Below are 57,671 nucleotides of genomic sequence, written 5' to 3' on the forward strand. Positions count from 1 at the left end.
GATAGTACTTCTTCCTGTGCTGTAATTTTTCCGCAAAGCGAAAAAACAAAAACCAGTATTGCTGCATATTTTAAACTTAAAGTTATTTTCATAATCTATAGTTTTAATGATTGAAGAACTGGTGTTTGCATACCTGAAAGTGTCTCTACCGTAGTTTCATGAATTTGTTCAAATACAGTAATCGTATTTTTATTCTTTAACCAGCAGCCAGGCACATACAAGGTCTGTTGTGGACCCACTTCCCAAAAGCGTCCTAAATTATGGCCATTGATAAAAACAATACCTTTTCCTAATTTACTAACATCTAAAAAAGTGTCGCCTATTACATCAAGATTAAAATCTCCTGAGTAAATTACAGGAAGACCGGTTGCAACCTCTTGATTTTCCTTAACATCAGGTTCACTATCAAATGGTGCTTTGTACATCTCCCAGTTACCGGTAATTTCGTAATCATTAATTGTTATGGGCTCAATAATTCCTTTTAAATTATTTACAATAGCTGCTCCGTAATTAATTCTTCCTAAGTTTTCTACTAAAATTTCTAAGCTCCCATTAAAAGGGATTTTAATGGGCATCTCATACGAGTTGAAAACTCTATTAAGTGTCCCCACTTTTTTACCATTCACATAAACTACAGCGAAGTCTCTCAGTCCCGGAATTTTAAGTGTACCGTTTATAGGTTGAGTAAATCGCTTTTTATACAATACATAACCATAACCTTGTCCTAACTCTTCAAAAGTCATTGGATTGTCACTAGTAACAGGTGCTTGCTTTTTAATAAAGCTAAGTGCATCTGCAGTTCTAGATAATTTAATTTCTGAAATATCAATTACAGGAATTTGCGCAGGAATATTTGGAATATCGTAAGAAGCATAGTGTTGCATTAATTTACGTATTGCAAGATACTTAGGAGTTACATGACCAGCTTCAGAGATGGGTGCATCATAATCATAACTTGTAATATCGGGTTGAATATCATGCTCCTCATTATAGTTTGCTCCCGCAGTAAACCCAAAATTAGTTCCACCATGAGCCATATAGAAATTAAAATTTATTCCATTTTTTAAATAAATTTCAGTTTGCCTGGCGATACTTTCGGCATCAATAGTAACAAAGGGTTCTGCCCAGTGATCCAACCATCCCGGGTAAAACTCAGCAACCATATAGGGGCCTTCATTATTGTGATATTTATCTACAGCTTTTTTTAAGTTTTGAATATTTGCTTCTCCGTTAGCAGTAGGTAAAACCCCCTCAATTGCACCATCTTCAAAAAGCCAGGTCCCATCAGATGTAAAAAAAGGAGCGTCAAAGCCTGCATCTTTAAGCATCTCAAAAATCTTGGTTTTATATATTTTATGTGCTTCAGCAGAAATGTCATCTCGTTGTGCCACATAGGATCCAAATTCATTTTCAACCTGAGTCATAATAATATTTCCACCATGACTTATTTGTAAATCAACAACTTCCTCTGCTAACCTATTTATATACTCTCGACAGGCTTCTAAAAAAGCTTCGTTATCTTCTCGTACTTTTAATCCTTCAATATTTTGCAGAAACCAAGGATAACCACCAAATTCCCACTCACCACAGGCATATGGCCCCGGACGAAGAATTACAAACATTTCTTCTTCCTGAGCAATTTTAATAAACTCATTGATATTTTTATTTCCCGATTTAAAATCCCAAATACCGGGAGCGGTGTTATGGTAATTCCAAAATACATAGGTAGCAATGGTATTCATTCCCATTGCTTTAAGCATTTGTATACGATGTCTCCAGTATGCTTTAGGAATACGCTCATAATGCATTTCACCAGAATAAATAGGTATTGGTTTGCCTTTATAAACAAATTCCCCTTTTTCAATTTTAAAAACTGAATTATCTTGAGCGTGAGTAAAATTGAAGTTTAGAAAAAGAAGGAGAAATAAAATAATTTTTAATTGAGACATCAATATTTTTATTTTTATGTTACGTTTAATATACTTCCACATTAGAAATTAACGGGCACGCTAAAGCCTCGGTAATTTCTATTTTGAGTTTTGTAGTTTCTATGTCATTTAATTTTAAAATGCGTTTGTACCCTATAGTTGTTTGATTTGCTACAGGTTTCCAGCTATCATTTTCCCAAACAGTAACTGTAAAACCTGCTACACGTTGCCCTAAAGTAATATACTCTTGAAGCACCAAGTAATTTAAAGTTTGTAAAGAATCCCAGGTTAATTCTATGCTTCCAGTGGTAACACCATCGTTTGTCGCCCAGTAGGTATCTTTATCTGCATCAAGCACATTACTTGCTGCATAGGTATCACTCTTACCTCTTGATGTACTTGCTATAGCTGTTGCTTTTTTAGCAAGATTTTCTGCAAAAACAGAGTCTAAAATCCTACGGAAGCCTTTTAAGGCTGCTACATCATTCTCATGGAACAACCCACGACGATCTGGAGGAATATTTAATAACAAGGTAGAACCGCGACCCACAGAAGTCAAATACAATTCAAATAGATTTTCTGGAGAGCGCACTAAAGAATCTTCTGAAGCATGGTAAAACCAACCTGGACGAATTGAGGTATCTACTTCGGCAGGAATCCAGTTAACTCCTCCTTGAGTACCTGTTTGTAATAAATCATTGATCCCTGATTTACCGGCATAAATTGAATCTGTATTAATCGTATTCCAGTTCGTTTCTCCTGCTATTCCACGTTCGTTTCCTACCCAACGTAAATCTGGTCCTGCATCACTAAAATATAATACAGCAGGCTGCATAGAATCTACTACTTTTAAGGTTGTAGGCCAGTCATAATACGTTTTACGGTCTATCTTACGCTCTCCATTAGCACCGCCGTAATACCCATCACCTCCGTTTGCTCCATCAAACCACATTTCAAAAACTGGCCCGTTTTCTGTAAACAATTCTCTCAATTGATTGCGATAATACGTTATATATGAAGAATCACCATAATCTGCACGGTTACGATCCCAGGGTGATAAATACACACCAAATTGCAATCCGTATTTTTGAGCAGACTCAGACACATCTTTTACCAGATTACCCTTTCCATCTTTGTAAGGACTCGCAGCAATATCGTGCTCGGTATATTTAGAAGGCCATAAAGCAAACCCGTCATGGTGTTTTGCAGTTAAAATCGCACCCTTAAAACCCGCATCTTTTAAGGTAGAAAACCACTGGTCTGTATCTAATTCTGTAGGGTTAAAAAGTTCTGGAGACTCATCTCCGTAACCCCATTCTTTATCGGTAAACGTATTGATCGTAAAATGAATAAACGCATTCATTTCCATTTGATGCCATGCCAATTGTTCTTTTGACGGCAGTGGGCCAAAAGGCTCAGGGGCCATTACTGGTTCCTCCTGATTATTACATGAGGACAGAATTAAAAGGGTACTTAAAACTAAGAGGGTAATAATACGATTCATATTTTAAAATAATTTTAAATGAAAAACCAATATACTTTATTTTTTAAATGAAAATGCCAGTGCCGCTTTAGCATCCTTTCCTATTTCCGAAGGAATAGAAACCGTTACAACATCTCCCTTTATAGTGTATTTTAAATTTTTACCGCTGCTAACTAATTTCAGAACACTACCTTTCTTGGGTAAATTTCCTTTCCATGATACACTTTTAGGAGCATCACTGCCTTCTGCAATTAAGGTAATTGCAAATGTCTCTTTATCATTAGCCGTAAAATACGTATCCCCATCCTGATAAGTGTCAATTGCATGAGTATTATAGATTGCAGTACTGTTTGCATCAAGCCAGTCTCCTATTTCCGCAAGAATGGGCAATGCATCTGGAGGTAATAAGCCATCAGGTTGTGGACCAACACCCAGCAACATATTTCCGCCTTTAGCAACCACTTCTACCAGACTGTGAATCACTTTGGTTGAAGTTTTAAAATCATCATTGGGTACATAACCCCAGTTGTTTCCTAAGGTCATACAGGTTTCCCACGGGTTATCCAGTTTCGTATCCGGAATTTTACGCTCTGGTGTCTGGTAATTTTCATAAGGACCGTGAACGGTGCGGTCTGCAAAAATAATTCCCGGTTGGGCCTCACGGGCCATCTCCGCAATACGCGGCATATTTACTTCCTGATCCCACTCTGGGATTGGCGCTCCCCAGGCTCGCACTTCGTCATTTACGGTCTCTTTAGGACGCACCCAGCCGCCGTCTAACCACAAAATATCGATCTGCCCGTAATCGTGCATCAATTCGCTAATCTGATTAAAGGTAAAGTCTTGATAGGCTTTCCATTTTTCAGGATATTTACGAATGTCATAATTCACATTACGATCTGGAGTAGCATATTTATCCCACCAGAAATCCTGATTGTGCCAGTCGGGCTTTGAGAAATAAGCACCTATCATAAAATCTTTCTTTCTAAACGATTCAAAAACATACTTAGCCACATTGGCTTTAGGGTGGTTTTTAAAGGGTCCGTTTGTAATTTTATAATCGGTTTGCTGCGTATCAAACATATTAAAACCGTCATGATGCTTAGTTGTAAAAACCACATATTTCATCCCGGCTCCTGCTGCGGCATCTGCCCAGCTATCGGGATCAAAATTCACCGGATTAAACACCGAACTCAAATTCCAATACCACTTTTTGTAGTCGTTATACGCCATGCCTTCCGGTCGCTCAAGCCACGGCTCAGAGCAAATTTGCCAGGATTCTATAATTCCGGGAACCGCATAAACTCCCCAATGTATCAGCATTCCGAACTTTTGATTCCCCCAGTTTTCCAGCTTGGCTTTCACTTGTGGATCTACTGGCGCCTCATAAACTTCAGAGCGTTCATGTAAATTACCTCCCTGAGCGAATAAGCCTCCACTGCAGGCTAGGGAACCTGCTAGTGCGGCTAAACAATAAAAATATTTAGGATATGAAAGGATGCACATAAAATTTTATTTAGATTTTAATAGTATAGTTTCCGTAAGCTTAAAACTGTCTTTAAGTCTAATATCTTGAGAGGAAGCGCCTATTTGCACTTCAAAACTTCCGGCTTCTGCCACGTGTTTCATTTCAGCATTGTACAACGCCAACTCTTCGGGCGTAAGTACAAAATTTACTGTTTTGCTTTCGCCTGACGCTAAATGAATACGCTCAAAACCCCGCAGTTGTTTTACGGGTGTTACCACACTGCTCACCTCGTCTCTCAGGTACAATTGAACAACTTCATCGCCGGCAAATTCACCTGTATTTTTTACAGTTACCTGCACTTCTATTTGTGTAGATTCATCAGTTCCGCTTTGCGAAATTTTTAAAGTGGAATATTCATAAGTAGTATAGCTTAACCCGTGCCCAAAAGCATATAAAGGTTTTGAAGATTCTTCTACATAGTCACGGCGCCTGGGCCACCAATGGTTGTAATAAACCGGCGTTTGACCTACAGAACGAGGAATCGAAACTGGCAGGCGACCCGCCGGGTTATAATCACCAAATAAAACATCTGCCAGCGCGTGGCCTCCCTGAGAACCGGGATACCAGGTTTCTATAATCGCCGGAATATTTTTGGCAGGCCAATTTATTAAAAGAGGTCTGCCGGTAATCAACACTAATATTGTAGGAGTTCCTGTTGCTTCTACAGCTTTTAGTAACTCGAGTTGTTTTCCCATTAAATCTAAAGTAGAACGATCGAAACCTTCGCCACTTTCCATATCGCTAAGCAGTTCATCCTCTTTTGATGCTACAGTAGCTGCACCTGTTTCCAGATATTCGGTTTTAAAATCACGTGCACTAGAACCCCCTAAAACTACAATAGCAACCTCTGCATTTTGTGCTGCCGTAACAGCTGCAGGAATGTCGGTTTGAGTGGTGTCGCGTATCGCTGTCCCTTTTACGTAAGTGATTGTAGCATCAGGCATTTTTGCACGTATGCCTTCTAGCGGAGTAATAATATACTCGGGATCTTGAGGAGCTGTGTAATCACCCAACTGGTTATACATCGCATCTGCGTTGGGACCAATCACAGCAATGCGTTTAATTTCTTTGGAAAGCGGAAGTAAATCGCCTTCATTCTTCAAAAGCGTAACGCCTTCTAGTGCCATCTGTTTTGCGATAGCTATATGAGCTGCATTGCGAACAACCTTCTTAGGCTTCTTTAAATCCACATAAGGATTCTCAAAAAGTCCCATTTTAAACTTCAACCGAAGCACATTTTTTACGGCCTCATCCAGTCGGGTTTCAGTTACTTTTCCGTCCTTATAAGCTGTAAGCAAAGCATCATCAAATCCGTTCCCGCCCAGATCTACATCTACTCCGGCATTCATTGCTAAGGCTGCTGCATCTTCTAAAGTCGCTGCTGCGTGATGGTCATTTTTTATACCTTCAATACTTCCCAGGTCAGAAACTACAAAACCTGTGAAACCCCATTGATTCCTGAGCAAATCAGTCAATAAGCCTTTATGTGAAGTACTGGGAATCCCGTCTATCGAGCTGTATGCTGTCATCACCGAAATCACTCCGGCTTCAATTGCTTTTTTAAACGGATACATATAATCTTGCATCAACTCCCGCTGCCCAATATGTACCGCGCCACCATTATGCCCACCTTCGGAAACTCCATAAGCAGCAAAATGCTTTAAGGTCGATATTACTTTTTCTGAATCATTTATACCATCACCCTGAAAACCTCTTATCACCCCCAATCCCATTTGAGCAATCAAATAAGGGTCTTCTCCAAAAGTCTCTTCTACCCGCGACCATCTGGGTTCACGTGCTAAATCTAGTATAGGACCATAACCAATGTGTGCACCTTGAGCGCGTAGCTCTTGAGCAACAGCAACTCCCATTTTTTCATTCAATCCCGGGTTAAAAGTACTCGCCTGAGCAATCGCACTCGGAAACTCGGTTGTGCCTATCGCCATATGACCGTGCATGGCTTCCTCAGCTAAAAATAAGGGGATACCTAAACGGCTTTCTTCTACAGCTACTTTTTGAATTGCATTGGTTGCCCTTGCAGCAAGTTCTGGATTTAGTCCGGTTACCAGTGTTTTTTGCGTCCAGGGATCTGCACGCAAAACACCCCATAAAGCTCCTATTTTTTGATTTTGAATGGCGTCTTTAAGTTCCTGACTAGCTTTTACCTTATCACCCGTTTTTGTGTACATTTTCCAGCCTAAAAGCGTGGTTAATTGTCCCACTTTTTCTTCAATCGTCATACGATTAACTAAATCAGAGACCCGTTGTTCTACAGCTAGTTTAGAGTTTTTATAGTCGGCGTTTGCCGGGATTTTATCCTGAGCAGAAAGTTGTGCCACTGCAACAAGCACAGTAACAGCGGCAATCAACCTCTTCAAATAAATAGAATGCATAGAATTTTGTAATGTTTTCTGAAAAAAACTGCTAATAACTCACACTTTATATCTGAGTTATTACAATACATCCTTTAAAGCTAACAGATTACTTCAGTTTATTGAAAAATAATCGCTGAATAACTACAGAGCGTAGCTTAGTGACTTGAAGAATTAAAATGATTTTTGAAAAGAATTGTCTAATAGACAGCTAACTTAAGATGTGTTTACGAATGACTAATTAAATTTTTAATTTTTCCGCATTAAACGTATAAAAACCACCAGAAAGAAACCAAAAAACAGCCAGTCATTTACACCATACATCGAGAAAAACAGCCCCGCTAACGTGTCTCTCTTATAAACTTCGGAAAGATTATGATTGAGCAACCAGTTAATCCAGATGACACCATAAATCAGTTTTTCAATAACAAAAACACCCACAAGCCATTTTACATGTTGATAGCTTCTGTTCACCGAAATATATGCCAGTCCCCAAATTACAATCATCAACAACCCAAAATTTGACATGACTACAGGATCGTATTCAGTAATGACGGGGTTTGAAAAGAATTTTGAAAATACCAATACAGACATATTCATTAGTCCGCCTGCGATAAAACCCTTAGAAATAACAGCTTGTTTAATAGTCATCGTTGCGTTGTAAAAAATTTAGAAACCTTAAAATACAGGTTTAGTAAATTACGCTATTTAAAGCCAGAATGGGTAGAACTTAAATACAAGGGAATGTATAACTCAGAAATAATTACGACATCTAAAATTTAAACCTTCTGCTGAAACTTCAAATTTAATCCGGAGCAGTAATACTTATAATTCGAACTTCTATAAAACAATCATCTGCACAGTTATCTTCAACATAACCCGCTAAAGAAATTAAGCCATTATTCTTGGCTTCAAAATACGAGGTAAAGCCTTTTTGCTTCACGAGCCATTTTTGAACCGCTTTAGTATAAATTTCATCTAAAGTTAACGTAGCAGCTGCCGGTGTATCTTCGTGTGTATTTAACGTACTTTCAGTTTCAGACCACTGTTTCTGATCTTCGGGAATCGTATTGGGACTACCACCCACATAGGCAAAATCACGCTGAGTGACCATCCCATTTGTAACTGTAATTGTAGTTTCCCAGGAGTAATCTGTAAAAACCGAGCCTCCACCTACTACATATTTATAGGTGTTAGCAGACTCATTTTTAAAAGTCAACCAACTCTTAAAGCTGGTCTCATATTCACTATTAAAATTTAAATCATCGTCAGAAGCACACGAAATTAACGTCGTGTTGAATGCCAGAAAAACGATTAAATAATAATAGGGTTTCATAACTGTTTGATTTTTGATTGCATCTTGTAGATGTAGCAAACTGCTTTTAGTTGCGTTAAATTAATTGATGTTTCAAAAGATAACCACCACAGTCAAGATCTAGAAAATAAAAAAAGCGCTCTTTCGAACGCTTTATAACCAGAAACAAATTTAAAAAAAACTCAAAAAACTCGCGTTTTTATGCGCTTCCATAGTTTTACCAGAACTAAGGTTGAAATAAGCGTGAGTGCTGTTAAGATCGTAGCTTGAGTAAAGTACTCGTAAATCCAGTATCCGGTGCTAAACAAGGCACCATATATAGTAATACAACCTACTAAAGTGGCTAGTATTCCTGCTGGTACAGACCACTTTTGGGTATTGGTAATTAAACTATTTCCTTCTTTACCAGCACGTTGTATGATGCGCTGCCAGCCCGGTCCGCCGGGTTGCGTTTGTTTGTAGAAATCAAATAAGGTTTTATCTTTTTCGGGTTTAGTTAAAAAAGTAACTGCAACCCACACTACGGTCGTTAACAATACAATTAATGGATAGGTTGACCAGTTAGGAAGCATCCCATCTTCCTGGGTAGTACCAAATAACAACAAGCCTAACGGACTAAAATTAAATAAGATTGAAATTACTCCGGAAGAAAACATTGCCGAGATTTCGCTCCACGCATTGATTCTCCACCAGAACCAACGCAGGATAAATATAAGTCCGGTACCTGCACCAAACATCAAAATTAAATTGAATAACTGATACGCGTTAGTAAGCACCAGTGCCAGTGCCGAACTCACTACCATCAACATTACGGTAGAAATTCGTCCTACATTTACCAGTTCTTTTTGAGAGGCTTCTTTCTTAACATAGCGGGCATAAAAATCGTTTACCACGTAGGATGATCCCCAGTTTAAATGCGTTGATATGGTAGACATATAAGCTGCAATTAACGAAGCCATTACCAAACCTAAAAGACCGGTTGGTAACTTAGTTAGCATCGCCGAATAGGCTAAATCATCTCCCAGTTTACTTTCCACAATGTTGGGAAATGCCTCGTGAATACTAGCAATATCAGGATATACAACTAGAGAAGCTAAGGCTACTAAAATCCACGGCCACGGGCGTAATGCATAATGCAACGCATTGAAGAAAAAGGTAGCGCCTATTGCGTGATTTTCATCTTTTGCAGCCAGCATACGCTGAGCGATATACCCACCGCCGCCGGGTTCTGCCCCGGGATACCACGCGCTCCACCACTGTACCGCAAGCGGAATAATAAGTAAGGTAACCACTAAACTCGTATCACTAAAGTCTGGCAGAATAGCTAGTTTATCTATTACTTCAGGATGTGTCATCAGTCCGCTCATACCGCCAACTTCTGGTAGATTTACACAGTAATACGCTGCTCCTATACCTCCTGCCATAGCGGCGAAAAAGAGAATAAAATCGGTGTAGACCACTCCTTTAAATCCGCCAATGGTACTAAAAATAACCGTTACCAATCCTGCATAGCCTATGGTTTCTAACGGGCTCAACCCCAACATAATTTGACCGATTTTTATCGCCGCCAAAGTCACAGCACTCATCGCCAAAACATTAAAAATAACACCTAAGTATATCGCCCTAAAGCCGCGTAAAAACTTGGCCGGTTTGCCACCATAACGCAATTCGTAAAATTCAATATCTGTATTTACCCCAGATTTACGCCACAGTTTAGCATACACAAACACGGTAAGCAAACCAGTGATTAGGAAAGCCCACCACACCCAGTTACCACTTACTCCCTGATTACGTACAATATCGGTAACCAGGTTAGGCGTATCTGTAGAAAAGGTTGTGGCTACCATCGAGATTCCCAGTAACCACCACGGCATATTTCTACCCGATAAAAAATATTCTGAAGAGCTCTTACCTGATTTTTTTGCGACCAGTAATCCTATGATTAAAGTGATTGCAAAAAAGCTGATGATAATGGCATAATCAAGCGTTTCTAGAGCTACCATACTATCTATTATTATTGGTATTGTTATTACTATTTTAGATTCTTTAACTGATGCTATTTTCAGTATTCTTTTTAGAAATGATAGCGCATAAAAGCTTCCATCGCGGCATATTGTGCCAGTCCTAAATCTCTGTATTTCTGAGCCGTTTCTTTGTTTCGGTCTTCTGCACGTACCCAAAATTCGCGTAAATCTTCTCCCTGAAACATTACTCCGTCTTTTTGAGACTGGTGGTAAAATATCGCCTGTCGTTTTTTAAGCACCTGGTCTGGGCTCATAGGTACGGCCATTTCAATCTCGTGCATTTCAAACTCGTGCCACGCACCGCGGTACAACCACACCCAGCAATCGCTCATATACGCTTCTTTTTTGAGCTGCTCGAGGGATTCAAAAATAATATCAAGACATACTTTATGCGTTCCGTGAGGATCGGCAAGATCGCCCGCAGCATAAATCTGATGCGGTTTTACTGTAGAAATAAGCTCGTTTACCACAGCAACATCCTGCTGGGACATCGGGTTTTTCTTAATGCTTCCTGTCTCGTAAAATGGAAGGTTTAAAAAATGCACCTGCTCGTCAGGAACGCCTTCAAATCGTGTAGCTCCCAGAGATTCACAACGCCTGATTAAGCCTTTTAACTGGCGTACTTCTAGAGGATCTACTTCATTACGCTGCTTGTTTTTAATTTGCTCTGCAATTTTACTGAAACGCTCACAATCGTTATTACCCAATTGTGCGGCTACTTCAGCAAACTTCAAAGCTTCGGTATCGCTAACGGCAATATTTCCACTGGTTTGATAAGCGATATGCACTTCGTGTCCCTGTTCTACCAGACGGTCAAATGTGCCTCCCATAGAAATCACATCATCATCAGGATGCGGACTAAAAATTATTATTCGTTTTTTGGCTGGGGTAGCACGCTCAGGACGGTTAGTATCGTCTGCTCCCGGTTTACCTCCCGGCCAGCCGGTAATCGTATGTTGCAACTTATTGAACATTTCTATGTTCAGGTTGTATGCAGAGCCCTGTAATGCCAGTAAGTCTGACATACCATGGTCGTTGTAATCTTTATCGGTAAGGCTTAATATTGTTTTGTTTGTCTTTTGGCAAAGCCAAAAAACAGCCTTTGCTGTGAGTTCTTTAGTCCAATCACAGGTACCTACCAGCCACGGTGTTTTTACTCGGGTAAGTTCTGAAGCTGCGGCGTCGTCCAGTACAAACGTGGTGTTATCGTGTTCCTGCAAGTACGTTGCAGGAACCGTAGAAGAGATTTCTCCTTCTATAGTTTCTTTTAAAATCTCTGCTTTATTTTGTCCCCAACCTAAGAGCACAATACGGTTCGCATTCAGCACCGTATTGATTCCCATCGTGATGGCTTTTTTAGGAACATTAGAAATGCCTCTAAATGAACCTGCAGCATCTGCACGGGTTAAATAATCTAAAGTAATCATTCGGGTACCCGAATTAAAATGCGAACCCGGCTCATTAAAACCTACGTGACCCGTTCTACCTATTCCCAAAAGTTGAAAATCTAATCCACCAGCGGCTTTTATTTTAGCTTCATAACCAATGCAATAGGGTTTAATCGCTTCCTGAGCAATTGTGCCATCAGGGATATTTACATTTTCTGCAGGAATGTCTATATGATTGAATAAATGCTCGTGCATAAAATAATGGTAACTCTGTACATCAGACTTATCCATAGGCCAGTATTCATCAAGATTGAAAGTTACTACGTTTTTAAAGCTCAAACCCTCTTCCTTATGCATACGCACCAACTCAGCATATACATTAATAGGCGATGAACCGGTTGCTAAACCTAACACACACTGTGCTCCCGCAGCTGCTTTACTACGAATTAAATCTGCAATCTCGTGTGCTACGATAACCGAAGCTTCACCAGATCGCGAAAAACTGATGTTGTGGATTTTTTCAAAACGGGTCTCTTCAAATTTACCCGCCGGTTCATAATTTATAAGTGTCGAATTCTTAACGCTTGTTTCCATAATGATTCTGCTAAATAGTTCTGCTAAAAACTAATATTCAATAACTGTTTTAAAAACCTCTTTCATTCTAAAAGAAGACTTTTAATTTTCTGATATGAAATTCTAATTTATCTTAATATTTTCAAAAAAGATTCGATAGACAACGATTCTAAAGGTCTAAATAACATTTGGGTTATTTAAAATTTATTTCGTGTATTTACGACAGTATTTATTCAAAAATTACGTGGCCTGCCTTCACCCAATTTTTATGAGAGATCAAATTGTCTTTTAAAGGCTTACCATCAATTTTAAAATTTGCATCCTTATCTGTTGTTGCATCACTTTTCCTTTCAATCAACAATAATTTTTCAGAATAAAAATCTGAGTTTAGGTGAATTGTAATAGTCTCAAATTGGGGTTCAGACAGGGTGTACATAGGATCTGCAGGCGTCATAGGATAAAATCCCATCATTGCATAAATTAACCAGGCACTCATTGTACCGGTATCTTCATTACCCGGTAATCCTGCCGGCTTATTGGTGAAATAGGTATCTATTAACGAAGCAACTTTCTCTCGTGTCTTGTGCGACTTACCAGGCAGGTAATTGTATAAAAACGGATAAGCAATATCGGGTTCATTTGCCATATCAAATTGTTGTTCACTAAAAACGGCATCCAGTTTTTCTTCAAAAGCTTTTGCACCACCCATTAACTTAATCATTCCGTTAATATCGTGCGGTTGCATAAATAAATACTGCCACGCATTGCCTTCTATAAAACCCGGATTTTCTGTAAAATTTGCTCCGGCTAATGGATCAAAAGGTGTATACCAGCTACCATCAAGCATTTTAGGTTGTAAAAAACGGCTCTCTTTATTGTATAATTTTTTATAAGAAAGTGATCGTTTTTTAAAGCGCTTAGCATCCTCTTTTTCACTCAAAGCTTCTGCTAATTGCGCAATCGCAAAATCGGCTATATTGTATTCTTGAGTGGTAGAAACAGGGCCTTTTATATGCGAATCTACACTTACATACCCATTATCTATATACTCGCCCAGACCGGGACGCAACGGATTATTCTCACGAGTATCTGCACTTTTTAGCATAGCCTCGTAAGCCTTATTGATATCAAAATCTTTAATGCCTCGTAAATAGGTATCTGCAAGAACTACAGCAGCAGGATCGCCCACCATCGTAAAAGTTTCGGTAGCATTGAGCTCCCACTTAGGCAACCATTCATTCTGATCATAAATATCGAGCATTGAATTCACCATATCTAATTGCTCTTGTGGATATAACAAACTCATTAATTGATGATAGTTGCGATACGTATCCCAAAGCGAAAACACGGTATACCGCGTGCCATCTGTATGCTTTACAGCACGGGTTTTCATCGCGGGGTACTCCCCATTACTATCATTTAAGATACTGGGAGCAACCTGCGTATGATACAAAGCCGTATAGAAAATAGTTTTATCATCGGTGTTGTCGCCGGTAACTTCAACCACATTTAATTTATCATTCCAGTCTTTTTGCGTTTTTTTATACACCTCATCAAAAGTAGCATCACCTACTTCGGCATCCAGATTATCACGCGCATTATCAATACTCACATACGAGACACCTACCTTCATAACCACTTGTGTAGGCGCTTCAAAATCATAACTAAAATAAGCTCCTATGCTATCTCCCACGACCTCTCGCATAAACTTTTCTTTAATGCGGGTCTTGCCATTGTACGTCATCCACTCGGCCTCTACGCCTTTGTATTTTTCGGGTTTATCCCAAATACCATAATCTTTTGCTTCGGTAGAAAGGCGCGCGACAAAATAAACAGGATAGGCACCCTCTGCATTGTTATAGCAAAATGAACCTACCATACGATAGCCTTCTACTTCATTAGCCGAATTAATTTTAAGCATTGCCCCGTGTTCGTTAGTAAGACCTAACCCTAAATTGAGCAGAATATTAGATTTCCCTGCGGGGAAACTATAGCGACTCACACCTACACGCGTACTAGCAGTCAACTCTGTTTTAATAGCATATTTATCAAGTTCTACCCCATAATAACCGGGTTTTGCAACTTCATTTTTATAGGTTGTTCCGTATTTTAAATAATTGGTTTCGAGCGCGCCTGTGGTAGGCATACTTAAAATCACACCTAAATCTGGGCAGCCTACACCGCTCATATTTACGTGGCTAAACCCCGTTAAAAACGTGTTCTCACTCACATACGGATTAGACAACCAGCGGCTGTCTTTTTCTAATGTATTTTGTTTTCCTGCTACGTTAAAAGGGGAAACACTTGCCATACCGCGTGGTGCAATTGCTCCGGGATTTGTAGCTCCAAAATTAGAAGTCCCTATAAATGGATTTACATATTGGGTATAATCTGCTTTTTGCGCATTCGCAAAAAAAACACTGAATAAACCAATAAGAAGAACTGTTTTTTTACTTACTATCATAACTATATTCTGGTAATTATTCGATCACTAGTTCGTCAAGGAATGTAAAAACTCCTCTTTTATTTTCTGGAAAATATGTAGTGATTTCTACTTTTATAAATTGTGCCTTTTGCATTTTAGTGTCTACTGTAAATGTTTTTAATGTTGATGCCCCATTGGCTTTAAATGGGTGTTCTAACTGACCAACTGTTGCATAATTAATTGAATCTTTTGACACTGAAACTTTAAAATCTGATGGGAAATAAATGCCCGCACCTTGATTTTCTAAAGCTCCTATACGCACTTTAGAAAATTCTTTAACCTCATTGAGATCTATAAGTAACGTAACAGGTGTGGCTAACCAGCCCAGCCATTGCCCATCGTGAAAATTCTTAGAACCGCGTAGCACATTAACTAATGTTGCGCCACCTGCTCCTTGGTAGTTTCTGTGCGGTTGTTCTACCAGTGTAACTGTAGCACCTGCTGCTTTATGAAAATTAAATGTTTTAGATAAAACGCGACCTGTGGGAGCTCCATTTTCAAAAACTGCTGCAGTAAGTGTGGTTGTAGAATCTATCGTAAATGGCTCATTATAAACTTTAGCATTAGCATTTAGCTCTTCATTATCTAGCGCATACAATACTGATGCCTGAGGCATTTCTGAAGCAAGCGCTAAACGAATTCCGCCAAAGACCGTATCGCGTTCTGCAGTTGCTTCCACATTATAAATGCTTCGCGAATAATTAATTCCTAAAGCATCTAGACGTGGCAAAAAGCGCTGCAGCCGCGAAGTATAGTCTTCCCATCCCGGTTTAGAATTAGCAGACCAAAGCACTTCTGCAAGCGCTGTTATCCTCGGAAAAATCATGTACTCAGAGTCATCTTGGGTAGTGATATACTCTGACCATAAATTAGCCTGTGCTCCCAGCACGTGATTTTTTTGACTTACGCTCATTGAGTCTATTACAGGTGAAAAATCATACACCTGCTCAAGGGTATTCATCGCGTCGAAGGCTAAAGGTTCTACATCAGGATTGCCCTGATAAAAATTAAAATACATCGGATTTTCGGGAGTCATAATCACATCGTGACCTGCCTTTGAAGCTTCCCAGCCTCCTTTTGTACCACGCCAACTCATAACCGTTGCAGATGGTGGCAAACCACCTTCAAGAATCTCATCCCAACCTATTAATACCTTATTATTAGCTTCCAGAAATTGCTCCATACGTTTCATAAAATAACTTTGGAGTTCGTCGGTATCTACTAGATGTTCTTCTTTCATACGACGCTGGCAATCGGGACAGGTTTCCCAGTTTGTCTTTGTGGCTTCATCACCACCCACGTGTATGTATTTTGATGGAAAAAGCGGTATTACTTCGCTAAGAACCTCTTCTAAAAATTTGAAAGTCGTTTCTTTTCCCGGACAGTAAATCTCGGTAATAGGCCATACCCCACCACTGGGCACCCCTATAGGTTGCCGTATACAGGATAAAAATGGATATGATGCGATAGCGCTCATCACGTGAGCCGGCATCTCAATTTCGGGAACTACGGTAATTCCGCGTTGTGTAGCATATGCTACGATCTCTTTTATATCTTCCTGCGTATAAAACCCGCCATACGTACCGTTCTCATCAGGATTATTTTCTGATCGGGCGTTCCAATGCTTGTCTTCCTGATTTACTCTAAAAGCTCCTACCTCTGTAAGTTTGGGATATTTCTTAATCTCAATGCGCCATCCCTGATCGTCTACCAGATGCAGATGCAGCGTATTCATTTTTAGCAAAGCAAGGCGATCTATAGTTTTTAAAATATAATCCTTCTCAAAAAAATGTCTGGAAACATCAAGCATCAATCCGCGCCACTTAAAGCCTGGCGCATCTTCTATTGCAAGATTGGGAATATAAAAACAATCCTTTTTTACTACTTGTTTTTCTTCAATATGAACCGGTAGCAGTTGGCGTAAGGTTTCTAAAGCATATCTAAAACCTGTGGCAGAAGCGGCTTTGATATCTATAAATTCAGAAGTTACAGTTAAGGAATAGGCTTCAGGTTTTAGATTTTTATCAATGGTAAGCTGGACATAATTATCAGCAGGAGCTTGCTGTTGCACTTGTAAATCCCAACCGGCGCTTGATTTAAATTGATCACGAAATACAGTTGTAACCGACTGTAAACTGTCTGAAATCACAAAAACGGTTGCTTCGGTAAATTGAAAATTTCCCGGGTTTAATGTTAGCTTTTGCGGTTGCGGGATTAATGCCAGATCTTCAGATTTAAAAACCGGTTCTATCTGCTGGTCACAACTCAAAAAAAACAAAACAAGCAAACCGATTAAAAAATAATTTTCTTTCATAGCATACGTTTAAGCGTTTTAAAACCTCTTAAAAAGCTAAATCTGAAATTACAAGACTGCCAGAGAACCTTTGTAAATTCAGATTTAGTTTTAAAACCAATTTTTTGCCTTAAAGATGAGTTTTAGTTTGCCGCTTTAATTACAGCTAATTGCTCATCTGTTAACGCGTTTCCGTCAAAAAAAGCGGCTCCTTTTGCGCCGTTATCTTTAGCTTGTTGTATTGCTTCTGCTAATTGCTCCGGGCTCATTTCCGGAACATAAATACCGGTATGCAATTCCGTTTTGGATCCTTCAAGATCTTTAACTCCCTGGCGGGTTGCAAAACCTATCCAATCTATCTCTTCATTATAAAAATTATTATAAATCATGGGCAATACCACATCTATATTCCATTTATCCCAACGCTGGCGTACCATATGGTCTGCCATTTCGGGGTATGGAAAAACCGCCCCGGTAAGTAACTTTCCATTTTCATGAACAACTTTATAGGCATCATCAACCACTGCTTTTATTTGATTTAAACGGAATTGTTTCCACTCCATATCAATTGCAGTATTGTGAGATTCTAGCGGGTTTTTATGATGCTCTTCTTCAAACTTTGCTATACATGCATCACAATAGCAGAAATCATATTCTGCAAGCTCCTCATCCTGTACAAGGTCATATTTAGGCAACAAACCTATAGGCAGAAACACATCTGGGAAACGTATGTAGTCCAGATGAAAACTCGTCACACCTTCTACTTTACTCATCTTGTCAATTAAACCTAAAACATGTTCTCTAGATTCTTTTCGGGTAGGACATAAAAACTGATAGTAATCTACATAAGGGCGGGTTTCAAAACTAGACTCACCATTACGATTTACGACATACCACTCTGGATGCTGCATCGCAATAGAATCTCCGGGGCGGTTCATTGTAAACATCCACGCGTGAACTTCAAGACCTTCGTTAACTGCTAAAGGTGTTAATCGTCCCAGCAAATCTGCATCTGCATTGGTATTAATTAAAACAGCATCAATACCATTATCACTGTATTTTTTAAATTCTGTCGTGTACGACTCATCAGTACGACTGGCATCTGCAGTCATCCACGTCCAGAATTTAAAATCTGTAGACGTCTCTGTAACTTCTTCTGCTTTTTTCTTGTTCTCTTTAGGATGCATATTGTCAATGCAAGAAGTTGTAGCAACGATAGCTACAAGCATCATAAATAGATGTTTTACTCTCATAGTTGTATTAATTAATTTTTGAATACTTACCGTCTTCTCTTATGCTGTACACCGCATTTGAAAACGGACTTTCTACTGTTATTGACCAGCCGTACGTATGGTTTTCTAATACGGGTGTAATTGTTTTAGTTTCTAGCTTAAATATCTGCGCCTGTAGCTCTTTTAAGTGGGTAGCCCAAACTTTATTTTTTGAAAAATACGTTTTTTGAGCACGGTACAATTCATATAATTTCCAACGTATTTTCTCGTCCTGAGGAATTGTAAACGCAACTTTTTCAGAAGGTGGTTTAGCGGAAAAATATACATAGCCCCAATGCTCGGGTTCATGCATATTGATCACTCCTTGCGGTGACCAAACCCAATTATATTCAGGCAAAAATTTACCCGAAGCATCTTTTTTACGGCTGTATTTTCCATTTTCTAAAGTGTGATCCCAGTTTACGCGAGAAAAATTGATTCGCCAAAATTTATCTATTGGTAAATCATTTGATCCGCTTGCTTCGGTCAAAACTGTCCATGGGATAGCTATTTCTACACTCCAGCTTGTATCTATATCACGAGGGTCATTTAAAGTACCATTAATAGATACCGCAGTTTGTAATCCCTGTATATCCCAGCTATCAAGTACCGGTGCAGACTCTCGATAAGGCTTAACCAGCAATAAATCCCATACTGTATTGAGTGCGTTCATTTCAAACTCGTAGTAGTTATGCGTATCCCCATCGGGGTCTATAAATATTTCAAAGTCATTATTATAAAAAATGACGGTATCGCGTTGCTTGAGGGTTGCCCAGATATGGGGTTCTTTTAATTCTGCATAGAAATACAGATTCTCATCATCCCACAACATTTTGACCTGAGTTTGATATTTTGGTTTTTTCACACCTTCAATATCAATAAACGCTTCAGAAAATTCTGCTTGCTGCCACACGGTTTCATCTCCTTTGCCATCTATAATTACCTGCGCTTCAATTTGATGCGCAACATAAGAACGTGGTATATTTTTTTGGGCAACGCCCGAAAAACCAACAAGAAGAATTAAAAGTGTAAAGCTGTATTTCAGCATAATTTAAAGACTATTAGTTTTTACAAAGTCGATGATTTCGCTCAATTTACCAAAAGCCACCGAAGTTACCGTATCTGCTGCTCCATAATATAATGCCACTTTATCTTCTTCTATAGAATGCAAGGTGGCACACGGAAACAACACATTTGCCACATCGCCTACCAATTCATAAGGTGCTGCCGGAGCCAATAAATAGGGCTGACTGCGGTATAATACTTTATCTGGACTATCAATATCTAGTAATGCCGCTCCTACCGAATATCTAAACCCATTACAGGTATTAATTACTCCATGGTAAAACAACAACCAGCCTTCATCGGTTAATATAGGTACAGGACCAGCCCCTATTTTTGTACACTGCCAGGCGCTATCTACAAACGGAGTCACTTTCATTACACAACGGTGTTCACCCCAGTATTTCATATCGGGGCTGTAGCTAATGTAAATATCACCAAAAGGTGTATGCCCATTATCACTAGGACGGCTCAACATTGCATATTTACCATTTATTTTCTGCGGAAATAAAACACCATTACGGTTAAAAGGGAGAAAGGCATTTTCGCACTGAAAAAATTCTTTAAAATCAAAAGTATAACCTATACCTATAGTTGGGCCGTGATAGCCATTACACCAGGTAATCCAGTAGCGGTCTTCAATAAAACACACTCGCGGATCGTATTTGTAATCAGACTCAATCATTTCGGTATTACCAGCGCCAAATTGAATAGGATCGTGATTAATATCCCAGTTGATTCCGTCTTTACTAAAGCCTGCAAAAATATTCATTTGCACCGCTTTATTATCACATCTAAACACTCCTGCAAAACCATCTTTAAAAGATACTACAGCAGAGTTAAAAATACTGTTAGAACCTGGGATGTCATACCGATCTATAATTGGGTTTGCATCATAACGCCACATTACATCTGAACTGTTTGCTGGTCTGTCTTGCCAGGGGATTTGGGTTGTACTCATAATCTTATTTATCTTATCATTAAACCTTATAATCAGGCATTTTAATTGTTATCTATTAATCTAATTTTTTGACCTTATCGAGCCATGTGAATTTTAATATTAGTGTCGTGATTCCAAATATTAAAAGGCTTATCGCTGTTTTATTATAATCTCTTACTACAAGAAAAATAGGCAGTAAAATCATACTCGACTGCCATATTATACCTACTGCACAGTTGAGCATATCTATACCAAAATCCTTATTCTTACCTACCTGTTCGGTTTCGGTGAGTTGTTCCCGCACCGGTTTCCACCAGCCCCAGGGATGTACTGAAGTATAGAAACTTTTAAGCGTTGCAATAGCCGTAGGTGGTGTAAAATAAGTTCCTAAAAATGAACCTAAAAGTGAAAATCCAAATATTACCGGGAATAAGTATATAGCAGGAATTTGTGCATATTGATACAACAGTGAACCTTCTTCATACCCCGACGCTCCCTGATCTATTATATACTGCAATGTTGCTACAATTAGTCCTGTAAGCATTCCCCAGAAATAACCCCAACCATTAAAACGCCACCAGATCCATTTTAAAAAGTTTGCTGCTACATAACCTCCATATAGTGCACTCGTAATCCATAACGTAATCGAGTTTATAGAATCTGCAAAAAAGCCCATAATAACACCAAGAATCACCACTGCAAAAGAGGCGATATGACTTGCTTTTACATAATGATTATCTGAAGCTACTGGTTTAAAATATTTTTTATAAATATCATTTACGATGTAGGCGGGTCCTGCATTTACAAATGCTGAAAACGTTGACATAAATGCAGCAAGTAGCCCTGCGAGCATTAATCCTTTAATGCCCACGGGTACGTGATTATTAATAACCTGTGGTAAGATTACCTCAAGATCATTCCCACTAATACCACCTCGCGCAGCAAGTTCTGGAGCAATAAATACAAGACCTAGTAATACAATTGCTGCAATCATTAAATACCTGGGAATAAACAGTACTAGATTTGTGAATCCACTCATGTAGGCTGCATCTTTTACCGTACGGGTTGATAAAATACGCTGCATATCGTAACTGGGTGTGGGGCCTGCAATACTTGCAAAAATTCCTTTAAACAAACTCATTCCCACAAAGGCTCCAAACATCTTATAGCCTTGTGAATCTATTAGTGCATTAAAACTTTCAAAGTCACCCGCCCAAAAACCGGTGAGCTCACTACCAAATGCCACATTAGACCATTCTGCAGGGATAAGCGCAGTTACCTGCGCATCTGTAAATGCATAAAAAGTATATCCCGCAACTAGTAATCCTGCAAGAACCATAATACCAAATTGCAATACTTCAGTAGAAACTACAGAGAACATTCCGCCTTTAATAGTATAAATGGTAGTCAAGAAAATAAGCACGAGCGCATATACCTGTTCGGAATTTAAAAGTTGCATATCTGCGATCATCAGGCTCACATCCCAGGGGAGAATCACGGTCATAAATTTACCTACACCTTCAAAGAAATAAGCGATAAAACCTACCGAAGCCACTACTGCAAATATGGCTACAATAAGATGCGAGGCACGGCCTGCTTTATCATCTCCAAAACGAGAAAGAATCCATTCAGAACCGGTCATCACGCCCGATCTTCTAATCCATACGGCCAGAAACATCATCACAAAAATCTGATTAAATATGGGCCACATCCACATAAACATGAAGCTTTTTACGCCATATAAAAACAAGATTCCCACCATCCAGGCAGTTCCCGAAACATCAAACATCCCAGAACCATTACTAAGTCCGAGATAGTACCATTTTATACTTTTACCCCCTAAGAAATAGGAGTCTAACCCTTTTGAAGCTTTCTTAGCCACCCACACACCTATACCGATGGTAGCCAGCAAATAAACTACAATAATTAGTACATCTATACTGTTCATCTTTAGTTTACCGGCTTAGTTACTCCCCACTTTTTATTAGGTGCAGACCCCATAACAAACTTGAGTTCGCCGCCTTTTAAAAGTTGGTCGTGTGTAATTTGAGTTTGATTGAAAACTTCCCCATTAAGCGTTGCAGATTGAATGTAAAAATTAGCTTCAGAAACCCCTTGTGCGATTATACTGAAAGTCTTTCCGTTAGGTAAATTAATAGTTGATTTTTCAAAAACCGGACTTCCTATTTCGTAAGCCGCACTTGCCGGATTAAACGGATAAAGCCCCATAGAACTCCATACGTACCAGGCAGACATCTGGCCGGCATCTTCATTACCACTCAACCCATTAGGCGTTGTATTGTATTGTGTTTTTAGAATTTGATTAATCCAGTATTGCGTCTTCCAGGGTTTGCCGGCTTTATTAAATAAATACGCGATGTGATGACTGGGCTCATTACCGTGTGCATATTGCCCTATTAAGCCCGAGATATCATTAGATATATGATCCCCCGTAATTTCTGAACTCTCTGTAAACAGCTGCTCCAGCATTTTAGTAAATGGTTCGGCACCACCATGCAGCTTTATAAAATTATCTGTATCGTGAAGTACAAACCAACTGTGCTGCCATGCATTCCCTTCGGTATAATCTGTGTTTTTCATATGTTGAGAAAACTTAGGATCAAAGGGTATGTGCCACGCACCGGCTGCAGATTTACCACGCATAAAACCCGTTTCTGAATCATACAACTGCTCATACGATTTAGAACGTTTTGAGAAATACTCGTAATCTTTAGTATGTCCTAATGCTTTAGCCATCTCAGCAACACACCAGTCATTATAAGCATATTCTAATGTATATGTTACAGACTCGTCTATTTTATCATAAGGTATGTACCCAAATTCTTTGAGATACTCCAGACCGCGCTCATCACGCATTTGGGTGTTTTTCATCGCTTCAAAAGCCTTCTCTGCGTCAAAACCTTTAATACCTTTAAAATAGGCTTCAGCAATTACAGGTATCGCGTGATTTCCTGTCATGGTATTGGTTTCATTGCCATAAAGTGTCCATACGGGCAAGCTCTTATGTACTTGATAATACGCCAACATAGAGTTGACTATAGCTGTGGTTTTATCGGGTTGAATTAATGCAAGTAAGGGGTTTTCAGCCCTAAAAGTGTCCCAAAGCGAGAGCGTAGAATATGCTGTAAAATCTACTTTTACAATGCTGTCATTTTCCTGACGGAATTCTCCATTTACATCACTAAAAGTTACCGGCGCAATTTGTGTATGATACAATGCCGAATAAAAAATTGTCTTCAAAGAATCTGTAGGGGTTTCTACAACAATATGCTGTAACTGCTTATTCCAGGCTTGCTGCGCTGTAGTTTTAGCCTGTTCAAAATTCATGTTATCCGAAGCTTTCATATTTTCTTTGGCATTAGCAACACTCACCGAAGAAACCGAAATTTTGACCTCAACATCACGACTTCCGTCTATATCAAAAAAGAATTGAGCCGCCGTGTTTTTACCCACAACACTATCTGCTTTCTGAATGTTTTTATCCTGTATTAATTGATATCTTGAAATAGGTTTTGAGAAAGTCGCCACATAAAAAACCTTTTGATTTTTTGCCCAACCTGTAGTATGTCTGTAACCGCTAATTGTATTTTTATCTTCTACGTGTATCGCTGTCTCTACTGTCGCATCCCAGTTAATCGCAAAACCAAGATCGAGTACTACTGAAGGTTCTCCTGCACCCTCATAATTGTATTTTTGAAACGCCGTGCGCTGTGTCGCTGTAAGTCCTACTTTAATTTGCGGATCTTCAAGATAAACCGAATAGTAGCCCGGTGAAGCGCTTTCACGTTTGTGTGAGTATTTTGAGATATAAGGACGGTCTAATCTACTGGTATAGGTTTTGGTTAGGTCAAGTTCTTTAGCCGTAGGCATAAATAATAGATCTGCTAAATCACCTATACCGGTACCGCTTAAGTGCAACTGACTAAAACCAGACACGATAGAATCTGAATAATGATACCCCGAGCACCAGTCCCAACCATTTGTACCATTGTCTGGACTTACCTGTACCATACCAAACGGCATTGTAGCTCCCGGATAGGTATGGCCGTGACCACCTGTACCTATAAATGGATCTACGTAAGCTGTAAGATCAAGTACCGGTATTGTAACATCTTCTTTTTTTCCTTGGGTATTGCAAGAAATAAAAGCAGTAATAAGTAAAATATAAATAGAATTTTTTAACATTTGTAAGCTTTATTTTACGTCTTGACAGCGCCAACTGTTAAGATTTTTAATAAATATGTAATATATTATAACCGTTTAAGTTTTTTATTAGACAAACAACAGTTCTCAAAAGCTAAACAGCTTAAAATTCATTTTTGAACAATGGCCCTAAGCGCTACACTAAAGAATAATTTGTTGCTAAATGCAACTACCGGCTATAAAATAAACAGCTCGCACCATGTTATTTTCTGGTTGGTTTATTTCTTATTCAACTTTTTGCGGTGGGGCAGTTATTATGAGGATTATTTCTACTCGTTTAAGTCTAATTTACTAGGCTTTCCCATACATATGACCTTGTCATATTTTACAATTTATGTACTCATTCCTATCTTCATTTATAAGCGAAAATATACTTTTTTCATACTGAGTTTAATAGCTGCTATTTTTGTAATGGTTATAGTAAAATATGAGCTCACTTATTTCTTAATAAGCAATAATGTCTGGCCCGAAGGTCCTGAAGAAACCACAAGTCTCAATGTAAATTACATTGTAGTTATGATGCTGGGCGAACTGTATGTAATCTCTTTTGTTACGGCTATTAAAATAACCATAGACTGGATGCGGGAACGCCAACTGGCAGCCAGTCTTGCTGCCTCTCAATTAGAAACAGAATTGCGGTTTTTAAGATCACAAATCTCACCACATTTCTTCTTTAATACACTCAATAACATCTATTCACTGAGTTTAGAAAAGTCTGAAAATACTCCCGATACCATCCTAAAATTATCAGATTTAATGCGGTATCTACTTTATGAAACTAAAGAAAAACGGCAGTCTCTTGCAAAAGAGATTAAGTTTATAAATAACTATTTAGATCTGGAGCGCATACGGTACAACCATAAACTCAATTTAAGTTTTAAGATAACCGGTAATCCCAAAGGGAAGAAAATTGCCCCTATGTTACTCATTCATTTCATTGAAAACGGTTTTAAACACGGTGCAAATAAAAATATTGGGATGGTATCTATTAAAATAGACCTTAAAATAGATGAAGACTTTCTTTATTTTAATATGAGTAACACCCTGCCTCAAAAGGATTTAAAAAACAATATCCCAAATGCAGGCGGAATAGGTATCGAAAATGTTGAAAAACGCCTTAAATTGGGCTACGGAGCACAGGATTATGATCTCAAAATCTTTGAAGAAGACGGGGAATATAAAGTATTTTTAAAATTGAAGTTATTATGAGTTTACAATGTGTAATAATAGATGATGAACCTCTGGCTATTAATGTCATTAAGAACCACATCACAAAACTTAGTACACTCGCTGTTATTCAGACTTTTGACAACGCAATCTCGTGTATTGATTTTTTAAGAACAAATACCTGTGATTTAATTTTTCTAGATATTAATATGCCGGTTTTAGATGGCTTGAGTTTTCTAAAAAGCCTTGATAAAAAACCAATGATTATTTTAACCACGGCACATGAAGAGTACGCCGTAGAAGGTTTTGAACTCGAAGTTTTAGATTATTTAGTAAAACCTATTTCGTTTCCGCGGTTTCTAAAAGCTACTAACAAGGCGCTTTCAAAACATCAGGAACAACAGAAGCCTAAAGCAGATACAGACGCTATCTTTGTTAAGGTTGATAAGAAAAAAATGAAGAAAGTATATCTAGATGATATTCTTCTTATTGAAAGCCTCAAAGACTATATAAAGATTATTACCACCAGCGGAAACTACGTTGTACACCAGACATTAGGAAGTTTTACAGATGAGTTACCTGCTCCAAAATTTATACGCATACACAGATCTTATACGGCTAATATCAGTAAGGTAGATGCTGTAGAAGGCAATAGTGTTGAGATTGCAAACAAGCGCTACACTATAGGTCGTAATTATTTAGAAGATGCAAAAAATGCTATTTTACACAATCAAACAGGAAATTAGCAGATTGACAATTAATAGTTTAATAAATTAAGAGACTGCGATTCTACATAGCAAACAGTTAACATAATAGCATAAGTTATTTTGCTATTTTTGATTTAAAATTTTAACTGTATGCAATACACAAAACAACTGCTTTTATTTGCTATTTGTTCTTTCTTCACCTATTCTGTTACTGCACAAGACCAGGTATCTGCACAAATTATAAAAGAACGAGATTCTCTTTTACTCAACCTTAACAGACAATTAGAAGATAATGCGATTAAACTTAAATCGCTTCAGGGCGAGTTTTCAGACCTCAACCCGAATCGCACGAGTCAACGCCTGGGGAGCCTTGACAGTATTATCTCAAAGCAAGAAAATCGTATAACGCTACTTGAAAATTCCAGAAAAATTCAGTTAAAATTAAACGGCCAGCTTGCTTTTACAGAATTAATGAGCATTCACCGAGATATTAAACCCAGCAACCTGCTACTTTCTTCACAAGAGTTTTTCAGTAAAATAGCGGCAATAAATAATCCAACAAATTATGCGGCTTATGAGAGCTGGTTTAAAGAATATCAAGACTGGTATGAGCGAAAAAAAGGAAAAGACAATTGGTTAGATTTAATTAATAACAGCTTAACCGTACTAAATAAACCCGCCAGCAATGTGCCACTTTACGGCTCTTTATATCAAACCTTTTCTACAGGCATCACTTCTGCGTTAGAAATTGTAGGCGGCGCCAGTAAAGATTTACGCGATAAAACCCCGGCAATGCTTAACGTTTTAAATACAGCGAGCCAGTTTAGCCAGCAGCAGAGTATTATAGACAATGAGTGGAAGAGTATTAATGACGAACTTAATAAGCTTGAAAATGAATACAACCGCCTTTTAGAAGAACAAGCTACGTATTATGGCCTTAATATGAATATGGTAAAGCAATATCAAAATGCGACCTTAGACAGTGAGCGTGAGACTTTAAAGAATAATTTCAGAAAAGCCATAAATACAAAAATTGGCGCTATGGAAAAAGACCACAATAAAGAATGGCTTACTGAAGTTGAGCGATTTATGGTCAAAACCCAGTCACTACGTCAACGTTTTGGGATGCTTACGTTACGTATGAAAAGTAATATTGCGAAGTATAAAGAATTGATAATTCAGTTTTCTAAAAATGAATTACTTGCGGAAGAGTTTAGATCTAAAATACGCGAATTACAAGGCAGTATAGATCAGGTAAACGCAAATTTTAATGCGGTATTTAATCCTTCAAAATACATTGAAGACTCTGCAGTAATGTATATCACGCAGTAATAACAAGGTTTTGAAACCCGGTAAAATTTAAAAATAAGGTTATGAAAAAGCTTAAAAAAGAAGACATCAAACAAGAAGTTTTTGATCTGTATGACGCCTACGCTCATAACCGATTAGAACGCAGACAATTTGTAGAACGGTTATCTGTATTTGCTGTGGGAAGCATTACAGTGCCCGCTTTAATGAGCTTTTTAATGCCCGATTATAAAACTACCATGCTGGTAGATCCTCAAGACCCTAATCTCGATTCTCAATTTATTACGTACAATTCGCCTAAAGGTGGAGGTGAAATAAAGGCTTTACTTTCAAAACCCAAAGATGCAACAGTAAAACTAGGCGGTATTGTAGTTGTGCATGAGAACCGTGGTCTTAATCCGTATATCGAAGATACCGCTCGCAGAGCAGCTCTTGCCGGTTTTATAACAATTGCGCCAGATGCCTTGAGTCCATTAGGAGGTTATCCCGGCAACGATGATGAGGGTCGCGAGATGCAACGCAAACGCGATAGCGGTGAGATGCTTCAAGATTTTATCGCAGCCTACGAGTTGCTCAAAAATCATCCCGATTGTAACGGGAAAGTGGGCGTTGTAGGTTTTTGTTTTGGCGGTTCTATCTCTAATATGATGGCGGTACACGTACCTACACTCGCTGCAGCTGTACCCTTTTATGGCGGGCAACCTACCGAAGATATTGATAAAATTAATGCGCCTTTACTACTTCAGTATGCCGGTTTGGATGAACGCATAAACGCAGGTTGGCCAGAATACGAAGCTAAACTGAAAGAATACAATAAAGAATATGGTGTGTTTGTTTATCCTGATGTAAATCACGGTTTTCACAACACCACTACCCCGCGCTATGACAAAGAGGCTGCAGAACTAGCCTGGGAACGTACTCTAGCATTTTTTAAAGAGCATTTGAGTTAAACGTAAAGCGACTTGATCATCTTAGTAGAGGTGTAGAATTAATATTTTACACCTCTTTTTTTTACCCTCTGTACGATAATTAAACTTTAACCTCAATTTAAAACTGAATTCTGCTGTCCTGCCTAACTTTAAAGAAAAACAAACCTTATGAAATTTAATTATGTGGGAGATACCGGGCTAATGGTATCAGAACTGTGTTTTGGCACAATGACCTTTGGTGGCGATAGTGCAGGAATGTGGAGTAAAATCGCAGCAGTAGATCAAAAAGAAGTAAATGAGATGCTCAAAGCTGTTTTTGATGCTGGTATTAACTTTATTGACACTGCTAATGTATATTCTTTCGGGCAGTCTGAACAACTTTTAGGACAGGGCTTAAAAGATTTAGGCACTAAACGGGATGATGTGGTAATCGCAACAAAAGTTTTAGGCCCTATGAGTCAAAAACCCAATGACGTTGGGCTTTCTAGATATCATATTTTCAACTCGGTTGATGCCAGTTTAAAACGATTACAGCTTGATCACATAGATATTTTATATGTGCACGGTGTAGACCCCAGAGTTTCAGTAGAAGAAATTCTAAAAACGCTTAATGATATTGTAGCTACCGGTAAAGTACGCTATATCGCTATTTGTAACTGGCCGGCTTGGATGGTTGCTAAAGCACAGGCGATTGCTAAATACAACGGCTGGCAAAAATTTATAGGGCTGCAGTATTATTATTCTGCTGTAACGCGTGATATCGAGACCGAACTCGTACCTATGGCAGCAGATCACAATCTGGCAATCTTTCCCTGGAGTCCACTTGCAGGTGGTTTCCTAACCGGTAAATATGCTCGTGAAGGTAGTAGTGAAAAAGGCTCGCGACGTGCAGACTTTGACTTCCCACCTATTAATAAAGACAAAGCTTTCAATCTTGTAGATGTTATGCAGGAAATCGCTATTGCTCATAACGTAACTGTTGCTGAAATTGCCTTAGCCTGGGTACGCCATCAAAAAGGAGTGACCAGTACAATTATAGGCGCAAAAACAATCAAGCAACTACACTCCAATATAAAATCGACTGAAATTAATCTTTCTAAAAACGATTTAGATAAAATAGATGCAGTAAGTGCTAAACCTGATTTATATCCCGGGTGGATGGTAGAACGACAGTCTGAGTATAGAAAGTAAAAAGCAATCTAAGCTAAAAAGCTCTTCAATTGAGGAGCTTTTTTTATTATTTTCAGTAAAAACACCTAACTCTCAAAGGGGTTAAAAACCTGATTTATAGGTTATTTACCCGTACGACAAAACACCTCATATCTGTAGTTTTAATGCATAAATCCAACAAAAACTACATATTATGCCAGGACCAGCAGTACACTACATCGTAGGGAAAGATCTAACGCGTAGATTTCCTTTTAAAATTGATTACAAACCGAATGCTCCCAGTAAAGAATACTTATTTGACCCACACACTATTGGGATTTTAAATGAGTATCCTATTTACCGAAATTTTGGGACGTTGGGTCCAGACTTTTTATTCTTTAATGTAAAAGATTGGCCTGCGGGCGAATTTATTCCCGTCAAACAAATGATCAAGTTTGCCGAAATTCTAAAATCTCTGGAAGTTAAAATTGAAGAAAGTTTTCCTGCTCTTATAAAAATTAAGGAGCTGAAAGAAGATCTTGAGGAAGTTGTTGAAGATGTGATCGCAAGCTCTGCAATTTTATCTACCATTAAATTATTTATAGACGATATAAAAGCAATCATAGGCCTTATAGGATCTATTGTAAAAGAGGGGCTTAAAGATCTTGTGACCTCAAATATTGATATTTATAGTTTCCTTTCAAGCCCTATTCAGGTGTGTGAACCAAAAAATAACTGGTGGTGGTTTGATGTTTTGCATTATAGTAAAACCGGGGAATTTGCAGAATATCTTTTAAAAAATTCAAAACATAATGATGCACTGCACGCTTATGCAATAGGCTATTTATCTCACGTAGCTGCAGACAGTGTAGGTCACCCCTATGTAAACAATATTGTAAGAGGTCCTTATCGTACGCATAGCCAAAGACACAATGTTGTTGAAAAATTTCAGGACGTCTCTGCTTTTAACTATTTTGAGTCTAAAGAATTTAGCACAAGCGAACTGCATGAAGAATTTAAGTTTGATGATCGCGTACACGACATATTTACAGGAGCACCTGTACCCGATTACGATTCTATCATAGACGGGTTAACACCGGGGTTAACTGACGTAGGGCTTCCTAAAGAGCTTGCAAAACTTTTTGCCGAGGCTACCCAAAATGTCTATGATACTCGAGGTGGGCATCCTTTTGGGGGAGGTATGACCGAAGAAGAGGTTGATGCTTCCTACAGGCTTTGGTACAGCTGGTTTAAAGCAACTACCAGTGAAGCAATCTTACCAGATTCACTGCCAGATTTACCACCGCTAACTGAAGAAATACGTGAAGTATGGAATCGCTTTAAAGACAAATTTAATAATGCGTTAGATGAATTAGATAATGCATTAGACGATTTATTTTCTGGCGGCGGAAGATCTTTTAGTTTAAAAGGCCTGGCAAATTTCTTTAAAAAAATTGCGCGTATTATTGAAGCAGCTGTTGCAGCTGCAGCAGCATTTATTGAAGCCATTGAAGAAACTATTGTAGATATCAGCAAACACGCTGTACACTTCATGCTTAACAAGGTTTACCAGGCATTATATGTAATCTACGACTACTTTAGACTTTCTGTTTCGCTAAACGGCCTTGCATTTCCCGGGGTACGTCATCTTGACGATTCAAAAGTACGGCACATGTTAAATCCTATTATTAAAGATGTTAGAGGTAATAGATTATCTAATTCGTGGCCCTATCCTATTAAACACGTTGATGTAGGAACAGGTATCTGGCGCACAGCTCCACAAGAAGCGCATTTAGTCTATCCCAGCCCATCAAAACCAGAATTAAATCTGGTTACACCGGCACCACTCACTTATACATCAAAAGTGCATACCTACTACATTAAAGACGATGTAGGTATAGATTTAAATTTTATAAATCAAATAGGTCCTATTCGAGATTTTAATAGCCATAATACGCGCGTTAAGAATGAAGTCTTAGGTAATGCCAGCGAATTAACAGGAACTCTATATGACCATTTTCAGAAAGGAAAAAAACTACCCAATATAAATCTAGATGCAGACAGAGGTATAGGTTATCCGTGTTGGGAATCCGAGGGTTGTGAGAATGACAGTATTAAAGAACCGGTTAACCCAAAATTTAATTTTTAAAATTTCTGAATCATGAAAGATTTACTCAAGCAAATAAACCGAGACATTAAAATTCTTAATGATCAAATAGAAAAGAATAGCAACGAGCTAAAGCGATATAAAGATTCCCCAGAATTTAAGACGGAACAGGATTTATTAAAACGACAGGAGTTTGACAATACAATAGATGAGTTTCAAGCTAAATCATTTTTAGTGATCCCCAGCGTTATTGGCGATTCGGGAAATCGTCCTTTAAGCAGTTATGTTAGAGGCAGCAGTGTGGGGATAAAAATTTCTGATCCTGCAGGAACAATACAACACACTATTAAAGCAAATCATACTTATATAATTGAGACAGAACTTATAAATAAAGGCGACTTATATCTCTCATCCATTAATGTTGATTTTTTCTGTAGTCCGAAGTATAAAGAGTCTGAGGTTCTATTTGAAATAACTTCAATTAGCTTTTTATTTAATACTCCTATAGTAAAAGGGATTCTAAAAAAGGGCAGCATTAGTATAGGAGATCATCTCAAAATAATTACTGAATCTCATTCTATTTACACCCAACTTACAGGAATCTCAATTCCTAACGGAACTAATCATACAGTTTCTAGCGATTCGCAAATCATAAGTCTATTTTTAGATACAGACAAACTAAAAAATGAATTAAAGAGTCTCGTGTCACCAGGAGACCGTATCGTAGAGGCTCCAGATTACAATTCAGAACAACGTATGTTTCGTTTTAGAGTTGAAGATGTATTTTCTATAACAGGTAGAGGTACTATAGTAACAGGTCTCGTAGAACAAGGTACGTTTACATTAAACCAAAAATTAAATTTATTTACAGGTACCAGAAGCGGTGAACGTTCGCGAAATAGATTAGGTCTTAACGCCACGAGTATTACCCTTATGCGTCAAACTGTTACGAATATAAAAACCGGTGATCGTGTAGGTTTATTATTTAAAGGTCTTGACAAAGCCCTTTTTAGAAAAGGGGATATTCTCGTCAAACAAAGTAGAGAAGATTTTACTGCAACAATTAAAACAACAGAAGCACCTTTAAGTGTTCAAAATAATGAATTCTTAGGAAGCAGAACTACTTATTGCCACGGGTTTGACACTACCATAACTTCTTTAAAATGGACGGCGCCACCTCATAAAGATAGAAGCGAATATATTTTTACAGCACGGGCTTATGCTGCATTTCCTACAGATATGCCTCAAGATTTTGATGCACTAAGCCCAGAACTTGACCGCCATGTAGCATCAAAAAAAGTAGAATGGTCTGTTTAGCTTAAAAAATAAATCCATAAAAAAACCTCTTGTTTTCACAAGAGGTTTTTGCTTTGTACAGGCGGGGAGACTCGAACTCCCACACCTTGCGGCACTAGATCCTAAGTCTAGCGTGTCTACCAATTCCACCACGCCTGCATACTACTTTTACCATACTTAGGACTTCAGATAAAAGCTTGCATCTTTATATCTAAAAATGCGAGTGCAAATATAGTAAAGATTTTTGATATGAAAATCATTTTTTGAGAGAAATTTCACATTCCAATTCTTATTTTTACGAGAATACGATTTTAAAACTATGAAAGACACTAAGAACTACGTAGATACCCATCAAAAACGTTTTTTAAACGAACTTATAGAATTACTAAAAATACCTTCCATTAGTGCAGATAAGGCCTATAGAGATGATGTTTTTAATACCGCAGATGCAGTTGCAGAACGCTTAAAGGAGGCAGGTTGTGATACCGTAGAGGTTTGCGAAACACCTGGATACCCCATTGTATATGGAGAAAAAATTATAGATCGAAGCTTGCCAACAATATTAGTTTACGGGCATTATGACGTGCAACCACCAGATCCTTTAGATTTATGGGACAGCGCTCCTTTTGAGCCGGTAATCAAAAAAACCGAATTACACCCCGAAGGTGCAATTTTTGCGCGTGGAGCCTGCGACGATAAAGGCCAGATGTATATGCACGTAAAAGCACTTGAGTATATGACTCAAAATGACGACCTGCCGTGTAATGTTAAGTTCATGATAGAAGGCGAGGAAGAAGTAGGCAGTGAGAACTTGGGTTGGTTTATTTCACGCAATCAGGCAAAACTGGCTAACGATGTAATTCTTATATCAGATACGGGTATGATTGCAAAAGACGTTCCCAGCATCACAACCGGCTTACGCGGCCTTAGTTATGTAGAAGTTGAAGTTACCGGTCCTAACCGTGATTTGCATAGCGGACTTTATGGCGGTGCTGTTGCAAACCCAATCAATGTATTAACTAAGATGATTGCCTCACTTCATGACGAAAACAACCACATCACCATTCCTGGTTTTTATGACGCCGTAGAAGAGTTAAGCACAAAAGAACGCGCTAAAATGGCCGAAGCTCCCTTCTCGTTAGAGAACTATCAAAAAGCATTGGACATCGATTCGGTTTATGGCGAAAAAGGATATTCTACAAATGAACGCAACAGCATACGCCCTACCCTTGATGTAAATGGAATTTGGGGCGGTTACATTGGCGAAGGTGCAAAAACGGTTATCGCAAGCAAAGCGTATGCTAAAATAAGTATGCGACTTGTACCCGATCAAGATTGGAAGGAAATTACCCAATTGTTTAAAAATCACTTTGAAAGTATCGCACCTGCAGGTGTTCGCGTTAAAGTAACACCGCACCACGGCGGGCAGGCATATGTAACTCCCATAGATCATATAGGTTACAAAGCAGCAGAGAAAGCCTATGAAAATACTTTTGGCAAAACGCCGATACCACAACGCAGTGGCGGTAGTATTCCTATTGTAGCTCTTTTTGAAAAAGAACTCGACAGCAAAACAATTCTTATGGGATTTGGTCTAGACAGTGATGCCATACACTCGCCTAACGAACATTTTGGAGTTTGGAATTTTCTAAAAGGAATTGAGACTATTCCACATTTTTATCATGAATTTACCAGATTAAAAATCGCAGAAAAATAAAGTTAAGAATAAGGGCGTGACCCCGCAAAATAGCGGGGTCGGGCTTTACGCTCTATCTTTTTTTCAGCTTAAAAAAGCCTCAAAAAGGATGCCGCTGCAATCCCTCACGCAGGTGTTGTACTTATCAAACACCACTATTTTAAATATACAAAACCCATAGCGCATTGCGTCTATGGGTTTTTAAATTTATAGTGTGTAAGGCTTATTAATTGAGCTTAATTTGCGCATATCTGGCCTGAATAAACATAAATACAGCGTAAGCGACAAGTCCCAGCGCTACAACACCCATAGCTACAGCACCTAGAGTATCTTGTAAAAGGTCAAAAGCAGCAACTTTACCTCCAGATGAGCCTCCACTGCCTATAGCCACTTTAAACAATAAAAAAGCTACAATGCCTGAAACAATACCTCTGGCAGTAAATCCTATTTCCCCGGCTCTAATCAATACTTTCTTTCCTTTTGGCCCCAGATTACTTTCATTCACATCATCTCTAAACTTCCCCGAATAGGCTTTATAGGTTTGAAATATTGCTTTCCCCGCAATACACAAGGCTACAAAACCTAACAAATAAGGTCCGTAAGGTTTTGACATTAGTGTTGATATCATAGAATCACTTCCAGAACCCGAACTACCCGCGACAACCATCTTAACTGCCGTAAAACCCAGAACTCCATAAAATATGCCGCTTATAATATAACCTGAACGTTTTACAAAACCTTTCCATTCGCTCCAGGAATCCACACTACCTTTTAATGCTTCATACCATCTATAAAAGGTATAACCAAACAAGCCCAGAGCCAAAACGATAAGCAATACTTTACCAAAGGGTTGCTCCCTTAAAAATTGCAACGCATTTTGTTGTCCGCTTTTTGAACCCCCCAGATTAAAAGCTGCCATCGCTGTAAGCATACCTATTATAGCATATACCATACCTTTCGCTACCATGCCAAACCGGGCTAGTTTTTCCTTTTTAGAATTCATTATTGAGTTAATTGGTTAGTTTCTGAAAAAGTAGAAATAACCGCTGCTTATTACTCCCAACTAGATGTTATATTAAACTAAAGGCTTTATTAAAATTAAATTTTCTTCACATAGTCTGTAATCAATACAATCTGCTGGCCGTCTACTTTACCTTCTATGTATTTATCATTCTCGTGATCAAGCGAAATACGTCTTACGGCAGTACCCTGTTTAGCAACCATACTGCTGCCTTTTACCTTTAGATCTTTGATTAAAACTACAGAATCTCCTGCTGCCAGAATAACACCATTACTATCGCGGTGTATAAGTCCTTTTGAAGAATCATCTGCAATACCGGCCTTTGCCCACTCTTTAACATAGTCTTCCATATACATCATATCAAGCAGGTCTTGAGGCCAGCCCTGTCCTTTTAATTGATTGAGCATACGGTAGGCAACCACCTGTACAGCAGGAACCTGGCTCCACATACTGTCATTAAGACAACGCCAGTGATTGGCTTCTACTAGTTCTGCATCGTGCAACTGTGTTCTGCAGGTTCCGCAGGCAAAAATATGTGTGTCTGCTGTTGCATTATCTGGAGAATCAGGAACTGCGTATATATCTAAATCGGTCGTACTGTTACATAATTCGCATACATTACCACTACGATCTCTTAAGTCTTGTTCTAGGCTCATTAGTTATAAATTTATTTAGAACGTAAAGATAGGTTTATTGATTAGGTATAATCACTTAAGTAAAAATTTGCATAAATAGGTCTGCGATAGGGATTGAGGCTTTGTTGAAGCTCTTTTTGCCCTTTTGCAAAAAAGCGACTACCGAAAGCCCGGATTTAAGGGGATTTTCTTGCCCGAATAAAAATTGCCAAAAATTAATTGTAAAAAAGTTTTGCTCTACACTTGTAGAATTTAAATTTATTTCTACATTTGTAGAACACACTCTCAATTTGTAGTATATGACACTTTCTAATGCCGAAGAACAACTAATGCAATTGCTCTGGAAACAGGAAAAAGCGTTTATGAAAGATCTTATAGATGCGTATCCTGATCCTAAGCCAGCGACCACAACAATCGCAACGCTATTGAAACGGATGCAAGACAAAAATTTTGTTGATTATGTGCAATACGGGCGGTCACGAGAATATTTTCCGCTGGTGCGCAAAAAAGATTATTTCTCAAAACAAGTAAACGGGATGATTAAAAATTTCTTCAATGACTCTGCCGCGCAGTTTGCTTCGTTTTTTACAAAAGAAACCGATTTATCCCAGCAAGAACTTGAAGATCTTAAAAAACTGATTGATGAACGTCTAAAAACAGAGAAAAAATGATAGCCTATATTTTAAAGTCGGTATTGTGTTTAATGATTCTCTGGGGCTTTTACAAAATCACTCTCGAGCAACAAGCTGCACACCAGTTTAAACGTTTTTATTTATTAGGAAGTCTGGTTTTAGCGTTTGCTCTGCCCTTGATTACCTTGAGCTATTCTGTAGCAGTTGAACCGCAACCGGCAGTTGAGCAGGTCGCATTTGATACTATTGCAGTTACAGACGAAGTAAATACATCGATTGAAGAAACTATACATTGGACACCTATACTAATAGGCTCAATTTACGCAGCAGGAGTATTGCTTTTTGGCATTAGATTCTTACGTAATCTATATCGCCTACGCGAAAAAGTAACTCACAATGAGCGCGTAAAATCTAAATCGCATATTAATGTGCTCCTTCTTGAAAAGATAGTCCCACATTCGTTCTTAAACTATATTTTCTTGCCCAAAAATGACTTTAAAAACAATGCGATCGCTCCAGAAGTTATGGCGCACGAGCAGGCACACGTAAGTCAAAAACACAGTTGGGACATTCTCTTTATTGAGGTTTTACAGGTGATATTTTGGTTTAATCCACTGTTAATTTTACTTAAAAAAAGCATTGCATTAAATCACGAGTTTCTAGCCGATAGCGTTGCGCTATCCCAAAATAAAAATGTAGAAAATTATACTAATCTTTTATTCACCTATTCGGGTGGTAGTCATCATACCGCGTTATCAAGCCCGATTAATTATTCATTAACTAAAAAACGAATCATTATGTTATCAAAAACCCGTTCGGTCAAAAAAATGGCCACCCGTCTCGCACTCTTTGTGCCCGTACTCGCCCTGTGCTTTTATTTCTTTAATGAGAAAATTGTGGCTAAGCCCGCAAACCTTCAGCAAAAGGAAGAAGTACCGACTCAAAATGATCAGACTTCTGACACCTTAACCGACACTTACATTCAAAGTGACAAACCTAGAGTTATTACTCAAGCTGATTTGAATGCAATTTCAAAAGATCCTACCTATGGGATTTTAGAAAAGAAATCTCCAACAGCATCTCAGCTGAATGAATGGAAAAACGCTTCGCAATACGGAGTTTGGGTTGACGGGAAACGCATTAACAATGCTTCCCTTAAGAGTTCAAAAGATTACAACTATTATTCGATAAGCAAGCTTGAGAAAAATGCAAAAAATTACGGCTCGCATTATTATCAGGTTGATCTAATGACTGCGGAATACTATGAAAGTCATAAAAAAATTCAGAACCCACCTACAGCCGAGGAAGTAAAAACATACCTCGCTCAAAATGAAAAAGTCCTGAACTTAACAGTGACCGGTTCGCAGGTTTGGGTCAATGGCAAAGAGACAAGCATTGAAAATTTTGCAAAGGATCTCAATGCACTTAGCAAGGATTGGACTTTCAGTGATAAACGCAATTACAGTATCCACGTGAGAACCACAGATCCTGCTGAAAAGATTTGGCAAAAACTGCAAAGCGCCTTTGAAACAACTGCCTTATATAAGGCAAACCCTAAAGGTTTAATACCACCGCCGCCACCACCTGTTCCTGCCTCTCCAAATTCGGGAACTCCACCACCGCCACCGCCTGCTGCACCAAAAGCAGGAACTCCTCCACCTCCACCTCCACCGCCGTCAACACAGGAAATGGTAGACCTGGCAAAGAATAACATTTATTATAACGATAAAAAGATCTCTCCCGCCAAAGCTAAATCGTTAATGAAAGAGAGTGATAACTATAATATACTAATGACTAGTTTCAAAGGTCAAAAGGCATTAATTATAAAGGACAAAGAATAACAAGCTTCATCCTCTGTATAGCTTTAAACAAAAATAATCAGGTATGACAGCCTACCTCATCAAATCAATCTTATGCCTGCTGGTGCTTTGGGGCTTTTACAAAATCACTCTCGAGCAACAAGCTGCACACCAGTTTAAACGTTTTTATTTATTAGGAAGTCTGGTTTTAGCGTTTGCTCTGCCCTTGATTACCTTGAGCTATTCTGTAGCAGTTGAACCGCAACCGGCAGTTGAGCAGGTCGCATTTGATACTATTGCAGTTACAAACGAGGTTGATACATCGATTGAAGAAACTATACATTGGACACCTATACTAATAGGCTCAATTTACGCAGCAGGAGTATTGCTTTTTGGCATTAGATTCTTACGTAATCTATATCGCCTACGCGAAAAAGTAACTCACAATGAGCGCGTAAAATCTAAATCGCATATTAATGTGCTCCTTCTTGAAAAGATAGTCCCACATTCGTTCTTAAACTATATTTTCTTGCCCAAAAATGACTTTAAAAACAATGCGATCGCTCCAGAAGTTATGGCGCACGAGCAGGCACACGTAAGTCAAAAACACAGTTGGGACATTCTCTTTATTGAGGTTTTACAGGTGATATTTTGGTTTAATCCACTGTTGATTTTACTTAAAAAAAGCATTGCATTAAATCACGAGTTTTTAGCCGATAGCGCTGCGCTATCCCAAAATAAAAATGTAGAAAATTATACTAATCTTTTATTCACCTATTCGGGTGGTAGTCATCATACCGCGTTATCAAGCCCGATTAATTATTCATTAACTAAAAAACGAATCATTATGTTATCAAAAACCCGTTCGGTCAAAAAAATGGCCACCCGTCTCGCACTCTTTGTGCCCGTGCTTGCCTTGTGTATTTATTTCTTTAATCAGGAAATTGTGGCGAAGCCTGTTTACTTAAATTTAGATAAGCAAACAGGTTTATTGAATACACAGACAAATTCTGATTCCTTGGCTTTAGAATATTACAAAGCCTCTTCTAAAAAACAAGTGTTACTTGATAAAGTTCGACACCAGGAGTATCCCACTTTAAAAATACGTGTTGAAGATGAATTGGTATGGGTAAATGGGGAGTCTACCTCCATAGAAAATTTTGCTCAAACGATTAACATGATTACCAAAGACTGGAGCAAAAGTGATATGATGAATTATTCACTACAACTCAAATCTCAAAACGGTGTAGATAAATTTGTAGGGAAACTTACTGGTGAATTCAGAAAGACGAATCTTTATAAAACCAATCCTTCACGACAATTAATTCCGCCTCCACCACCGCCAGCTCCAGAAGTACCTCAGGGTCAACTTCCGCCGCCACCGCCACCGCCAATATCTGCAGATCCTGTATATTCTAATGCAAAAGAAGAAGTATTTGAAATAGAGGTGTTTGATGTTATTAGCATTGATATTGACAAAGACAATCAAGTCTTTATTAACAACATTAAGATTGATGAAAACAATATCGAAGAAGCATTGAATAAATACAATACAAGGACATCAAAAGAAGAAAGAGAACAATTTTTAGATGTCAAAATTAAAGTTGATCCAGATATTAAAATGGGTGTTTTAACTGACGTTAAAAGTGCACTTCGCTCGTATGGCATAAAAAAAATAAGTATTACTTCTGAGCCAGTTAATTTTAATAAATCTAAAGTTCAAAAACCTACTCAAGAACAAACACCTGTAGTGATGATTAATACGCTAAAAGAAAATAACGGAACTGCTTACTACAACGGTAAAAAGATTTCTTATGAAGAGGCACTTTCCCTTATGAATAGGAAAAACGATTTACAAATACTCCTCAATGAAAATAAAGGAAAAGGAACTCCTGATCTAATCATAAAAAATAATTAAATAGAAAAGGGTCAAATAAATTTAAATCTTATTTGACCCTTTTTTTTACCTCTACTTAATAGAAACGTTTTCTGAGAAAACAATTAAATTATCGTTACCTCCGCCTGTAAGTCTTCGTACAAAAACCTCGATATAATCATTAGCCTCTAAATTAACTACACTAGCTATACTAACATTTTGTATTTGAGTATCACTTGCTATTAAAACCACTGCATTAGATTCTGTTATTACAGTTCCGTTTTTGGCTAATAAAAAAGCATAAAAATTATCTGCAGCACCTGTAACACGTACAGACAGTGATGCTGTTAATTGAAAATTACGACCTTTTCTTCCGGTATAGGTAAGACGATTGTCACCCCCACTAGCTGTAAACCTAAAAAGGTTTTGAGCAGCAAAAGCACCGTTTCCCTGTATTTCTACAGCAGTACCATTAGATATAGACTGTGTAAATCCTGTAGTTAAGCCACTCGTAGAATAAAAATTAGCTGATGCATTGCCATCTGTTTCAACAGGTATTCCTTCACAATTTACATCCCATTTTATGGAAAAGTTATATCCGGGAAATGTATTTGCAGCTGTATAACCATTTACTAAAGTCCCTGCCCCCACAAAACTCAAACCACTTAATAAACCCGAATTAACTATAGTAGGATTAGAACTTACATTTAATCCGGTCTCCCCGGCATCTGCCACAATACGTCCATTTGCCATTTGCAGGTTGTCAAATGCTCCTGTTAAGGTCATAAACGTGCCTTGATTAGTATCTGTCCAGAATGTGTTACTCATAAAAAACGATTCGATACCCGATACTGTAAAACCGGTAGTATTACCCACATACTGGGAAACATTAAAAAATACAAGGTTTAATCCGGTTAATGTTCCCAATGATGATGCCCCAGAAAATATAGTATTATTCACTATCAAAACACCACCTGTCATATCAAAAACCTGACGATTACCACCACTTATTGTAAGATTTCGAATACTACCTCCGCCACTACCATTAAATAGCGAACCTCCTGATGCATTTACTAGAATATCGCTTCCAGAATCTACTCCTTCTACATATGCACCATTTAAGTTAATAGGGAAATTAATAGGTATGATTCCGTTGATCTCATATAAAAAATTGGTGTTTAGTAAATACTGAGTTCCTCCACCTGCTGCAAGTTCGTCAGACAAATCTGCAACACTTTTAACCAATTTGTAATTATCTCTTTTAACTGCACCGGCAAGCTCTACCCAAACGGTTCCGTCGTTATAATAATAACTATTTGTTTCAGAATTGAAAATCGTAAGACCCTTTACAGGCGCGACAATACTGTTCATCTGAGCTGTAGTCATTCGAGGCAGCAACACACCACGTGTCGATGAAGTAACATCAAGTATACTTGAAGCATCTGGAGATGTTATTCCTATACCTACCTGTGCAAAAACTATAGCAGGTAATATAAATAATAAGAAGCGTAGATTTTTAAGCATAAAATAGGGATTTCAAACATTAATTGCGCGTAAAATTACTGTCAAATACTGCCCAATTACACATATTAACGATGATTAACCCTTTATTTGCGGTAGATGGTATATTTATACAAGTTAAATAGTACAAATACTACAACGGTGTATAAACTACACTATACTAAATTATTCTATATTACGTTCTATTAAAATTCATCAAATCAAAATACCTATGTTAAAAAAGTTTTTTATTCTTTGTTCTGGAGCAGATCACGCCCTTTTAGAAACTTGTGCTCCCGGTGAGCAAAATAAATATGCAGGTATAGGTGCTACTGTTTTTTTTACCGCACTTATGGCATTTGTAGCTTCAGCCTATGCATTATTTACCGTTTTTGATTCTATTCCTATAGCTGTAGGATTCGGTTTTATTTGGGGACTATTAATTTTTAATCTTGACCGTTTTATCGTTTCTACAATTAAAAAGCGAGAAAACTTTTTAGACGAATTTTTACAGGCATTACCCCGCCTTATTCTCGCGCTCATAATCGCAATAGTCATTTCAAAACCACTCGAATTAAAGATTTTTGAAAAAGAAATTGATCGGGTTCTTTTAGAACAAAAAAATGATTTAACCCTGGCTAATCAGGTTCAAATTGCAGATCAATTTACCCCTGCGCTAGCCTTATTAGATGCTGAAATTACCGAACTAAAAAATGCGATTACTACAAAAGAAGCCGAAGTAAATACGCTTTACAATACGTATATCGCAGAAGCGGAGGGAACCTCAGGAACAAACCGCCTGGGAAAAGGGCCGGTTTACAAAGAAAAAAGAGAGAAACACGATGCCGCTTTAGCTGAATTAGCAAAACTTAAAGAAACCAATCCTGAGAAAATAGCTGCACTTGAAGTTGAGAAAGATAAAATCACCACAACTTATGATACCCGTGTTGCTGAAACACAACCTATCATTGATAATTTTGACGGTTTAATGGCGCGTATTGAAGCTTTAGAAGAACTACCCTGGATTCCTTCTTTCTTTATCTTTCTACTCTTTCTAGCTATTGAAACGACTCCTATTTTTGCTAAGTTAATCTCACCAAAAGGAGAATACGATTTAAAATTGGCAGACGCCGAAGGCGAACTCAAAGCCTGGGTGACTCAAAAAGCGAATCAGCGTAAAAATTTAATTGACGCAGATAATGTGGTCAACGATAAAGTATATGGTGATCTGGCACAGGAAGAAGAACTTTACAATTACAAAAAGAAAATGGCCCGCGACCTGATGCAAAAACAACAGGATGCTTTTTACAAAAGACAGAGTAAGTTACTTTAGGTCTTCATAAAACAGTGCTGATGCGATGCTGAAACACATTCAGCAGGATTTTAAAACTCCTTTCTTAAATTACTGAATGATGAAGCCTTGAGATGAATGCAACTTCTCGATATAAATTTGAACCTGCTACCGCTGTTCAAATTCACTCGAAGTGACATAATTAATGGCTATAAGTTCGAGTATTTCCACAATGCCATAGCATTGTGGAAATGTATCGAGAACTAAAACTTACGGTCCGGATTGTATACGCTCAAATCTAATGAAGGTTTTTTACCATTAATGATTTCAGAAACCAGTAATCCTGTGGCTGGGCCGAGGCTCCAGCCCATCATCGCGTGACCGGTGGCGAGGGTAAGGTTTTCCCATTTTGAAGTTTTACCTATATACGGCAAACCATCTGGAGTTACCGGTCGTAAACCGCACTGCGCTTCAGCCTTTTCTTGTTCTGTAATAGAAACATTTTTGAAGTATTTAGGCACCGCTTCTGCTATGGCTTCAACACGGGCCTTATTGATGTTGTGATTAATTCCTGCGATTTCCATCGTACCGGCATAACGGGTAAAACCGTTCATTGGCGTTATAGCAACTTTGGCTTCACAAAGTATAGATGGTAATGTAATACCGGTTTCTGATGTAGAGTTAATGCGATAGCCTTTACCGGCCTGCATTAAAATATTTAAGTTTAGTTTTTTGTTTAAAGAACCTGCCCAGGCGCCTGTAGCGAGGATGACCTCATCTGCGGATATCGTTTTACCCCATTCTGTTTTGACTTGCGTTATCTTTTTACCGTTAAATTCAAAATCAATTACTTTTTCATTTTTTAAAAAAGTAACACCTTTGTTTAGAAGCAAAGTTTGTAGTTCTGCCATAAATTCTCCTGGTGTGGTATGTTGATCACACTCGTAGTAGGCGGCTCCTTTAATATTTAATCGTGCATTAGGCATTTTTTGCTGTACTTCTTCCGCAGACAGCATTTTTGCAGGCAAACCCTCTTGCGTTGCTAAACCAAGTATATGAGCTTCTTCATCTAGCATATGATCTGTTTGACACAGCATCAACAAACCTTTTTTTTCTAACTGAAATTCAAAATTTTCGGTCTCTTTTATTTCTGAATATAAATCTCTAGACAATAAATTAATAGCCTTAATCGCAGGTATCGCCTTAGCTACGTTAGCTTCTGAACAGGATTTATTGAATGCTACAGACCATTTTAAAAATTCAGAATCGAGTCGCGGCTTTATGTACAACGGACTCTTACTGCTAAACATCCATTTTATGCCTTGCTTCATCGCTCCCGGTGCTGCAAGCGGTATAATGTGACTGGGCGTGAGATATCCGGCATTTACATAAGACGCTCCGCCATTCATTGCGCTTTGATCAATAATTGTAACCTTATGACCTGCTTTTTGCAGATAATATGCGCAGGATAAACCTATGATTCCGCCGCCAATAATTACGCAATTTTTACTCATAATCGTCTATTTAAATCACTTGAAACCCGAATGCATACGGATCTTCTTCATCTATAGTCATCGTATTGTGCCCGTAAATACGTGCCCAACCTTTGATACTGGGTACTATTGCCGGAAAATTACCCAGGGTGGTTACTTCTTCTACACAGCCTATAAATTTTGAGCCGATGATACTTTCGTGAATAAATTCGGTTTTAGGTTCTAAAAGACCGCGTGCGTGTAACTGAGCAATACGTGCCGAAGTACCTGTGCCGCAGGGAGAACGATCTATCGCCTTATCACCATAAAATACAGCATTTCTACCCGATGAAGTTGGGTCTATAGGCGTTCCCGTCCACAACATATGGCTTACATCTCGTATGGTATCATTTTCAGGATGAATAAAATGATTGGGGTATTTTAAATTAATACGCTGCCGCAACTCCTGACTTAACTGAACAATTTTTGAAGCTGAGTAATCCTGAATCCCGCTAAAGTTTTTCTGAGGATCAACAATCGCATAGTAATTTCCGCCGTAGGCAACATCAAATTTAAGTTCGCCTAACTCAGGGCAAATTATGGTCAAATCTTTTGCTGCCAGATAACTTTTTACATTAGTTAATTTTACCCAATCTACTTTGTTACCAGTCTGCTGATACTCGATTTCTACCAGTCCTGCGGGAGCTTCCATTCGTATTCTTCCGGGGATTTTAGGCACAACCAGACCTTCTTCAATGGCGATCGTTATTGTCCCTATAGTCCCGTGGCCGCACATAGGTAAACAACCGCTGGTTTCTATAAATAGAATTGCAAAGTCATTTACAGGATCGTGGGGCGGAAACAAAATACTACCGCTCATCATATCGTGACCGCGGGGTTCAAACATTAGACCCTTACGTATCCAGTCATATTCCTTTAGAAAATGCTGCCGCTTCTCGCTCATCGTCTTGCCTTCTAAAGCAGGACCACCGGTTTTAACCACACGCACAGGATTACCACAGGTATGTGCGTCTATACATTCAAACGTGTGTATGGCCATTCTTATTTGTTATTTCTTGTTTCTTGATTGAAGGAATTTGGGTAAATTTTTTAATGTGTATTTTAACCTTTTACGGCTTTAGCGATATATGCATCTACCTGCTCTTCGAGAATAGGAAGCGTTACTGTTCCTGAGCTTAAAATCACTTCGTGAAATGCCCTAATGTCAAAGTTCTCACCAAGTTCCTTTTGAGCACGTTCCCGTAATTCGCGTATTTTGAGTTCGCCTATTTTATAACTTAACGCCTGTCCCGGCCAGCCGATGTAACGATCTGTTTCTGTGTTGATCTCATGAATAGAAAGCGCTGTATTTTGCGACATATAATCAATAACCTCTTGTCTTGACCATCCCATTGCATGTATGCCGGTGTCAACCACAAGGCGACATGCACGCCACATCTCATAGGTAAGCTGGCCAAATTTCTCATACGGAGTTCTATAAATGCCCATCTCATCTGCCAGATATTCTGCATACAAACCCCAGCCTTCACCGTAAGCCGAGAGGTATAAATTTTTTCTAAACTGCGGAATACTATCGCCCATTTCCTGATTAAGCGCTCCCTGTAAATGGTGACCCGGCACCGCCTCGTGCGCCGTTAAAGCAGGTAAGGTATATAAGGTTCGACTATCTAGTTTATACGTATTTACTAAATAATGCCCTGCCTGAGTACCATTAATACTACTTCCAGAATATCTTCCTCCCGTATATTTTGGTGCGATTGCATCGGGAACTTTTATAACACCATAAGGCTGGCGTGGAAGCTTTTTAAAATATGCGGGCAACTCGTTATCAATGCGTTTTGCAATGTCACGCGCGTGCATCAAAAGCGCATCGCCTGTCGTTACAAAAAATTGTTTATCGGTACGTAAAAACTGAAGAAATGCTGCAAACGAACCTTCAAATTCAACTTCTTTTATGATTTCTTCCATTTGCGCTTTTATGCGCGCAACCTCAGCAAGGCCCAGCTCGTGAATAGATTTTGCGGTATATTCTTTAGAGGTGGTGTAAAAATTAATGCGATTTTGATAAAATGCTGCACCGCCGGGTTGCGCAGAAACGCCGATAGCATCCCGACTATTGGGTAAATATTCAGTTTCAAAAAAGGACTTAATTTTTTTGAAACTCGGTACTACATCATCTGTAATAATTTGCTTTGCAGCAATTAATAAAGAATCTTTTCGCTTTTGCGAAATATTATCTGGTAACTCTAAAAAAGGAGAATAAAAGTAGCTCTCTAACGGATTTTCTACAATATGGGTCTCGTAGGATGCTTCATAACCTTTAAAAATTATTCGGGGCTGAACGATGCCCCGCGCAAGACCTTTACGCATTAATTTAAACTGACTTTCTGTAAAATACGGAATAGCTTTTAATCGCTCAAGGTATCCTAATGCCTGCTCATAACTGCGAATAGGCCGTACCTGATAATTGAGATCTAAATGAAACCCCTGATCGGCCTGCAAGGGATTGAGATACATTTTATATGTATATTCATCAATCTGATCCTGTAATACAAAGCGTAGTAATTTATACGAAATCGTCTCACTCGTGTCTAAAACTGCAACAGCAACTTTATCAAGTTTAGCTAGTAAACCAGTTGCAAAATCAGCACGTTCTTTAGGCAACTCTTCATCATAACGCCCTAGCGGAAACGCTCGCCAATCGTAATTACTATGGTTTTGATATTCGCTAATAATACTATCTAATGACACCGTATTTTGAGACAGCGCAGAAGCGGAAACAAAAAGAATCCAAAATAATACAATATAGTTTTTCATATGCTGAATTCTTTAAAATTGGTTTTGATTTTAATATTGCGTTTTACCATAACGCCCTCTTTTAAAATTTGTATTTCGTACCTTCTGCTAGCTATTTACGAGTTGCTGTATTTTCCATTTACCTTACGTAAAATTCCTAATGGGTTAGAATCCTGTAAAGCGGCAGGCAACAATTCTTGTGGCCAATCCTGATAGGACACCGGGCGCACCCAACGGTAAATTGCATCATTACCCACAGATGTAAATTTAGAATCTGAAGAAGCCGGGAACGGACCGCCGTGCTGCATTGCGGGACACACCTCAACGCCGGTAGGAACTCCGTTAAAAAGGATTCTTCCTACTCGAGAGCGCAATGCATCTATTACATCACTGTATTGAGCAACCTCGGTGGTTTCGCCAATTAATGAACCTGTTAATTGCCCTTCTAGTTGATTTAATATTTCTACTAATTGCGCCTGTGAATCACAGGTAACCAACATAGAAAATGGTCCAAAAACCTCGTTATGTAATTCTGTGTTTTCTAGAAAAGCATCTCCGGTAACCTTTACTAAAGTAGGCTTACCGTCGTTTGCTCCTTCTGTAGCCAGTTTTACGGCAAGTACTTCGGTTGAAGAAGCATCAAGCATCTTTTGTTTTCCGGTTTCATAAGCCGAATGAATATTAGGATGCAACATGCAACTTGCTACCTGCTCATCTAAACAGGAAGCCAGATGCTTGCCAAAAGTATCTAACTCAGCGCTAGCAACACCTAGTATGAGTCCGGGATTTGTACAAAACTGCCCTGCTCCCATATTAATACTTGCAGCATATTTTTTAGCCCAGGATTCTCCATTTACTTTTAAAGCTTCCGGGAGCATAACAACAGGATTAATACTTCCCATCTCTGCATAAACCGGTATAGGCTCTGCCCTATTTCCTGCAATTTTACACAATGCTTTACCTGCTTTTATACTTCCTGTAAAACCAACACCTTTAATCGCTGGGTGTTTTACTAATTGCTCACCTACCGCAATACCTTTACTATTTAAGTTTGAAAATACACCTTCGGGCATTCCTGTTTTTTGCGCTGCTTTAATAATCGCTAAAGAGACCAGTTCTCCGGTAGCTGCGTGCATAGGATGACTTTTTACTATTACCGGGCAACCTGATGCCAGCGCGCTTGCCGTATCACCACCGGCAGTAGAAAACGCAAACGGGAAATTACTGGCGCCAAATACCGCTACGGGACCTATAGCAATCTGCATTTTACGCAAATCTGGTTTAGGAGCCGGGCTGCGATTAGGCTCTGCAAGATCTAATGTTGCCTGTACCCAATCGCCTTGTTCAAGAAGCGCAGCAAAAGCATTTAATTGACCTATAGTACGACCACGTTCTCCCAGCGCTCTACCTTCAGGAAGACCAGATTCTGTAGTGTATGTATCTATAAGCTCCTGACCTAATGCCTCAATCTCTACTCCTATTTGACGTAAAAACAAAGCACGTTCAGCATCGCTTTTCTGTTTGTATATCGCAAAAGCTTCAGTAGCCAATTTTGCAGCGGCATTAACCTCAGCTTCTGTAGCTTCAGTAAACGTCCACTCATTTTCTGTATTTAGTTTTGGGTTTATGGTGGTGTAGGTTACGTTGCCTTCCGCAGAAATTTTACTTCCTATATAATTCTTACCTGTTATCATTTGTTCAATTTCTTTTAGCTCTGTTTTTTGATTTATTAAGTTTTTCTCAATAATCAATATAGTTAAGTTCTGTGCACTACCTGTAAAGCAAATACCTCTTGTTTACGGCAAAAGCACCGGGACTGCGGTGCTTAATTTTTCTCATTAAATTGAGTAAATAGATGTTTTACAATGCCTTGTGCCTTTATAGTAACTGATAGTCGCATAAAAAACTAAGCATTCAATCTATTTACACATCAATTTAAATTACGCATTTGTTATACCGAAGCGCCAGCACTTAAGTTTTTATATTCTGGCAATGCGGGACGACTTGCTAGACCTTGCTTTATGATGTTAAGTACTTCATCACGACGTGCTCCAGATAAAGGAAGACGTGGCGCGCGTACATGCTCAGAACCTATATTTGTATGTACTTCTGCTAGTTTGATATTTTGTACCAATTGCGCATCTATATCTAATTCTAAAAGCGGTAAAAACCATCTGTAGATTTCTAAAGCTTCTGCAATACGACCTGCTTTTTGCAACTCATAAATAGCAACCGTCTCTGCCGGAAATGCACAAACCAAACCTGCAACCCAGCCATCTGCACCCATTAATAAACTCTCAAGAGCCAGTGTATCTACACCGGTCATAATTTTTAAACGATCACCAAAACGGTTTTTAATACGCGTAACATTTGAAATATCGCGGGTAGACTCTTTTACCGCTACAATATTTGCTTCTTGCAACAACTCTTCAAACATATCTAGCGTTACTTCAATCTTATAATCTACAGGATTGTTATACACCATTATCGGCAAGCTGGTACTTTGCGCTACTGCTCTAAAGTAAGCTACGGTTTCTGCATCGTTTGCTTTGTAGCGCATAGGAGGTAACATCATCAGACCGTTTGCACCATCTTTTTCTGCCTGTGCAGCTGCTGCAATGGCTCCCCTAGTAGTTTGCTCTGCAATATTCATCATTACCGGCACACTCCCTGCAACGATCTCTACGGTCTTGCGCGTTAGGGTACTTTTCTCTTCATCTGTCAACGTGCTTGCCTCACCCAGCGTACCTCCCAAAACGATACCATGTACCCCAGCATCAAGCTGTGCTTTAATATTAATCTCAAATAAATTAAGATCTAATTTATCGTCTGCTGTAAACTTTGTAGTTACTGCTGGCATAACGCCTTCCCAATTGATTTGCATAGTTTCTGGTGTTTTTTACTTAGACAAATGTAGCCGCCTTTGTGGCATTTCATTTTGTAGGTTTTAGCAAGAACTTTGCATATATTGACATAATTGTTCATTTTTACGCGATTATCACGTCAACTATTACTTATTGAAAGTTTTACCTTTTAAAATACCGAAGTCTGGCAATAACGCGCTCATCTTACAGGAAGATCTCGAACCCCTGTTTTATGATCAGCTGCATCAACACCCCGAAATACAGATGAGCTATATCGTATCGGGTAGCGGAACCTTGCTTGTAGGTGACACCATATCTCGTTTTAACACAGGTGATGTTTTGGTTTTTGGCGGAAACTTACCTCACGTATTTAGAAGCGACGCAGATGCAGAGCAACTCTCGCATATGCTTACTGTATTTTTTGACCGCGAAAGCTTTGGCCCTACTTTTTTTGATACTGAAGAATTAAAGGAATTTGATTTTTTCTTTAAAAAAGCGGCTTCCGGTTTTAGAGTGCTAGACACAAACAAACAATATTTAAAAGAATTTTTGATTTTAAAAGACAGACCCAATCTCGAACGATTTATGACTTTTATACGCTTGCTTTATCATCTAAATAAAGCAAAAAAAGAACTGCTTTCTAATTTTACTAAAAACTCAAAATATACAGATACAGAGGGGCAGCGTATGAGTACCGTTTTTGATTACTGCCTAACCAACTTTAAAGAGCGGGTAACTCTTACAGAAATTGCCGAGATCGCCGCTATGAGTCCGACCGCTTTTTGCCGGTTTTTTAAAGAACGAACTAACAAAACTTTCAATCAGTTTTTACTTGAATTGCGTATAGAACATGCCTGTCAAATGTTGCGCACTAATGAAGATCAAGAGGCTATTGCTACTATAGCTTACAGCTGCGGATTTAATTCGGTTTCTAATTTTAATCGGTATTTTAAAAGGCAAAAAGGTTTAAGTCCGCGAGAATATAAGAATCAAATTGCATAAGTATTTACATAAATGCCCAACCCTTTTACTTTATACAGAATCAGATATCTTTTGGGTCGAAAAAAAGCAGTTAATTATTAGACCTGGGGCCTAAATTAATTTTAGATGTTCAAAATTTGAATATGGGTAACTCATTGATATTTAGCACAAAGTCTTTGAAAAAATTCTAACTATTTACAAACTACTTAGTAAACCACCATCAATGGGAATTTGTGTTCCTGTAATGTATGCTGCTTGTTCGGAAGCAAGAAAAGAAACTAAATATCCATACTCTTCTGGTTTGCCGATGCGACGTACCGGTACTTTAGCTTCCATTTGTTTTAAAACTTCGTCTTCAGAAATATTCTGTTCCTGAGCTTTTTTAGCATTTAATGACGTGATCCGTTCGGTATCAAAATAGCCGGTGAGAATACTGTTAACGGTGATTTGATCTTGACCTACTTCGCTAGCCAGGCTTTTTGCCCAGGTGACAACCGCAGCGCGAATAGAGTTTGACAAGACTAAATATGATAAGGGTTCTTTCACAGAAACCGAAGCCACATTAATTATACGTCCCCATTTATTTTTCCGCATAGCGTCCAGCGCCAATTCTGTGGTTAAAACAACCGTTTTAAATAACAAATCAAAAGCCTGCTGATAATCTGAAACTTCCTTTTCTAAAGCGGTTCCGGCAGCTGGGCCTTGTGTGTTATTAACAAGAATGTCGACAGTATTACTTTTGAAAAATTCAGAAATCAATTTTTTATACGCGGCAAACTCAGTAAAATCTACAACCAGAATCTGATGCTGCTGTCCCTGATCTGTTGACAGCTCTTCCAGCACTGCTTCCAGTTTTTCTTGAGATCGAGACATTAATGTTACACTCGCACCGCTCGCCGCCAACTGCATCGCAATGGCTTTCCCAATCCCTGATGTGCTTCCGCCTACTAATGCTTTTTTACCGTTTAATGCTATTTCCATTTTTTATTAATATTACAATTCTAATGTCTCAAATCGTACCTCTATCTATACTCTTCGCGCGTAGGGCTAAACACATCCAGAAGTTTACAGGCTGTTAATGCTTTACCACTGTGTTTTAAATGAGGAGCAATCACAACGATATCTCCGGGATGATACACTTTAGTTTCCCCGTCAAGTGTAAATTCAAATTCGCCTTCAATCACGTGCATAATCTGCTCATTCATATGACTATGCTCTGGCACTTCTGCGCCTTGTGTTACTTCCCAAAAAGCCAAAGAGGTATTTTGTGTATGTACCAGTTTACCCTTATAACCGGGCATTATTTCTTTAGGTGTAATTTCAGATAGTTTGTAATGCATAACTATTGCGTTTATATTTTATTGATGTTAGTCCCTTCTTTATCTCTGCTCTTTTTTAAATTTCTAAAATCTTCAGTCTTAACTCTAATTTCCCCAGATTCTGTTCCACAGACTATTTAACACTTGTTTCATAGCTTCAGGATCGCGTTGTGCTTCTTCAATAGTAAGATCATCAAACTCATTAGGTATAAGTTGATAGCTGAATACAAAACTTAAATTTTCAGCATTTAAATCATATGTACCAAAGCGCAAATCATTAAAATACAAGTCGCCCTCTTTGTCTTCTATAGCATACCAACCTTCGGCAATAGTACTGAGTCTCTTAACCGTTTCTGAGTTTTGCAAATCTCCTAAGAGTTCGCGGTTCTTAGAAACACGTTTAAAAGTTATGGGTTTAGAGTCAAAAAATGAATAATCGGATAAAAGATAATACGCACCAACGTCAATATTTGCGTACCACAAAATGGTATTAAATGCCGCCGGCCGTGTGTCGAGTTCTGTATATTCTATATTCTTATCTGCCAATGCCTGCTCAAATTTCTTAAAGCTTACCCATTTTAAAATTAGGGTAAGTATCATATAGGCCGAACTCACTATGAGTCCCAGGCGATTAAATTTTCTGCGCTTCGCGGAAGTTTTTGGCAAACGCATCGCAAGAATTAAAAAGATTAAAAAAGGTACCGTGTACAGCGGATCGATAACAAAAATATTCTGATAGGCCAGTCGTAAATCAAATGGCCAGAAGAGTTGCGTTCCCCAGGTGGTATGCGCGTCGAGTAGCGGGTGCGTTACCAGGCCCCAGAAAAAGAGCCAGGACCAGTCTTTCCAACTTGCTTCAGCTTTTTTATGGATTTTGCAAACCAGCCATCCCAGCAATGGCGCCATCGCTATACTAAAAACAATAGAATGACTGATACCGCGATGAATTTCAATAGCCGTTAACGGATCTAAAAATTTACCTACAAGAGTATCTAAATCGGGAATCGTACCGGCAATGACACCGTAAAGCATTGCTTTATTGCCTACTTTTTTACCTAAGACGGCTTCACCTACTGCAGCTCCCAGAACAATTTGAGTCAATGAATCCATCTAACTGTCGATTATATTCATTTTCCGAAGTAAAAAGGAAGCATTCATATTCTGGCAAATTCCCTTTTTAAACGTGTAGTCAAAATAAAGTTCGTCATCTTTAATCTGCGCGTCAAAGTAGTAGTTTTTTACTTGCTCAAGATCATCTGCAGCTTCGCAAAGACTTAAATCGTGAGTAGCAATAATTCCTGTGCTGTGTGATGCCACAAGTTTTTCAATAAATTTTCTAGAACCTATCGCTTTATCGGTGCTGTTTGTGCCTTTTAAAATTTCGTCTAGAATGATAAAATAAGTATCTGTTTTAATCGCATTTACAATAAATTGAAGACGCTTTAATTCTGAAAAGAAATACGACTCGTCGTCTGTAAGTGAGTCGCTGGTACGCATACTGGTAATTAATTTTATAGGCGTGTATGCCGCTTCTTTTACGCATATAGGCAAGCCTACATTACTCATCACAACACTTAAAGAAACCGTACGTAAAAACGTACTTTTCCCCGCCATATTGGCTCCGGTAATGATAAAAAATTGCTCATTATCTATGTTAAAATCATTTGCAACCGCTTTTTTGGGATCAAGTAAAGGATGGGCAAGACCTTCTGCTTTTAGGGTGTGGCTTCCAAAAGTAATTTTTGCGAATGCGTAATTGGGATGATTAAAACTGAAATTGGCCAGACTGTTCTGCGCATCAAAAAAGGCGATGACTTCAAACCAATTTGCCACCTCATCTGCATTGGCTGCTATCCACTTCTCTATACGATAACACTGTCGTAAATCAGAAAGAAAGAAAGAATTGATAAACACACCAACAAACATATTGGAACGCTGATCAAGAACCCCCAGCATTTTTGAGAATTGCTTAATTACTGCAGAAGCTTTCGCCTTTTGAGACTTAATCTTAGCCTGTTCCTCTTTGAGCAATACTGAAGAAAACTCCTGCTCTTCCAACAACAACATCAGCTTATAATATTGTTCAAATGTGCTTTGTGTTTTACTGGAATTCTCCCAAAGTGAATTTACTTTCTTAACAAAAGCCCCGCTTATAAATAACCCTGCAAAAAACCACCACATTAAAAAACTACCTGCGATAAAATCAAAATAAACCAGAACAAATAATACCAGAGAAACCGCAGAGAAAGCATTGGGAATCCATTTCATTATTTTTGGAACAAAACCGGTATACGTTTGAAGCCATCTAATAATTGCTTCCGCAGAATTATCTGTCTTAACCAGTGCTGCTGTGGTTTGGTATTTTTGACGCCATTCTACTTGCTCTGCGAGGTCACGTATCGCTTCCTGCTTTTGAGGAATAGTATCTATATCATTTGCAGTGAGCAATTGCGCTAATTTTTGTTCTCCAGTTTTTAAACTGCTGCGGTTCATATATTGAAAAAAGGAGCCTCTGCCAAAAAGATCAATATCTAAACTAAAGGGGTGCAACGGATTCTTATAGTTTTCGCCGTCAGGCAAATTGTGAAAATTGCGATTCAACACCTCTAGTTCTGTTTCATTAAGCTGAATTAATTGCAACAGAAAATCACGCTTGTATTGCAAATCTGAATGTCTGGAAACTAAAACCAGAAACAAAATAATTTCTACAACAACAATACCCATAACAGCTTGTGTGTTTGACCACAAAAAGTATATCCCCGCGGCACCTGCAAGAAATAAACCTAATCTAATCATACTGCTTACCAGCAGGCTAGATTTGATCTGATTTAATTGTGTAGTGTAAGTTTCTAAAAAAGAGGTATAGGTTTCTTTAGGATTTTGCATAGTGGCTTAGGCGAAACTGATTTTCAAAAACTGACCTGTGTTAAAAACTACAGGTCAGTTTTTGTTTATATTTTAATAGTAGTTGGGATTTAAATCCATCAAATCTCGACTTGTTAGTAAAGCTAAAGATTCCATTTTAATCCAGACTTTTTAATTCTTGTTTTAGCTTTTTACTAAGACCCTTTACTATTAGATCATAGCTATTGTCTATAAATTGTGTAAGTAGTTTTGGGGTGAGTTCTCCATTTAGTACCACGGTATTCCAATGGGTTTTATTCATATGAAATCCCGGAAATATACTTTCAGGATAATCTGCCCGCAGTTGCAATGCTTCTTCAGGATCACATTTTAAATTTATACGCGGCTCGCCTTGCTCCCAACTACTCAGACTACTTAAAGCATACATTTTACCCATCACTTTAAAAACAAGCGTGTTCTGGTCAAACGGAAACTCTTCTGTAGTACCCGGTTTTTTAATACAGTATTCGCGATAGTTTTCGATGTTCATTATAGCTGTACTTCTTTGGAGAAAAAAGGAACATTGTAATTAATGTTCAAACGGATAATACATTATATAATCTTCCATCAGGTAGCCGTTCCCGATATCAAAATCCTCCGAATAGGCATTTTTAAAACCGTAATGCTCGTAGAATTTAACGGCCTTATTGTCTCTATTTACATTTAACAAGACACCGGTATCGCCTGCCTTTTTAGCTTCCGCGAAAGCGAAATCCATTAAATAGCGGCCTGCTCCCGTTCCCTGAGTTTTAGGCAACACATAGATTTTATCAACCCTGGTTAGACCTCCTTCAGGGTTCAATTTCTTATCCTTATAATGCAGACTGAATGCCAGATAACCCACAGGCAACTCCTCTTTATACATCAGAAAAAAACGACTCCCTTCTTGTTCCTGTTTTTTAAGTGACGAGATGCTGTACATCATATTCATCATATACGCAATCTGTTCTGATGAAAGAATGTCTTTATAGGTAGTGGGCCAAACTTCGTCTACCAACCCTTTTAAAACCGGCCAATCTGCCTCAGAAACCGGCTTGATGCTAAATTGTTTTTGCCCCTGCATGTTCTGTGATTTTTCGAGTTTCTACTGCTGCTGTTTCTAATGCTTTATAATCGAGTTTCCAGCCTATGGTTTGTACCAGATTTTCCATTAAAGCTACGGTGCTTAAGGCTTGTTTTGAAGCTTCAGCAAACAAACCGCTTTGCGGCACTTTATCTACAATATGCTGTTTTGCTTCTCTATTAATTTCGGTTAGATCTGTAGAAGTAAATGGGTTTGCCCAGCCTTCCTTTTTGTCGTAGTATTTAAAATCGG

Annotated in this window: 44 protein-coding genes and 1 tRNA gene (2 of these 45 cut by a window edge); 13 read left to right on the forward strand and 32 right to left on the reverse strand. The window is 38.5% G+C overall.

Going from position 1 to position 57,671, the window contains the following annotated elements; all coding sequences use genetic code 11:
* The 16 genes from ACEN25_RS10285 to ACEN25_RS10360 all read right to left on the reverse strand — a co-directional run.
* Positions 1 to 92, reverse strand: partial view of a beta-N-acetylhexosaminidase gene (locus ACEN25_RS10285; RefSeq protein ID WP_441802839.1) — the 5' portion only. It extends 1,786 nt beyond the left edge of the window; 92 of the gene's 1,878 nt are visible here — the first part of the coding sequence; its start codon is at positions 90 to 92; the stop codon falls past the left edge of the window.
* A gap of 3 nt (positions 93 to 95) precedes the next feature.
* Positions 96 to 1,949, reverse strand: coding sequence for a beta-galactosidase (locus tag ACEN25_RS10290; protein WP_441802840.1), 1,854 nt, complete (start codon positions 1,947 to 1,949; stop codon positions 96 to 98).
* 25 nt (positions 1,950 to 1,974) lie between these two features.
* Positions 1,975 to 3,432 carry an alpha-L-fucosidase gene (locus ACEN25_RS10295; protein WP_441802841.1) on the reverse strand — a complete coding sequence of 486 codons (1,458 nt, stop codon included), beginning with the start codon at positions 3,430 to 3,432 and terminating at the stop codon, positions 1,975 to 1,977.
* Positions 3,433 to 3,468: 36 nt separating this feature from the next.
* Positions 3,469 to 4,917 carry an alpha-L-fucosidase gene (locus ACEN25_RS10300; protein ID WP_441802842.1) on the reverse strand — a complete coding sequence of 483 codons (1,449 nt, stop codon included), beginning with the start codon at positions 4,915 to 4,917 and terminating at the stop codon, positions 3,469 to 3,471.
* A gap of 6 nt (positions 4,918 to 4,923) precedes the next feature.
* The gene (locus ACEN25_RS10305; protein ID WP_441802843.1) at positions 4,924 to 7,332 is read right to left on the reverse strand and encodes a glycoside hydrolase family 3 N-terminal domain-containing protein; all 2,409 of its coding nucleotides are present in this window, start codon (positions 7,330 to 7,332) and stop codon (positions 4,924 to 4,926) included.
* A 228-nt stretch (positions 7,333 to 7,560) separates the two neighbouring features.
* The gene (locus ACEN25_RS10310; RefSeq protein ID WP_441802844.1) at positions 7,561 to 7,962 is read right to left on the reverse strand and encodes a hypothetical protein; all 402 of its coding nucleotides are present in this window, start codon (positions 7,960 to 7,962) and stop codon (positions 7,561 to 7,563) included.
* A 154-nt stretch (positions 7,963 to 8,116) separates the two neighbouring features.
* Entirely contained in the window at positions 8,117 to 8,647 is a 531-nt protein-coding gene (locus ACEN25_RS10315; protein WP_441802845.1) for a hypothetical protein, read from the reverse strand.
* Between the two features lie 161 nt (positions 8,648 to 8,808).
* Positions 8,809 to 10,629 carry a sodium:solute symporter family protein gene (locus ACEN25_RS10320; protein WP_441802846.1) on the reverse strand — a complete coding sequence of 607 codons (1,821 nt, stop codon included), beginning with the start codon at positions 10,627 to 10,629 and terminating at the stop codon, positions 8,809 to 8,811.
* Between the two features lie 71 nt (positions 10,630 to 10,700).
* Positions 10,701 to 12,632 (reverse strand): glucosamine-6-phosphate deaminase, encoded by a 1,932-nt coding sequence (gene nagB, locus ACEN25_RS10325; protein WP_441802847.1) that lies wholly within the window; start codon positions 12,630 to 12,632, stop codon positions 10,701 to 10,703.
* A 208-nt stretch (positions 12,633 to 12,840) separates the two neighbouring features.
* Entirely contained in the window at positions 12,841 to 15,075 is a 2,235-nt protein-coding gene (locus ACEN25_RS10330) for a GH92 family glycosyl hydrolase (protein ID WP_441802848.1), read from the reverse strand.
* A 16-nt stretch (positions 15,076 to 15,091) separates the two neighbouring features.
* Positions 15,092 to 17,410, reverse strand: a complete 2,319-nt coding sequence (locus tag ACEN25_RS10335; RefSeq protein WP_441802849.1) for a glycoside hydrolase family 20 protein — start codon at positions 17,408 to 17,410, stop codon at positions 15,092 to 15,094.
* 122 nt (positions 17,411 to 17,532) lie between these two features.
* Positions 17,533 to 18,642, reverse strand: coding sequence for a hypothetical protein (locus ACEN25_RS10340; protein WP_441802850.1), 1,110 nt, complete (start codon positions 18,640 to 18,642; stop codon positions 17,533 to 17,535).
* Between the two features lie 7 nt (positions 18,643 to 18,649).
* On the reverse strand, positions 18,650 to 19,708 hold the full coding sequence (locus ACEN25_RS10345; RefSeq protein ID WP_441802851.1) for a carbohydrate-binding family 9-like protein: 1,059 nt from the start codon (positions 19,706 to 19,708) through the stop codon (positions 18,650 to 18,652).
* 3 nt (positions 19,709 to 19,711) lie between these two features.
* On the reverse strand, positions 19,712 to 20,683 hold the full coding sequence (locus tag ACEN25_RS10350; protein WP_441802852.1) for a glycoside hydrolase family 130 protein: 972 nt from the start codon (positions 20,681 to 20,683) through the stop codon (positions 19,712 to 19,714).
* 55 nt (positions 20,684 to 20,738) lie between these two features.
* Positions 20,739 to 22,610: a sodium:solute symporter family protein gene (locus ACEN25_RS10355; protein WP_441802853.1), complete on the reverse strand. Its 1,872-nt coding sequence runs from the start codon at positions 22,608 to 22,610 to the stop codon at positions 20,739 to 20,741.
* A gap of 2 nt (positions 22,611 to 22,612) precedes the next feature.
* A complete protein-coding gene (locus tag ACEN25_RS10360; RefSeq protein WP_441802854.1) occupies positions 22,613 to 24,868 on the reverse strand; it encodes a GH92 family glycosyl hydrolase in 2,256 nt (751 codons plus the stop codon).
* Positions 24,869 to 25,009: 141 nt separating this feature from the next.
* Here ACEN25_RS10360 and ACEN25_RS10365 point away from each other — a divergent pair, with 141 nt between their 5' ends.
* The 7 genes from ACEN25_RS10365 to ACEN25_RS10395 all read left to right on the forward strand — a co-directional run bounded on the left by ACEN25_RS10365 (position 25,010) and on the right by ACEN25_RS10395 (position 33,570).
* Positions 25,010 to 26,095, forward strand: a complete 1,086-nt coding sequence (locus tag ACEN25_RS10365; RefSeq protein WP_441802855.1) for a sensor histidine kinase — start codon at positions 25,010 to 25,012, stop codon at positions 26,093 to 26,095.
* Entirely contained in the window at positions 26,092 to 26,799 is a 708-nt protein-coding gene (locus ACEN25_RS10370; RefSeq protein ID WP_441802856.1) for a LytR/AlgR family response regulator transcription factor, read from the forward strand. Before ACEN25_RS10365 ends, ACEN25_RS10370 begins: the two co-directional genes overlap by 4 nt.
* Before the next feature lie 111 nt (positions 26,800 to 26,910).
* Positions 26,911 to 28,092 (forward strand): hypothetical protein, encoded by a 1,182-nt coding sequence (locus ACEN25_RS10375; protein WP_441802857.1) that lies wholly within the window; start codon positions 26,911 to 26,913, stop codon positions 28,090 to 28,092.
* 41 nt (positions 28,093 to 28,133) lie between these two features.
* Complete coding sequence (locus ACEN25_RS10380; protein ID WP_441802858.1) at positions 28,134 to 29,018, forward strand: dienelactone hydrolase family protein; 885 nt, start codon at positions 28,134 to 28,136, stop codon at positions 29,016 to 29,018.
* A 147-nt stretch (positions 29,019 to 29,165) separates the two neighbouring features.
* The gene (locus ACEN25_RS10385; RefSeq protein WP_441802859.1) at positions 29,166 to 30,188 is read left to right on the forward strand and encodes an aldo/keto reductase; all 1,023 of its coding nucleotides are present in this window, start codon (positions 29,166 to 29,168) and stop codon (positions 30,186 to 30,188) included.
* 172 nt (positions 30,189 to 30,360) lie between these two features.
* Positions 30,361 to 32,295 (forward strand): zinc dependent phospholipase C family protein, encoded by a 1,935-nt coding sequence (locus tag ACEN25_RS10390; protein ID WP_441802860.1) that lies wholly within the window; start codon positions 30,361 to 30,363, stop codon positions 32,293 to 32,295.
* Between the two features lie 12 nt (positions 32,296 to 32,307).
* Complete coding sequence (locus tag ACEN25_RS10395; protein ID WP_441802861.1) at positions 32,308 to 33,570, forward strand: hypothetical protein; 1,263 nt, start codon at positions 32,308 to 32,310, stop codon at positions 33,568 to 33,570.
* Positions 33,571 to 33,626: 56 nt separating this feature from the next.
* Here the strand turns inward: ACEN25_RS10395 and ACEN25_RS10400 are convergent.
* Positions 33,627 to 33,708 (reverse strand) — tRNA-Leu (locus ACEN25_RS10400).
* Positions 33,709 to 33,868: 160 nt separating this feature from the next.
* Between ACEN25_RS10400 and ACEN25_RS10405 the strand changes: the two genes are divergently transcribed.
* The gene (locus tag ACEN25_RS10405) at positions 33,869 to 35,266 is read left to right on the forward strand and encodes a dipeptidase (protein WP_441802862.1); all 1,398 of its coding nucleotides are present in this window, start codon (positions 33,869 to 33,871) and stop codon (positions 35,264 to 35,266) included.
* Positions 35,267 to 35,471: 205 nt separating this feature from the next.
* Here ACEN25_RS10405 and ACEN25_RS10410 read toward each other — a convergent pair whose 3' ends face one another.
* Entirely contained in the window at positions 35,472 to 36,248 is a 777-nt protein-coding gene (locus ACEN25_RS10410; protein WP_441802863.1) for a DUF1206 domain-containing protein, read from the reverse strand.
* A 95-nt stretch (positions 36,249 to 36,343) separates the two neighbouring features.
* A complete protein-coding gene (locus ACEN25_RS10415; protein ID WP_441802864.1) occupies positions 36,344 to 36,922 on the reverse strand; it encodes a PhnA domain-containing protein in 579 nt (192 codons plus the stop codon).
* Positions 36,923 to 37,200: 278 nt separating this feature from the next.
* Between ACEN25_RS10415 and ACEN25_RS10420 the strand changes: the two genes are divergently transcribed.
* Genes ACEN25_RS10420 through ACEN25_RS10430 form a run of 3 tightly spaced genes read left to right on the forward strand, consistent with a single transcriptional unit; the run spans position 37,201 to position 41,250 of the window.
* A complete protein-coding gene (locus ACEN25_RS10420) occupies positions 37,201 to 37,572 on the forward strand; it encodes a BlaI/MecI/CopY family transcriptional regulator (protein WP_028376598.1) in 372 nt (123 codons plus the stop codon).
* Complete coding sequence (locus tag ACEN25_RS10425) at positions 37,569 to 39,374, forward strand: M56 family metallopeptidase (protein WP_441802865.1); 1,806 nt, start codon at positions 37,569 to 37,571, stop codon at positions 39,372 to 39,374. The genes ACEN25_RS10420 and ACEN25_RS10425 overlap by 4 nt, the downstream gene beginning before the upstream one ends.
* Positions 39,375 to 39,417: 43 nt before the next feature.
* A complete protein-coding gene (locus tag ACEN25_RS10430) occupies positions 39,418 to 41,250 on the forward strand; it encodes a M56 family metallopeptidase (protein WP_441802866.1) in 1,833 nt (610 codons plus the stop codon).
* Positions 41,251 to 41,301: 51 nt separating this feature from the next.
* On the opposite strand, the gene ACEN25_RS10435 is transcribed toward ACEN25_RS10430, so the two are convergent.
* Positions 41,302 to 42,732, reverse strand: coding sequence for a cell wall anchor protein (locus ACEN25_RS10435; protein WP_441802867.1), 1,431 nt, complete (start codon positions 42,730 to 42,732; stop codon positions 41,302 to 41,304).
* A 208-nt stretch (positions 42,733 to 42,940) separates the two neighbouring features.
* On the opposite strand from ACEN25_RS10435, the gene ACEN25_RS10440 reads away from it, so the two are divergent.
* The gene (locus ACEN25_RS10440; protein ID WP_441802868.1) at positions 42,941 to 44,041 is read left to right on the forward strand and encodes a DUF4407 domain-containing protein; all 1,101 of its coding nucleotides are present in this window, start codon (positions 42,941 to 42,943) and stop codon (positions 44,039 to 44,041) included.
* Positions 44,042 to 44,262: 221 nt separating this feature from the next.
* Here the strand turns inward: ACEN25_RS10440 and ACEN25_RS10445 are convergent, their stop codons facing one another.
* The 5 genes from ACEN25_RS10445 to ACEN25_RS10465 all read right to left on the reverse strand — a co-directional run bounded on the left by ACEN25_RS10445 (position 44,263) and on the right by ACEN25_RS10465 (position 51,172).
* On the reverse strand, positions 44,263 to 45,513 hold the full coding sequence (locus ACEN25_RS10445; RefSeq protein ID WP_441802869.1) for an NAD(P)/FAD-dependent oxidoreductase: 1,251 nt from the start codon (positions 45,511 to 45,513) through the stop codon (positions 44,263 to 44,265).
* Positions 45,514 to 45,523: 10 nt separating this feature from the next.
* A complete protein-coding gene (locus tag ACEN25_RS10450; protein WP_441802870.1) occupies positions 45,524 to 46,531 on the reverse strand; it encodes a 4-hydroxyproline epimerase in 1,008 nt (335 codons plus the stop codon).
* Positions 46,532 to 46,593: 62 nt separating this feature from the next.
* Positions 46,594 to 48,309, reverse strand: coding sequence for a DUF885 domain-containing protein (locus ACEN25_RS10455; protein WP_441802871.1), 1,716 nt, complete (start codon positions 48,307 to 48,309; stop codon positions 46,594 to 46,596).
* A gap of 95 nt (positions 48,310 to 48,404) precedes the next feature.
* Positions 48,405 to 49,982 carry an aldehyde dehydrogenase (NADP(+)) gene (locus ACEN25_RS10460; RefSeq protein WP_441802872.1) on the reverse strand — a complete coding sequence of 526 codons (1,578 nt, stop codon included), beginning with the start codon at positions 49,980 to 49,982 and terminating at the stop codon, positions 48,405 to 48,407.
* Positions 49,983 to 50,239: 257 nt separating this feature from the next.
* Positions 50,240 to 51,172: a dihydrodipicolinate synthase family protein gene (locus ACEN25_RS10465; RefSeq protein WP_441802873.1), complete on the reverse strand. Its 933-nt coding sequence runs from the start codon at positions 51,170 to 51,172 to the stop codon at positions 50,240 to 50,242.
* Between the two features lie 133 nt (positions 51,173 to 51,305).
* Between ACEN25_RS10465 and ACEN25_RS10470 the strand changes: the two genes are divergently transcribed.
* Positions 51,306 to 52,154: an AraC family transcriptional regulator gene (locus ACEN25_RS10470; RefSeq protein ID WP_441802874.1), complete on the forward strand. Its 849-nt coding sequence runs from the start codon at positions 51,306 to 51,308 to the stop codon at positions 52,152 to 52,154.
* Between the two features lie 174 nt (positions 52,155 to 52,328).
* Here the strand turns inward: ACEN25_RS10470 and ACEN25_RS10475 are convergent, their stop codons facing one another.
* The 7 genes from ACEN25_RS10475 to ACEN25_RS10505 all read right to left on the reverse strand — a co-directional run.
* A complete protein-coding gene (locus ACEN25_RS10475; RefSeq protein WP_441802875.1) occupies positions 52,329 to 53,114 on the reverse strand; it encodes an SDR family oxidoreductase in 786 nt (261 codons plus the stop codon).
* Between the two features lie 41 nt (positions 53,115 to 53,155).
* Positions 53,156 to 53,473, reverse strand: a complete 318-nt coding sequence (locus tag ACEN25_RS10480; protein ID WP_028376610.1) for a cupin domain-containing protein — start codon at positions 53,471 to 53,473, stop codon at positions 53,156 to 53,158.
* Positions 53,474 to 53,557: 84 nt separating this feature from the next.
* Positions 53,558 to 54,562 carry a metal-dependent hydrolase gene (locus tag ACEN25_RS10485; RefSeq protein ID WP_441802876.1) on the reverse strand — a complete coding sequence of 335 codons (1,005 nt, stop codon included), beginning with the start codon at positions 54,560 to 54,562 and terminating at the stop codon, positions 53,558 to 53,560.
* Positions 54,563 to 56,338, reverse strand: coding sequence for a MutS-related protein (locus tag ACEN25_RS10490; RefSeq protein WP_441802877.1), 1,776 nt, complete (start codon positions 56,336 to 56,338; stop codon positions 54,563 to 54,565). It abuts the gene before it with no gap.
* A gap of 136 nt (positions 56,339 to 56,474) precedes the next feature.
* The gene (locus ACEN25_RS10495) at positions 56,475 to 56,846 is read right to left on the reverse strand and encodes an MmcQ/YjbR family DNA-binding protein (protein ID WP_441802878.1); all 372 of its coding nucleotides are present in this window, start codon (positions 56,844 to 56,846) and stop codon (positions 56,475 to 56,477) included.
* A gap of 39 nt (positions 56,847 to 56,885) precedes the next feature.
* Positions 56,886 to 57,419 carry a GNAT family N-acetyltransferase gene (locus tag ACEN25_RS10500; protein ID WP_441802879.1) on the reverse strand — a complete coding sequence of 178 codons (534 nt, stop codon included), beginning with the start codon at positions 57,417 to 57,419 and terminating at the stop codon, positions 56,886 to 56,888.
* Positions 57,397 to 57,671, reverse strand: partial view of a DUF4230 domain-containing protein gene (locus tag ACEN25_RS10505; protein ID WP_441802880.1) — the 3' portion only. Its footprint extends 361 nt past the window's final position; the window shows 275 of its 636 coding nt (coding positions 362-636); its start codon lies beyond the right edge, outside the window; its stop codon occupies positions 57,397 to 57,399. The genes ACEN25_RS10500 and ACEN25_RS10505 overlap by 23 nt, the downstream gene beginning before the upstream one ends.

It is taken from the genome of Leeuwenhoekiella sp. W20_SRS_FM14, assembly GCF_052119605.1.
Taxonomy (GTDB): domain Bacteria; phylum Bacteroidota; class Bacteroidia; order Flavobacteriales; family Flavobacteriaceae; genus Leeuwenhoekiella.

What these genes read in the sequence shown, in the direction of transcription:
- ACEN25_RS10290 (WP_441802840.1), bottom strand. Translation starts at nt 1,949, where the DNA reads ATGTCTCAATTAAAAATTATTTTATTTCTCCTTCTTTTTCTAAACTTC.
- ACEN25_RS10295 (WP_441802841.1), bottom strand. Translation starts at nt 3,432, where the DNA reads ATGAATCGTATTATTACCCTCTTAGTTTTAAGTACCCTTTTAATTCTG.
- ACEN25_RS10300 (WP_441802842.1), bottom strand. Translation starts at nt 4,917, where the DNA reads ATGTGCATCCTTTCATATCCTAAATATTTTTATTGTTTAGCCGCACTA.
- ACEN25_RS10305 (WP_441802843.1), bottom strand. Translation starts at nt 7,332, where the DNA reads ATGCATTCTATTTATTTGAAGAGGTTGATTGCCGCTGTTACTGTGCTT.
- ACEN25_RS10310 (WP_441802844.1), bottom strand. Translation starts at nt 7,962, where the DNA reads ATGACTATTAAACAAGCTGTTATTTCTAAGGGTTTTATCGCAGGCGGA.
- ACEN25_RS10315 (WP_441802845.1), bottom strand. Translation starts at nt 8,647, where the DNA reads ATGAAACCCTATTATTATTTAATCGTTTTTCTGGCATTCAACACGACG.
- ACEN25_RS10320 (WP_441802846.1), bottom strand. Translation starts at nt 10,629, where the DNA reads ATGGTAGCTCTAGAAACGCTTGATTATGCCATTATCATCAGCTTTTTT.
- nagB (WP_441802847.1), bottom strand. Translation starts at nt 12,632, where the DNA reads ATGGAAACAAGCGTTAAGAATTCGACACTTATAAATTATGAACCGGCG.
- ACEN25_RS10330 (WP_441802848.1), bottom strand. Translation starts at nt 15,075, where the DNA reads ATGATAGTAAGTAAAAAAACAGTTCTTCTTATTGGTTTATTCAGTGTT.
- ACEN25_RS10335 (WP_441802849.1), bottom strand. Translation starts at nt 17,410, where the DNA reads ATGAAAGAAAATTATTTTTTAATCGGTTTGCTTGTTTTGTTTTTTTTG.
- ACEN25_RS10340 (WP_441802850.1), bottom strand. Translation starts at nt 18,642, where the DNA reads ATGAGAGTAAAACATCTATTTATGATGCTTGTAGCTATCGTTGCTACA.
- ACEN25_RS10345 (WP_441802851.1), bottom strand. Translation starts at nt 19,708, where the DNA reads ATGCTGAAATACAGCTTTACACTTTTAATTCTTCTTGTTGGTTTTTCG.
- ACEN25_RS10350 (WP_441802852.1), bottom strand. Translation starts at nt 20,683, where the DNA reads ATGAGTACAACCCAAATCCCCTGGCAAGACAGACCAGCAAACAGTTCA.
- ACEN25_RS10355 (WP_441802853.1), bottom strand. Translation starts at nt 22,610, where the DNA reads ATGAACAGTATAGATGTACTAATTATTGTAGTTTATTTGCTGGCTACC.
- ACEN25_RS10360 (WP_441802854.1), bottom strand. Translation starts at nt 24,868, where the DNA reads ATGTTAAAAAATTCTATTTATATTTTACTTATTACTGCTTTTATTTCT.
- ACEN25_RS10365 (WP_441802855.1), top strand. Translation starts at nt 25,010, where the DNA reads ATGGCCCTAAGCGCTACACTAAAGAATAATTTGTTGCTAAATGCAACT.
- ACEN25_RS10370 (WP_441802856.1), top strand. Translation starts at nt 26,092, where the DNA reads ATGAGTTTACAATGTGTAATAATAGATGATGAACCTCTGGCTATTAAT.
- ACEN25_RS10375 (WP_441802857.1), top strand. Translation starts at nt 26,911, where the DNA reads ATGCAATACACAAAACAACTGCTTTTATTTGCTATTTGTTCTTTCTTC.
- ACEN25_RS10380 (WP_441802858.1), top strand. Translation starts at nt 28,134, where the DNA reads ATGAAAAAGCTTAAAAAAGAAGACATCAAACAAGAAGTTTTTGATCTG.
- ACEN25_RS10385 (WP_441802859.1), top strand. Translation starts at nt 29,166, where the DNA reads ATGAAATTTAATTATGTGGGAGATACCGGGCTAATGGTATCAGAACTG.
- ACEN25_RS10390 (WP_441802860.1), top strand. Translation starts at nt 30,361, where the DNA reads ATGCCAGGACCAGCAGTACACTACATCGTAGGGAAAGATCTAACGCGT.
- ACEN25_RS10395 (WP_441802861.1), top strand. Translation starts at nt 32,308, where the DNA reads ATGAAAGATTTACTCAAGCAAATAAACCGAGACATTAAAATTCTTAAT.
- ACEN25_RS10405 (WP_441802862.1), top strand. Translation starts at nt 33,869, where the DNA reads ATGAAAGACACTAAGAACTACGTAGATACCCATCAAAAACGTTTTTTA.
- ACEN25_RS10410 (WP_441802863.1), bottom strand. Translation starts at nt 36,248, where the DNA reads ATGAATTCTAAAAAGGAAAAACTAGCCCGGTTTGGCATGGTAGCGAAA.
- ACEN25_RS10415 (WP_441802864.1), bottom strand. Translation starts at nt 36,922, where the DNA reads ATGAGCCTAGAACAAGACTTAAGAGATCGTAGTGGTAATGTATGCGAA.
- ACEN25_RS10420 (WP_028376598.1), top strand. Translation starts at nt 37,201, where the DNA reads ATGACACTTTCTAATGCCGAAGAACAACTAATGCAATTGCTCTGGAAA.
- ACEN25_RS10425 (WP_441802865.1), top strand. Translation starts at nt 37,569, where the DNA reads ATGATAGCCTATATTTTAAAGTCGGTATTGTGTTTAATGATTCTCTGG.
- ACEN25_RS10430 (WP_441802866.1), top strand. Translation starts at nt 39,418, where the DNA reads ATGACAGCCTACCTCATCAAATCAATCTTATGCCTGCTGGTGCTTTGG.
- ACEN25_RS10435 (WP_441802867.1), bottom strand. Translation starts at nt 42,732, where the DNA reads ATGCTTAAAAATCTACGCTTCTTATTATTTATATTACCTGCTATAGTT.
- ACEN25_RS10440 (WP_441802868.1), top strand. Translation starts at nt 42,941, where the DNA reads ATGTTAAAAAAGTTTTTTATTCTTTGTTCTGGAGCAGATCACGCCCTT.
- ACEN25_RS10445 (WP_441802869.1), bottom strand. Translation starts at nt 45,513, where the DNA reads ATGAGTAAAAATTGCGTAATTATTGGCGGCGGAATCATAGGTTTATCC.
- ACEN25_RS10450 (WP_441802870.1), bottom strand. Translation starts at nt 46,531, where the DNA reads ATGGCCATACACACGTTTGAATGTATAGACGCACATACCTGTGGTAAT.
- ACEN25_RS10455 (WP_441802871.1), bottom strand. Translation starts at nt 48,309, where the DNA reads ATGAAAAACTATATTGTATTATTTTGGATTCTTTTTGTTTCCGCTTCT.
- ACEN25_RS10460 (WP_441802872.1), bottom strand. Translation starts at nt 49,982, where the DNA reads ATGATAACAGGTAAGAATTATATAGGAAGTAAAATTTCTGCGGAAGGC.
- ACEN25_RS10465 (WP_441802873.1), bottom strand. Translation starts at nt 51,172, where the DNA reads ATGCAAATCAATTGGGAAGGCGTTATGCCAGCAGTAACTACAAAGTTT.
- ACEN25_RS10475 (WP_441802875.1), bottom strand. Translation starts at nt 53,114, where the DNA reads ATGGAAATAGCATTAAACGGTAAAAAAGCATTAGTAGGCGGAAGCACA.
- ACEN25_RS10480 (WP_028376610.1), bottom strand. Translation starts at nt 53,473, where the DNA reads ATGCATTACAAACTATCTGAAATTACACCTAAAGAAATAATGCCCGGT.
- ACEN25_RS10485 (WP_441802876.1), bottom strand. Translation starts at nt 54,562, where the DNA reads ATGGATTCATTGACTCAAATTGTTCTGGGAGCTGCAGTAGGTGAAGCC.
- ACEN25_RS10490 (WP_441802877.1), bottom strand. Translation starts at nt 56,338, where the DNA reads ATGCAAAATCCTAAAGAAACCTATACCTCTTTTTTAGAAACTTACACT.
- ACEN25_RS10495 (WP_441802878.1), bottom strand. Translation starts at nt 56,846, where the DNA reads ATGAACATCGAAAACTATCGCGAATACTGTATTAAAAAACCGGGTACT.
- ACEN25_RS10500 (WP_441802879.1), bottom strand. Translation starts at nt 57,419, where the DNA reads ATGCAGGGGCAAAAACAATTTAGCATCAAGCCGGTTTCTGAGGCAGAT.